Here is a 51,955-nt window from a genome sequence, read left to right as displayed (position 1 = left end):
TCCCGGTAGCTCCCCTCGCGCCGCGGCCCGCGCTCCTCGTAGCGGGCCGGTCGCTCCTCCCGGTAGCTCCCCTCGCGCCGCGGCCCGCGCTCCTCGTAGCGGGCCGGTCGCTCCTCCCGGTAGCTCCCCTCGCGTCGAGCCACCCGCTCACTCTCGGAGCTACGAAGGGCGCGTGCTCCAGCAGCCGCACCCACACCCGCAGCTACGCCCGCACCCACGGCCCGTCCGGATGCAACCCCCACCTCATCGCGCTGCGGTCGAGCGGGCACGTGCCTTCGCAGCCTGGCAATCTCCTCTGGCGTCAAGGGGCGCCACTTGCGAAGCGGCAGATCGCCCAGGGCGATATCGCCTTCACGAACGCGAATAAGGCGCCGGACTTCGTAGCCCAGCAGCTTTGCCACCTCGCGGATCTGCCGCTTGCGTCCCTCGCGCAGCACGATCCGGTACCACGGACCTTCGGAGGTGGTCTCGATCAACTCGACCCAGGCGGGCGCCGTCGGTTCGCCGTTGAGCAGCACCCCGGCCCGCCACTGGCGCAGGGCTTCACTGCCAAGCGGACGATCAAGCAGCACCCGGTATTCCTTCTCCACTTCGAATTTCGGATGAGTCAGGTAGTGGGTCAACTCGCCGTCATCGGTCAGGAGTATCAGCCCTTCGCTGTCCACGTCGAGCCGCCCGACCGGAAAGACACGCGTCGGCACGTCAACCAGGTCGAGCACGGTTGGGCGGCCATGGGGATCATCCACCGTCGAAACATACCCCGCCGGTTTGTGTAACATAATGTAGGTGCGCTCGACCGGCTGGCGCACCGTCTTGCCATCAACCTGGATGACATCCTGCTCCGGGTCAACCCGGAGTCCCGGCTCCAGCACGACCCGGCCATTTACGGTCACCCTGCCCGCCGCGATCAATGCCTCGCAGTCCCGGCGGGAAGCAATGCCCGCACCGGCGAGGACCTTCTGTAGACGTTCTGCACTCACGTTCGTCCTTCCTCTGAATGGATGGCGGGTCGCCTGGTCCGACCGGCATCGTGACGCAGTCTCCCCCTTCTCACGGTTTCCACAGCGGTGCACACTTCTCACCTTGCTCATTGGCTGAGGAGGCGAGAGGGGAGAATGGCCGTAGAGTGCCAGTCAGCGCACTAACCCGCCAGATACACGCCGGCCATCGCCGCGGCATCCCGCCGGGGCGCTCAGGCGAGCGTTCTTCCGGAGCCACAGGCTCGCTTCGAGTGGTGCGACGGCTATCCAGACCTGCCGCGCGTGGGGGACGGCTGTCCTCAACTGTTGGGAGGCGGCGTCCAGGGGCGCCATCGAATGCGTTTCGATGTCAGTATAGCACATTCCAGCGGGTTCTACTGGAGAAACGTGGAATCCTCCTGGTTCGCGACGCCTCTTCGCATCCCTGGCCGTTTTTCCAGGTGACCCCTGGCCCGCTCACCGATAGCCGCGCGTCGGGTGCAGACCGTATACTGTCTCCACAACCGGAATACAGCCTTCCGAAGGGAGAAATCCATGACTGCCATGAACGCGGCCGAGTTACTCGGCGCGATTTCGAATCAGATGGCCGACGCGGTAGAGCGGGCCGGCGCGGCAATGGTGCAGGTGCGCGGGCGCGCGCGGGGGCCGGCCAGCGGCATCGTGCAGGCCGCTGAGCGCGTGCTCACCGCCGATCACGTCCTGGAACGGGACGACGATCTTAGTGTGGTGACCCCCGATGGGCGCGAGTTGCCCGCTCGCCTGGTCGGACGCGATCTGGCCAGCGATCTGGCCGTCCTGCGGGTAGCCGGGCTGAGTCTCGCCCCGGCTGCCTTCGCCAGCGACCCGCCCCGCGTCGGCCAGATTGTCCTTGCCGTCGGTCGCCCCGGAACGGGACCGATGGCCTCCTTCGGCATCATTAGCGCCGTGGGCGGACCGCTACGCACCCGGCGCGGCGCGATGCTCGAGCAGTTCTTCCAGACCGACGCCATCCCCTACCCCGGATTTTCCGGCGGCGCGCTGGTGGAAGCCTCCGGCCAGATCCTCGGGGTGCTGACCACCGGCATTCTGATGGGTATCGCCCTGGGCGTACCCGCTGCTCTGGCCAATCGCATCGCCGACACCATTGCTGCGGGCGGCTCCATGCGGCGCGGCTTCCTCGGCATCAGCAGCCAGCCGGTGGAGATCCCCGAAGGACAGCGGGCCGGCCTGTCCCAGAGCCGCGGCCTGCTGGTGGTGCGTGTAGAGTCGGGCAGCCCGGCCGCCAGGGGCGGCTTGCTCATCGGTGATGTATTGACCGCCTTCGATGGTCGCATCATCACCGACACCGATGAGCTCCAGGCTCTCCTCACCGGCGAGCGCGTCGGGAAGACCGTGCCGGTACAGGTGATTCGCGGCGGTAATCTCGTTTCGCTCCAGGTGACCGTGGGGCAGCGGTAGGTGTGGAGGTGCGGAGGTGTGGAGGTGTGGAGGTGTGGAGGTGTGGAAAGGTTTTATTCAACTCCACAGCTCCACACCTCCACACCTCCACAGACAACAGGAACCATAAGCTATGACCGCAACATTTGAACCTGCCGCCCCGGCCAGACTGCTGGGGCTGGCGACGGCGGAAATCGCGGCGCGGGTGCAGCCCAGCGTGGTGCAGGTGCGCGGGCGCGGGCGCGGCGGCGGTTCAGGCATCGTCTGGGACGATGGGGCGACCGTGATGACCAACTTCCACGTTGTTGCCGGAGTTGGCCCGCGCATCGAGGTGCTTACCGCCGATAACCGGCTGTATCCGGCGCGGTTGATCGCCGGAAACCCGCGTCTCGACCTGGCCCTGCTTTACGTCGAGGGAGCCGATCTGCCGCCTGCGTCTCTCGGCGATTCGACCCGCCTGCGCGTGGGCGAGCTAGTCTTCGCCATTGGCAATCCCTGGGGCCAGCGGGGCGTGGTCACGGCGGGCATTGTCAGCGCCGTCGGCAGCCTGCCCGCAGGACCTGACGAACCAGCGGCCAGTTATGTGCGCTCCGACGTGCGGCTGGCCCCCGGCAACTCCGGAGGACCGCTGCTCAACGCCCGTGGAGAAGTGGTGGGCGTCAACGCCATGATTTTCGGCGGCGACCTGTCGGTAGCCATCCCCAGTCACGTCGCCGCGGCCTGGGTCGGGCAACTTCCCCGGCGACCGGTGTTCCTGGGTCTGGCCGTGGCGCCCGTCACGCCAGCGCGGGCCGCTGCGGCCAGCCTGGAAACGGCGGGGCTGCTGGTGGCTCAGGTCGCGCCGGGAGGGCCGGCTGAGCGCGCCGGGCTGCGTCGCGGCGACCTGCTGCTGGCCCTCGATGGCGCGCCGCTGCGAGACACGGCGACGCTGCTCAAGGTCCTTGATCGCTCACGGCCCGGTGACCGGCTACGCTTCGATCTGTTGCGCAACGGGGCGCCGCTGACCCTTGAAGTGACCCTCGGCGGGCGCGTGGAGCGGGCGGTATGACCACGGTTTTCATCGTCGCGCCGACCCCCGCGCTGCGGGCCGGATTACAGGCGATGCTCACCGACGAGGGCCTGGAGGTGACAGGCACGGCCCCCGCGCCCTCACCCGGCATCCTTGCCGATGTCGTGCTGGTCGCGGGCGAGGATCCCGGCGCAGTGGCGCGGGCCATCGCCAGCGAAGAAGGCGCGGCTCTGGTGGCGCTCAGCGCCGATGCTCGTCTTCCCGGCTTGCTGCGGGCCTTGCCGCTTCCCGGCTGGGCCATTGTCGCGCCCGACGCCAGCCCGGAGGAGCTGCGCGCCGCCGTGCACGCCGCCGCGCAGGGCCTGGTGGCTCTCCCGCGCCCCATGCTCGAGCACCTCGCCGGATCACGTGTGGCTGCCGAGCCGCCTGTCGAGTCATTGACTCCCCGCGAGACCGAGGTGCTGACCCTGCTCAGCGAGGGTTTGCCCAACAAACAGATCGCCCTGCGGCTCCAGATCAGTGAACACACGGTGAAATTTCACATCGCCTCGATCTTCGCCAAGCTCGGCGCGACCTCACGCACTGAGGCCGTCAGCATCGGCGCGCGCCAGGGCCTGATTACCCTGTAAGGGCGTGGAATCTTGTAGAAGCGCTGTGGAGGTGTAGAGCTGTAGAGGTGTGAAGAGATAGAGTTCCGGCAAATGCCCGCCCAAAACACCTCCACACCTCCACACCTCCGCACCTATGACCCCGGTCATCCCCCTGCCCTCCCCTCGCGCACAATGTCACAACCTGCGATTAGCCGCTCGCCACTTGCCCGCTCCAGTAGCATTCGCTACGCTAAGGGATGACTCTACTGGCGCATTCGGTGAGGGTTGAGCGATGAACGTCCTGCTGGTCTATCCACGGTTTCCGGACACGTTCTGGAGCTTCAAACACGCCCTGCGGTTCATCCGCAAAACAGCGGCGCTCCCGCCGCTGGGCCTGATCACGGTCGCTGCAATGCTCCCGCCGGAGTGGAACAAACGCCTGGTTGACGTGAACGTCCGCGAGTTGACCGATGCCGATCTGGCCTGGGCGGATTACGTCTTTATCAGCGCGATGATCGTGCAGCGCGAGTCTGCGCGTGAGATCATCGCCCGTTGCAAGCAGGCCAGGCGCCCGGTGGTGGCCGGAGGCCCGATGTTCACCGCCGAGCCTGAACTGTTCCCCGACGTTGATCATTTCGTCCTCAACGAGGCCGAGGTCACCCTGCCGCGCTTCCTGGCCGATCTGGCCCGCGGCGCGCCCGAGCGCATGTACCGTTCCCACGAGTTTCCCGACATCGAACGCACCCCCGCCCCTATGTGGGAACTGCTGGAACTCGACCGCTACGCCTCGATGAGCGTGCAGTACTCCCGCGGCTGCCCCTACAACTGCGACTTCTGCAACATCACCGCCCTCTTCGGCCATCGCCCGCGCGTCAAGAGCGCCCCGCAGATGATCAACGAACTCGATGCGCTCTACCGCCTGGGCTGGCGCGGCCCGATCTTTTTTGTTGATGACAACCTGATCGGCAACAAACGCCGGCTCAAGCACGAACTGCTCCCCGCCCTGATTGAATGGCGCCGCGGCAAGGTCAACATGGCCTTCAACACCGAGGCCTCGATCAATCTTGCCGATGATCCCCAGTTGATGGATCTGATGGTCCGCGCTGGCTTCACCACCGTGTTCATCGGCATCGAAACCCCCGACTCGGAGAGCCTGGCCGAGGCCAACAAGCGCCAGAATACTCGCCGCGACCTGGCCGCCGACATCCGGCGCATCCAGCGGGCCGGCCTCCAGGTGCAGGGCGGGTTCATCATCGGCTTCGACAACGACACCCCTTCGATTTTCCAGCGGCAGATCGACTTCATCCAGAACACCGGCGTGGTCACAGCCATGGTCGGCCTGCTCAACGCGCTGCCAGGTACGCGTCTCTACGAGCGCCTGCGCCAGGAAGGCCGCCTGCTCACTCAGACCACTGGCGACAATTCCGACGGCACGACCAACATTGTGCCTATCATGGACCCGGAAGTGCTGCGGAACGGCTATCGCACGGTCGTGCGCTACATCTACTCCCCGCGGCCCTACTACCAGCGCGTCAAAACCTTCCTGCGCGAATACGGCCAGCCCGTCAGCAGAGTGCCGCTTGATCGCGAGCACCTTATGGCCTTCTTCCGCGCCGCCTGGCAACTGGGCCTGCTCGGCGCCGAGCGCGTCGAGTACTGGCGCCTCTTGCTCTGGACCGCCCTGCGCCGACCCCGCCTGGTGCCCATGGCGGTCACTCTGGCGATTTATGGCTACCACTTCCGCACTGTCAGCCAGATGAACATCAGGGGGTAGACCGCACCGGCAAGCGCGCAAGGAGCCACAGGCCCGCCGCCATGCTCGCCAGCGCCAGGCCCCCCCAGGCTGCCGTGATACCCCTGACACTCGCTGGTGGCAGCGTCGAGAGCGGCAGGTAGCTCCACCAGAAATCCCAGACCGGGATGCGCCAGTCGCTCAGGCGCCAGCGCAACGCGCCCGGATGGAGCGACACCGGATCAAGCGGCAGCCGGTCGGCGACCAGGGGGAGCCGTTCCTTGCCTGCCCGTGCCTCGATCCAACTGACATACACCCCCAGCTCCTCATCGCGGGGGATGCCCACGCTGGTGGGTCGCCAGGTCGGTGAGACAAGGCGCGCCTCCGTCGTCACCGGCGGCAGAGGTATACGGTAGATCCGCCCCGGGCAGGGCCAGTCGGATACGCTCACGTCACCAATGGCCAGCGTCAATGGCGGCGGCCCGGTGGCGACCTGACATGTGGAGGCCGCCACGGTAAGCGTCACAGGCATTCCCGATGGTCGCACGCGGATCAGGGCGTTGCCGGTCGTCCAGCGAGGGAACTGCGCCTCGCCCGCGCCTTCGCTGGGCGCGAAGCCCCGCAGCAGCACCACCCGTCCGGGGGCCAGGTGGCGCTCGTAGAGGCGCACAAGTCCCTCGCCGGTTGCGCCGAGATGGGCGAACACCTGCGCGGGCGGCAGCCGCGCCCCAAACCACTGGTTCATGTTCACCCCCAGAGCGCCGGTCTGAACCGCCAGGGTACAGACTGCCAGGATCGAAGTCGGAAGGTAGAGCCAGCGCACGCGGGATCGAGGCGCGCTCCAGAGAGCGGCAAGGGGCAGGCAAAGCAGCGGCAGGATCGGCGTGAGGAAGCGCGGCCCCCAGGCCCCGCCGCCGTCCCAGGCGTGCCAGGAGGCATGGAAGACGACCTGGGCGCCTGACAGCGCCGCGCACACAAGGGCGATCCATCGGTCGCGCCGCCAGAGGGCTGCCAGACCAGGCAGGGCGAGCAGCATCAGCGGGTTGCTCCAGATCAGGCCACGATGCAGTCCCCACAATTGCCCGCTAAAACCTTCCCAGAAAGGGGTAATAAATCCAGATCGGCCCTCGTCACCATAGCCCGTCTGGAACGGGCTGCCGAACAAGGCGGCGTGGTAGAGAGCCAGAGCCGCCAGCGGCAGCGCCGCCCCGAAGCCCCAGGCCAGCATAAACGGCCAGAAGCGACGGGCGCGGTACGCCGACCGGAGCGCGAAGAACCCGATGATGGGCAGGCCGATGCCCGCCTGGATCTTCACTGCCGGCGCGAGGCCGGCCAGCAATCCTGACACCACATAGGCCCGCGCCAACGCGGGCGAGCCACCGGGTCGCCAGATCGCCGCCACCGCTCCCAGCCAGAGCAGGGCCTGGAGCGGTTCGGCAAAAAAGGTCTGCGTATACGGCCAGGCCATTGTACCGAGGCCGAAGATCAGCGCCGCCGCGAGCGCCGGCCCGTGCCCGGCGATCCGCCGCCCGGCGTGGTAGAGCAGCGCGGCGGTCAGGGCCGTAACTAGCGGATTGAACCAGAAGGTGATCGCGCTGCGAAGCCACGCCCGTCCTTCTGGCGGGACCCCCTGGCTGGCCAGCGTCCCGAGCCAGTAGAGCGGCAACGCCGCGATAGACTGTCCCGGGCCATATTTGCTGTAGACCGGCGTCTGGCCAGGGCCGGGCTCGTAGAGCACGAAGGCGCCTCGCGTACCGAGCGCCTCGGTAAGCGCGTACATCTGCACTTCGTCAATCGCGTAAAAATGGCCGCTCGCCGTGAGCAGGTACACGCCCCAGAGCACGAGGGCAATTCCCAGTGCAGCGCGAGTGCGTAATTCCATTGCGCACTGTAGACTCTAGATTTTCGCTTGCGGTTAACCGGCATGCTATAATCTTCGTATGCAGCGCGGCTTCCGTCAATGCGCAATTGTCTGGAAGGTGAACGGTTGAGATGCCCGAAGCCGCCGCCACTCCGTCCTCCGCTCCCCTGCTCTTCGGGCGCTACCGCGTCTCCGAGCATCGCGGCGACACGCGCCTCGCTTCGGTTTACGCGGCGATGGATGAGCGCCTGCAACGCCGCGTGCTGATCCATATCCTGCGCAAGGATCTCGTCGGCCAGACGCAGCCCCACGTACGCTTCATCGCCCAGATCGGCCAGATGGCCCGCCGCTCACACCCGGCTCTGCTGGACGTGTATGACAGTGGTGAGGCGAGCGGGCGACCCTTCATGGTCACCGAGTTTGTCTCCGGTCGCCCGCTGCGCGGTCTCGGCCTGCTGACACCGGAACGGGCGCTGCACTATCTGCGTCAGGTCACCAGCGCCATCGCGCTCTGCCAGTCGCGGCGCGACGCCGACGCGCCGCTCGGATTGTACCACCCGCCGATCAGCAGCAGCAACCTGCTCCTGGTTGACGAGGGGCGCGTCAAACTGGTGGATAGCTGGTTGCTGCCCCCCGACGAGGCGCAGGCCGATATTGCCCACTATCGCGCGCCGGAGTTGAGCCAGGGGCAGGAAGCCACCCTGGCGACTCCAGTGTATGCCCTGGGGCTGCTGTGCTACGAACTGCTCACGGGAATACGGCCGATTACCGGCGACGATGCCCGCGCCATCGCCCTCGCTCACCTGAACGCGCGGGTTCCAGCATTGCACGTGGCCCGGCCCGGGCTGTATCTGCCCGCCATCGAACGGCTTGTGGCTCGCGCCACGGCCCGCGCCCCTGAGCAGCGCTTTCCCGACGCCGCGACCTTTGGCGGGGCGCTCGACGCCCTCTGGCGCGACCTGGGGGCGCCCACGCAACCGCTCGCACCAGCGGCCCGACGCGCCGGGGCCGTTATTGCGCCCTCCCCTCCTGCCGCCGCGCCCCCGCTGCCCGCTCCCGCCCGCCCGCAGCCGGTGGACCCGGCGACGGTGCGCCGAAACAACATCCTCCGCGGGCTGCTCGGCTGGGCTGTCCTGGCGGGCCTGGTTCTGCTCGTGGCTGCGGCCAGTTTCTTCGCCGTCAACGCCCTGAGCGACGCCCTGAAAGGCGTTACCATGCCCGGCGTGCCCTGGCTGCCGCCTCCGCCCACGGGGAGCGCCAGCGGTCCCCCTTCCTGGCTTGATACGCTTTTCGGGGCCGATGAGATATATATCGTCAATATTGCCGAAGGGTTGAATTTGCGCCGCGAGCCGGACGCAACCGATCCCGCGAACGTTATCGCCGTCATCCCCAATGGCACGCTCGTGCGTAAACTGGATGGGCCGCGTGTGTCGGGGAACATTCCGTGGCTGCGCGTTCGTGTGACGGTGGAAGGTCAGGAGTTGGAGGGCTGGATGTCCCTGAACTATCTGCGTCGGAAAGAATGAGTGCTGCCGAGCGACGAAATATCGGTCGTGACTGCCGGCCCGGCAAGTAGCGTACGCATGAGGGAAACCATGCACCAGCAGGACGGAACACATGTGCTCTATGGCCCGCGCGTGGCGCTACGGCCATGGTTGCGCAGCGACACCCTTATGCAAGAGTTGTGGCCGCGCTATACCGAACCCTTCAACTCGCTCTGGAACATTCCGCGCGCGTCAGGCGCCGACGAGGTCAACGGCCGCGCCTGGTCCAGCCAGCGCTACGCCTGGGCGATTGATGACGCCCAGCGCCGCCTGATTGGCCGCATCTCGTTGCGCGAGGTTGACGAGCAGCGCCGCAGCGCCAGGCTTGGCATCTCGCTGGCGCAACCCTACGTCGGGCAGGGCCTGGGCACCGAGGCCTTGCAAGTCTTTCTCGAGCACTACTTTGGCACGCTCGGCTTTCAGCGCCTGCGCCTGGACGTGGCGGCGGTCAACCGACGCGCGGTGCGGTGTTACGAGCGGCTGGGCTTTCGGTATCTCGAAAGCGAGTGGCGCAACGCGGGAAGCGATCCCTCCCTGCGCCTGCTTGACGACCCCCGCTACAGCGCCATGCTGCCCCATTTCCGGCGTTCGCGCTTCGAGAATCTGGTGGAGTTCTACGAGATGGAGTTGACCCGCGCCGAGTGGGAGGCCCGCCGCGCCGCTTCCGGCCAGTAGCGGCAGGAGAAGCCAGCGCGTTCGCAGATACCAGAGCACTGAGCCGTACCACCCCGGAATCCAAAATCCAGATTACTCCTGCATTTCCACTGCCACCTGTTCCTCTTCCGCCGGTGCGCCGGGCGCGGAGGGGCCCAGCGCTTCGGGCGGCGGCGCCACCCCCGCGGCGCGCAGCCGCGCCGGCATCTCGCCGGGCGGTCGTGGCGGCTCGCTCAGCCGCCCGTACAGATACTGAAAGACATCGCGCGCCACGGCCCCCATCGGCGCTGAAAGAATAGCGCCGAGAACGCCGAACACCTGCGAACAGACCACCAGCAACACCATCAGGATGGCCGGGTGCAGCCCGACGCTATCGCCGACGATCCGCGGCACCAGGAAGTTGTTCTCCAGTTGCTGGATGCCGACGTAGAGCAGTAACACTGCAAGCCCTGTGGTCGGCGAGTCGAGGAACCCGAGCAATACCGCTGGCACTGCGCCGATGATCGGACCGATAATAGGTATCAACTCGGTCACCCCGGCGATCACCGCCAGTAACAAGACATAGGGAATCTGGAATCCAAACAGGTTCAGCACCGTCAGTCCGATGCCCGACGCCATTCCCACCGCCAATCCCAGGAGCAATTGTCCGCGCAGATACCCGCTGAAGTCAGCGTCAATGATGGTGATCACCGACCAGAAATCGGCCCGCAACCCCGCCGGGAGCAGCCGGTTGAGCGTCTCACGCCCGGCCTGCTGATCCATCAAGACATAGAACAGCCAGAAGGGCACAAGGAAGAATCCGAGCAGAAAGGCCACCGTGCTGGCCACAGAGAGCAGACTATTGACCAGAAATGTGCCGATCCCCTGGATGTACGACAGCAGATTGGTACGGATCGTGTTCAGCGCCGACGTGAGAACTTCCGCCACCGTCTGCTGGATCTCCGCCTGCACATTGGGGGGCAGGTTGGCGAGGAGTTGCTGATACTCCTCAAGGAGCCGGTTAGCCCAGCGCTCCAGGGTGGGCAGATCCGGCAAGGCGCGGAGCAACTGGCTGATCTGTTCAACCAGTGGGGGGGCCAGGTAGGCGAAAAACGCGACGACAACGACCAGCACCAGCACGTAAACAAGCAAAATCGCCGCCCAACGGGGCATGCGCCGGTCGAAACGATTGACCAGCGGAAGGAAGAGGTAGGCGAGTATCGCGCCGATGACAAAGGGCAACAGCGCCGAGCGCGCCCTCCAGAGCAGCCATCCGCTGCCATACAGGGCCAGAGCTACCAGCCCCCAGCGCGCAATGCGGCGAAAGGGCAGTCCACCCAACAATGTGGTCATGCTTCCTCCGGGTGGGCGAGAAGATTAACCCAGGCCAGACCCGTTCCGGGGGCATGGTACATCATGCAGTGCTTCGCGCCCACCCCGACCCTCCTCCAGTAGAGGAAGGCATCCGCCTCCTTAGCGCCGGGCTACGATCGCCCTAGCGCTCATCCCGGCTGTTCAGGACGGCTACGGTCAATACGACCGCCCGTTCCTCGCCTGCGTTCGTCCAGCTATAGGCCACATCGTCCCGGTAGAACAGCGTATCGCCCGCGGCGAGTTCGTACTCTTCATCGCCAAGCGTATACCGCAGGCGTCCCTCAAGCACCAGCACCATCTGGCTGCCGCGGTTGGAAAAGCCCTGCTGTCCGCTGCCGGGGCGGGCCTCGATCAACCGCGCTTCCATATCGCTGTTCGGCGGCAGGAGCGAAAACATCTGCACCGGGGTATCATCAAGGCTCAGGCGCACCCGGTCGGCTACGCGCACTACCTGGCCTACCTGCTGGTCATCCTCGCCCTCAAAAAAGTGTGTCATTTGCACACTGAAAAACTGCGCCAGCTTGCGCAGATTCGCTACCGAGATATTAACTTTGTCGCGCTCCAGGCGACTGAGAAACGAAGGCGTCAGCCCGGATCCCTCCGAGACCTCCTGGAGCGTCAGGCCGCGCTCCTGGCGGAGCCGACCGATCTTTTGTCCGAGCGACATACATCACCGCCTTCTGGGTGAAGTCGGAGCCAGACACAACCAGTTCCCTCTTTTCCAGGTTTGTTGCACACACACCTTATTTTATTATACGCCACGAAGATCATCACTGTCAAGGCAATGCACAGCCTCGATAATAATGGCTTTCTGGCATGTCTAAGGCATCCGTATGGTTGTGCGAGGGATTGTTGCACAGGGGAAAAGGAGCATGTCTAGGATTTATAGGCAAAGAGCGGCGGCGTCCCACCATCGCGGCGCTATGCTATAATTCGAGACAGTCCGTGCCAGGCGGGTGGAAGCTGCTCTGCATCCCTGAGCTGCCGGGCATCGTCATACCAGCGACGCTCCGGCGGCCCTGCCAGCAGCGCGGCACCCGGCCCCGGTGCGTAGTGTTCCTGTATGCACCCGCCATCAATGGAGCCAGACGAGTGACCCTCCTGGGTTCGCCGGTATGCCCGAAGTGTGGCGCGCCATTCGCGCCGGGCGCGCGCTTCTGCGTTCATTGCGGCGCATCGGCATCTGCTCTGGACACTGATACGGACGAGATTGCGCTCACCGGCGGCCAGCGCGTCCACCTCAGCGCTGGCGCCCTGAGCCTGCGCGAGTTGCTCGCCGTTGTCGAGTCCGGAGTGTTCTACTGGCGCCAGCGTCTCGAACGGGCCGACGGCGTCGCCCGTGAGCAGGCGGCGGCGGCAATTAAGGATCTCTCGCAGATCCTTGACAACCTGGCCGCCCAGATTGCCCAGGGCCACGAAACCATCCGCATCACCGGCCGCCTGCCCCCCCGGCGGCGCGCGCCACGCCCCTGCTCTCTCTGCGGTCGCGGCAATCGCCAGACGGCTCGCTACTGTATGGCCTGCGGGGCCCCGCTCCTTCCCGACCGGCGCGCCGAGCCGCGCCCTTTGCCCCCGCGGCGCCTCGCCATTGCCGCTCGGACTGATCGGGGGACCGCCCGCCCCGTCAATGAGGATACGGTCTATGCCGGCGAGTTTACCGCTGGCGCCCGCCGCATCGGCACATTGCTCGTCGTCGCCGATGGCATGGGCGGCCAACAGGCCGGTGATGTGGCCTCCAGCCTCGCCGTGAGCATTCTGAAACAGGCCCTTACCGACGCGCTCAATGCCGGCATCCCTGAGGATGACCAGGCCTGGCACGCGCTGCTCCGCGGCGCGGTGCAGGAAGCTAATCGCCAGGTGTATGCCCATGCCCAGACTGACGCCGGCAGACGCGGCATGGGAACGACCCTTACCGTCGCCGTCGTTACCGAGACCCGCGCCCACCTGGCCCACGTTGGCGATAGCCGCGCCTATCTGCTCAATCCCGCCGGTGTGACCGGCGAGGGGAGCACCTGGACCCAGTTGACCATTGACCATACTCTCGTGGCTCGCCTCGTTGATATTGGCCAGTTGACTCCCGAAGAGGCCCGCGTGCATCCCCGGCGCCATATGCTGTATCGCTCCCTCGGCGCCGATCCTGTCACCGAGGTGGATGCCCTCAGCCAGGCCCTCGCCGCTGGCGATGTGCTGGTGCTCTGCTCCGATGGGCTGGTCAACTATGTTGCGGATGGCGAACTGGCGCAGATCGTCCTGGAGACGCCGGGCGAGGATCAGGCCTGCGAACGCCTGATCACCCTGGCAAATCAGCGCGGCGGTCAGGATAATATCTCCGTAGTCATCGCGCGTGTCAAGCATGCATCGTAGCACGCAACCCGGCGACGCAGCAAGGTCGAAGCACCCGCTTCGCCGATCCTTCGGCCCAGCAACTCGAAGGATTGCACTTCTCGCGAGGGCCGCTGGCTCTCTGTGGCTCTCGCCGAGAACGCGCAGAAGGAAACGCCCATGCCCATCTGTGCCCTGTGCGGCAGCAATAATGCCGTCGGCGCCCGTTTCTGCCGCAACTGCGCCGCGCCGCTTGCTCGTTACCAGACCAGCGTGGCCGATGAAGAATGGCTCGCTGCCAGACTTGCCAGTGGCGATCTTTCCGCCGATCCCGCGGGCGATCAGGCGCGCCATGACGCTCACTCCCATCCTGGCGCCGAGGAGGAACCTATGGATCAGACGGCTCCCAGCCTGTTCGCCGGGCGTTACGAATTACCCCCCGCAGCCGCTGATGGTCCCCTGGTCGTGGTTGACACCGCTCCCTGGCGTCGCTGCTGGGCCTGCGGCGCCACTGCGAACGAGCCGGAGGAGGCGTTTTGCATTGATTGTGGCGCCGCCCTCGAGCGCCGCTCGTATCCGGCGTTTCTTACCTCCGCCGATGCGCCCGTCGGCCCGGCGCTTGTGCCAGCCGTGGACGATGAGCAGGCCCGCGCCCTTCTGCCCGAGATCTGGGACCAGGTTGAGGAAGACGGTCGGGTGCTTACCATCCTCAACGACAGTGGTCGCGCCACCCTGGAGACGCCGCTCGATGAAACTGCGGCCCTGGCCGTTGGCCTGGGGCTGGCGCGGCTGCTGGCGAGCCTCCACGCCCGCGGGCTGGCCCTGGGGCCGGTGGCCTCCACCGATCTCGAGCTGCTGCCCGGCGGAGGCGCTCGCCTGCGCAATGCGCCGCACCTCCGTTCCATCGCCGCTGATGACGCTGCCGCCGTTCAGGCTGATCTCCTCGCCCTGGCCGATGTGCTCGAGCGCCTCACCGCTACGCCGCGCACCACCCTGCGGCTCAGCGAGGAAGAGGCCGAGGCCGCTGAGTGCGAGATGCCCCTGGTGGTCGTCCTGCGCCAGGCGCGCACCGGCGCCTATGCCGACGCCGCCAGTCTCGCCGCCGTGCTCGAGCAACTTCTGGCCGAGCGCACGCATCCCCTGCCTCTGCGCCAGGTGGTCGGCGCCCATACTGATACGGGCATCGTCCGCGAGCACAACGAAGATAGCCTCTTTACCCTTCAACTTACCATCATCAATAATAACCGGCCCGAGATCTGGGGCGTCTATATCGTTGCCGATGGCATGGGCGGCCACGCCGCTGGCGAAGTGGCCAGCGGCCTGGCTGTGCGCGCCGCTGCCGATCTCTTTCTGAGCGAATACCTGGCCCGCGCCGTGCAGCCTGATGTCACCTTTAGCGAAGAGGAGGCCATTGCCTTCGTGCGCCGGGCCGTGCAACGGGCCAATGAGGCCGTGGTCGCCGAGAGCCGCGCCCAGGCTAACGATATGGGAACTACCTTCACCATGGCCCTCGTCGCCGGCGATCGGGCGATCATCGGCAATGTCGGCGATAGCCGCACCTATCTCTTCCGCAATGGCAGGCTCCGGCGCATTAGCAAGGATCATTCGCTCGTGCAGCGTCTGGTCGATCTTGGCCAGATTACCGAGGACGACATCTACACCCATCCCCAGCGCAATGCCGTGCTTCGCTCCCTCGGCGACCGCAGCGAGATTGAGATTGATGTGTTTACCGAACGCCTCCGGCCCGGCGACGCCCTCTTGCTCTGCTCCGACGGCCAGTGGGAGATGACCCGCGACCCTGAAATGGAACGTTTTCTGGCGCGTGAGGACCCGCCCCAGGCCATCTGTGAGGCCCTCGTCGCTGCGGCGAACCAGGCGGGCGGCGAAGATAATATTGCCGTCATTCTGGTGAGGCTTGAGTAAGTTGATCTGTCGCAACCAATCTTGCAGGGCAACCATGTCCGTCGCCGCAACGTCCAACCGGTGGCGATCTATGCTGATGGAGGACCCGATGGCCGATACGCTCACGCTGACCTGTAGTTGGGGGCGCACTCCCGTCCCCGCGAGCGGGGCCCCCCAACTGGGCTACCTGCTGGTCGAGGCGGCTCCTGCTGCCCCGCCTCCCGCGCCTGTTCCACTGAACTTTTGCCTCGTGCTTGATCGCTCCGGTTCGATGCAGGGCGCCAAATTGCAAAGTCTGAAGCAGGCCACCCATCGCCTGATTGATAGTCTCACGCCCCAGGATGTCGTTTCAATCGTCATCTTCGACGATACTGTCCAGACCCTCGTGCCCGCCACCTTTGCCACCGATCCGGCCGCCTTGCACGCCGCTGTTGAACAGATCGTCGAAATGGGCGGCACGGCGATGTCCCTCGGCATGCAGTCTGGTCAGGCCGAGTTGCAGAAGCACGCCAGCCCTGATCGCTACAGCGCCATGCTCATCCTCACCGACGGCCAGACCTGGGGTGACGAAGAAGTTTGCCGCACCCTGGCACAGAGCCTGGCACAGGCCGGCGTGCGGATCACCGCCCTGGGTCTCGGCGCCGAGTGGAACGAGAAATTGCTCGACGATCTGGCCGAGGCTACCGGCGGCGTCTCGGATTATATTGCCGATCCCGGCCAGATCCTCGCTTTCTTCCAGCGCGCGGTGCGCACTGCCCAGGGGATCGCCGCTGTCGAGGCGCGCCTGCTCCTCCGCCTGGTGCGCGAGGCGACACCTCGCGCCGTCTATCGCGTTACGCCCACCATCGCCAATCTCGGCTACCAGCCCATTGGCGCCAGTGAGGTGGCGGTGAAACTGGGCGATCTGGTCTACGGCCAGGTCAACAGCATCATCGTCGAACTGATGCTGCCCGCCCGCCCCCCCGGCCAGTTTCGCATCGCCCAGGCCGAGTTGCACGCGACGCCCCTCGGCTCGCAGCAGGAACAGATTGTGAAGCAGGATGTGCTGCTGACCTTCAGCGCCAATCCCGACGCGACGCCGTTCGATCCGCGGGTGATGAACCTGGTCGAGAAAGTGACGGCCTTCAAGTTGCAAACGCGCGCCCTGGCCGAGGCGGAAATGGGCAATACCGCCGGCGCCACCCAGAAACTGCGCGCTGCTGCCACACGCCTGCTCGACCTCGGCGAACTCGAACTGGCTGAGCAAACCCGCCAGCAGGCCGAGCAACTCGAGCAGGGCGGCGCCATCAGCGCCGAGTCTCAGAAAGCGCTCAAGTACGCCACGCGCCGGTTGACCCAGAAGCTTGAGGAGTAAGATTATGAAGATCTGTCCTACCTGCGGCGCTCCAAATGATCTGGCTAACCGCTTCTGCGAACAGTGCGGCGTGCGGCTTGAGGAGGGCGCTGCCCCTGCCCCCGCCGGCGCCTCGGCGACGACCGCGCCGGCCGCGGTTGTCTGTCCAACTTGCAGCGCGCCGGTGCTGCCGGGTGAAGCCTTCTGCGACCAGTGCGGCGCTGATCTGACCAGTCTTGCCTATCCCGTCACGCCTGCCGCGCCTGCGCTGGCCGCCGATGCCGCCGGGCCTGCGACTATGCCCGCCGGCGCCGCTGAGGGGCAGTTGATCTGCGCCCTCTGCGGCGCGGCGGCGCTGCCTGGAGAGCGCTTCTGCGACACCTGCGGCGCGGATCTGTTCGCCCAGATCAACGCCTCGGCCCCCGCCGCGGTCGCGCCATCACTCACACCTCCCGACAGCGGTCCGGCGCTGGCCAACGGCGCCGAGATTCCCGCCCCCGCTGCCGAGGCCCCCGCTGTCCCCGCGCCTGCTGAGGCGCCTGCCGCCCCCGTCCCCGCCGAGGCGCCCACTGCGCCCATGGCCGAGGCGCCCGCCGTCGAAGCGCCCGCCGCGCCCGTGGACGCGGCGCCCGCCGTCACTGCCGCCGAGGCGCCCGCTGTGTCAGCAGCCGAGGCCCCCACCGTCGAGGCGCCCGCCGCGCCCGTGGCCGCCGCCCCTGGCGTCTCTGCCGCCGAGGCCCCGACTCCCCCCTCTGGCGCGCCAGCGTTCGATCGGGCCGCCTACGAAACCCGTCGCGCCGAACTGACCGCAACCATCACTCGTCAGCAACAGATCATCGCCCAGTTGGAGCAGATGCAGGCCACCTTTGGCCCGGCCACGCCTCCGGCGGTCGTCACCGGTCTGGCCGAGGCTCGCGAGGCCCTGGCTCGCGCCGAGAACGAACGCGCTGCGCTCGAGGCCGCCGCTCCCGCCGTCGATCCCGCTGAGGTGCGCCGGCTCCAGGAGGAAATCGCCCGCCAGCAACAGATCATCGCCCAGTTGGAGCAGATGCAGGCCACCTTCGGCCCCGCCACGCCCCCGGCGGTCGTCGCCGGTCTGGCGGAAGCGCGCGAGGCCCTGGCCCGCGCCGAAGCCTCCCTCGCCGCCCTGGGGGTGGCTCCTGCGCCCGCCGCTCCCGCCCCGGCGGTCGAGGCGCCGCCCTCGCCACCTCCGGCGCCCGCCGGCCCGCGTCTGGTTGTCGAGGAGAGCGGCGCTGTGCTGCCCCTGCCCCTCGACAAAACCGAGATTATCATCGGTCGCGAGGACCCCGTGAGCAACATCTTTCCCGAAATCGATCTCACCCCTCACGGCGGCGAACTGGGCGGCGTGAGCCGCCAGCATGCCCGGCTGAGCCGCGCCGGCGGTCAGTGGACGATCACCGATCTCAACAGCACTAACTACACCCGGCTCAACGGCGTGCGCCTGGAGCCGAACGTTCCAACCCCCATTACCAACGGCGCGCGGGTGCAGTTCGGGCGGGTCGTCGTGATTGTGCATCTCATCTGAAACGCACCCGCGCGGGTGGACCCGATGGAGTGTGGGGAAAGGGGGTTTCCCCATGCCCCTGCCAAACAGACGGGCCTGGGAGGCTATGCCTTCCCGGGCCCGACCCCTTCCCGGACCTCCCCTGCCGGGCGAGGAAACCAGACGCCTCTCTCCCTCTCTCTGGCCCACGCTCCTCATCTCCCCGGCAAGGTAAACCACACCGTCGTGCCCTGGCCGGGCGCGCTATTCGCCCCGATCTGCCCGCCCATCGCCGTGATCAGCGCCCTGGCGATTGCCAGGCCCAGCCCGGCATTGCCGCTGGCCCGCCCGCGAGCCGGATCCACCCGGTAGAAGCGCTCAAAGATGTGCGGCAAATGCTCCGGGGCGATCCCGCACCCCGTGTCGCTCACCCTGAAGCGCACCTCGCGTCCCTGGGGCGTCGCCGCAAGCGTAATGCTCCCGCCGGACGGCGTATGCCGCAATGCATTATCGAGCACGATCAGCAGCACCTGGCGCAGCCGGTCGGCGTCGGCGCAAACCGCTCCGCTCGCTTCCTCTACCCTCACGGTCACGCCCCGTTCCGTGCCCAGCCGCGCCACCTGGCGCTGCACCTCGGCCAGAAACGGCGCTACGTCCACCGTCGTGAGGGTGAGCGGCAACTGGCCGCTGTCGAGCCGCGACAGCATCAGCAGGTCGTCCACCAGCCGCCGCATATGATCGCTCTCAGAGAGCACATCCGCGAGCAACTCCCGCTGGTCAGCGTCCTCGGGCCTGACGTTGCGGAGCGCCACCTCGGCGCTGGCGCGGATCAGCGTCAGGGGTGTGCGCAACTCGTGGCTGGCGCTGGCGATGAACCGCTGCTGGCGCTCCCAGGCAGCCTGCGCCGGGCGCAGCGCCCGGCCTGCGAGCCACCAGCTCGTCCCGCCCAGCAACACCATGCTCAGGCTGCCCAGGACGAGCAAACCCACGGCCAGTTGCCATAGCACGCGATCCTGGTCACTGAGCACTCGACCGAGTTGCAGCGCCGCTGGCCCATCAGGACGGGTGAGGCGATAGGTCAGCAGGCGTACCCGTTGCCCATCGCTCAGGTGCACCGTGCGCTGGTCGCTGCCATGGCGCAATGCGGCTTCCAGAGCCTGCCGGTCCGGGCCGAGCGGCGCCGCGGCCGGGTTGGGGTTGAAGAGCACCTGCCCCGTCGTGTCGAGCGGCAGGACGAAGATCGCCGCCAGTTCGCCGTCATAGGCCAGAGGCGTGGCCGTTGCCGCGGGCGTCGCAAGCGGCGTCTCCTTCCCTCCACGCCGCTCTCCTCCCTCGGACGCGAGGATGGCCCCGCTGGACCGATCCACGATCACCTCCGCCCCATCGGCGAAGCGCACCTCGTACACCTCCCGGCCACGTTTCTCTTCACGCTCAACCCGCTGGGGAACCCCTCCGCCGCGATGGGCCACCGCTCGCGCCATCGCCTCGGCCTCCGAAAGCGGCGCTCCGGCCCGGCGCGGTAACAGCCCTGGCTCATTGCGGATCAGCGACCAGTCCCGGTCCGCCGAGACCAGGTCGGCGGGCAAAGGCGCGTCAAGAGCGTGAAACTCGTGGGCCATCTTGTGCCGCAAGGCCAGATCGGTCACCTGCTGGAAGTACCGCGCCACTACCAGGTAGCTCCCCCCACCCACCAGCGCCACCAGCATCAGCGCGGCCAGGGTATAGAGCAGGGTCAATTGAAGCCGCAGGCCTCTAAACATCGGGCGCCTCCAGTCGGTAACCGACGCCGCGCACCGTCACAATTGGATCGCGCTCTCCGGGGCCGTTCAATTTGCGTCGCAGATACGAAATGTATACGTCAACCATTTGCGGCTGCACATCGTGTTCATATGACCAGACATAATCCAGGATCTGCTGGCGGGTCAGGGTCTGACCCTGGTGACGGATCAAATACTCGAGCAGGTTCCACTCGGTGGGCGTCAGGTCGAGCGCGCGGGTATTGCGGCGCGCCGTATGCCCGCGCAGGTCGAGCACGATCGCGCCCGCGCGCAACTCCTGGGCGTCGGCTCCGGGCGGCGCAAAACGGCGGCTCAGCGCGCGCACCCGCGCCAGCAACTCTTCAAAGGCGAACGGCTTGACCAGGTAATCGTCCGCCCCGCTGTCCAGGCCCGCGACCTTATCCTCGATCTGGCCGCGCGCCGTCAGCAAGAGCAGCGCGGTAGGCAGGCGCGCCAGGCGCACCGACCGGCAGATCGACGGCCCGTCCCGCCCGGGCAGCATCCAGTCAATAATCGCCACGTCATAGCTGCCCCGCAGGGCCAGATCCAGCCCTGTGTCGCCATCGTGGGCTACATCCGCCTGGTAGTGGGCTTCCTCCAGCACACGGGCAACCAGCCGGGCCAGCCGTTGATCGTCCTCTATCACCAGCACGCGCATGACCGTCTTCAATCCTTCCTCCCGGCGCTCGTCCGCCGGCCGCCTCGTCGAGCGGGGTCGCAGAAATCCGGGTTCCCTGACGGTTTTTCAACCTCACAGACAGGGGCGCAGGGAACTGCGGTTTCCTCGCCTTCCAACCGGCAGCGTGGTGCTGGCCCCTTCGGTGAACCGCAGGCGATCCAGCTTCCCCTGTGCTCGTCTTCAGCATACCTCATCAAGATTGGAAAAAGATTGGAACATTCGAGGGGCCTTCCAAGAAAGTTCCAAAGCCTCCCGATTATCTTACGCAACGACGCTTCTCTTGATTAGCGCAAGCCTGGAGAAGCGAAGGCCAGAGGTTATGGGCGCCGCCGGCCGCGCCACTTCTGCCGAAACACGCCGTTGTTGCCGGTCCAATACCGGTTCCCGTTAAGTTGGCCGCTTGCCCATCACCCCCGGATCGTATCGGGCCTCTATGCACGATAAATCCACAATCTAAAATCCTACAAGGAGGATCCACCCTATGAGCCAGCGTCTTGCACTGATCGTCGCTGCTGCCATCACCGCTTTCGTTCTCGTTATTGTGGGCGCGTTGAGCATCCATCTGAGCGGCGCTGCCGGCCAGACGGCGAATGTGCTCCCGGCGAGCGCCGCGGTCACCCCATCGCCTGCCGCTGCTGCGCCTGACCCCGCGATCGAGGCCCTGCTGCGCGAGCGCGAAGCCGCCTACCAGGCCGCCCTGGCCGAAGCCAGCGCGCGCCTGGAAGCCGCCAACGCCCGGATTGCCAGCGCCAATCAACAACTCGCCAGCGCCGCCCAGTCTCGAGCATCCGGCGGCACAGCGCCGGTCGTCGCGTCGGCGACCGGCGCCGCGATCGGCGAACAACAGGCAATTGTCATTGCGCAACGCTACTACGGCGGCCAGGTGATCGCCGTCGAGCGCGAGACCGAGCACGGCGCCCTGGTCTACGAGGTGAAGTTCAGCGACAGGAGCTCAGTCTACGTGGATGCCGCCACCGGCCAGGTGGTCTATGCCAGGATAGCCGCTGGCGGAGATGACGACCGGTTCCGGCGCGAGCGTCACGAAGGGCATGATGACTGATGCCGGTTTTCCTTGCGCCCGGGGCCTTCTCGGGCGGGCCAGAGCCGGGAACTCCGGGTTCACCGCCTGCTCGCCGGTGTTGGAAGAGGGCCGGGGAAACCTTGTTTCTCCGCCTGCAAGCCGGTGCTGGAGGGTATGTCATGCTGGCGGGCCGGGGTTACGGCAGACGTCGCGGCTTCTCCGACGGTCATCGCAACATGAGTCAATCTGCGAACAGGAGTCCAAAATGATCACCAAACGACATCCCGCAGCTACTACTACAGGCGCTACCGGCATCAAAGCGTTGATCACTATCGCCTCCCTTGCCGGCGTCCTGGCAGGCTGGGCCTTCCTGAGCAGCCCGCCGCCCGCTGCGACATCCTCCGAGGCGTCTGGCGGCGCCACGGCCTACACCGCTCCGCCCCCGGCGTGGCTGCTCAGCGAACCACAGATTCCCACGCTGCCGCCTGTGGTCACCATCCAGTCGCTGCCAACGGCAGCCATCTCGCCGCCGGTTGCGTCAAATGGCGCTGCGGCGGTCAGCCCGGCGACCTCCGCAGGCCTATCAGGCGTCTCGGCGACGCAACCTGCGCCCATCACGATGACCCGTTCGTCGCGCTAATGGCGTCGTCGCCTGGCAACGGACGGCAATCCACAACCCGAAATTGAGAGTTGGGGTGTCACCTATGGTCACATTTTCCTTCCGCGCTATGGGCAGCCAGATCCTGGTCATACTCGAAGCGCCGGACCCTATCGCCCGGCCGGCGCTAGCAAGCCTGCCCGGGGTCTTCGCGAGCTGGGAGGCGATCCTCAGCCGCTTCCGACCCGACAGCGAATTAAGCTGTCTGAACAGCTCCCGGCGCGAGTGGCTTGTCATCAGCCCCACGCTGGCCGAGGCGCTCGCCCTGGCCCTGCGCGGCGCCGCAGCGACCGACGGCCTCGTGACCCCGCTGGTGCTGGAAGCCCTGGAGCATGCCGGCTACGACCGCGACTTCAGCATTGTCGCTAGCGGCGCGTCGCCCGCCGCGGCAACGCTCGCCCGGCCCGTGGCAGACTGGCGTCGCATTCGCGTTGATCCGCTCCACGGCAGCGTGGATCGCCCGCCTGGCCTCCGCCTCGACCTGGGCGGAGTGGCCAAGGGCTGGGCCGCTGATCGAGCCATCCGCCTGATCGCCCGCCATGGCCCGGCCCTGGTGGATGTCGGCGGCGACATCGCCGTCAGCGGCCCGCGTCGCGACGGCGCCGCCTGGCCCATCGGCGTGCAGGACCCCCGTGGCAGCGCCGATCCCCTGGCAGTGCTGCGGATCGCCTCCGGCGGCGTGGCAACCTCCGGGCGCGATTACCGACGCTGGCGTCAGGGCGATATGGAGCGCCACCATATCATCGATCCGCGCACCGGCGCGCCCGCCGAGACTGACCTGCTTAGCGTGACCGTGGTGGCCGCAAGCGCTGCCGACGCCGAGATCGCCGCCAAGGCCGCGCTGATCCTGGGCAGCGCCGCCGGCCTGTCCTGGCTGGACGCGCGCCCCTGGCTGGCCGGTCTCCTCGTCCGTGACGATGGCGCGGTGCTGCACACTCCGACGCTCGAAGCGTTGTTGTGGAAGCGCGCGTAGCTAAGTGGCCGGAGTATGGTACAGCCGGCGTCCCTACATCCTCACGAGCAGCGTTGAACGTTTCGGCGCCCTCCCATCGAGCCGGGGCATGGGGAAACCGGGTTTCCCCACACCCTCGAAGCAGGGTTGTGATTTGCCGGGTCCGCAGCAGGCCGGGGCGTGGGAAAACCCGGTTTCCCCATTCCTCTCCGATCGCCCATTTTTGCATCAGTTCAGGAGAATGACCATGAGCAGCGACAAAACCGCCCGCCTGGCCGCCATTCGCGCGGCCAACGCCGCCAGGCGCACTCCCCCATCCGACGCGCCTGCGACGGAGGGACCACTGGCCACTCCCGCCGCTCGGGGGACCGACGATATCCTGCCTCCTACGATGGCTCTTCCCACCCTGTTCAGCCTCCTTGCCGCCGCGATTGCCGGCGCTCTTGGCGCCGTGTTTGTCTTACCCGCCTGGCTCCCCGCCCTGAGCGCCTCGCTTCTGGGGGATGCGCCGCACGCCTACTGGTACCTGGCCCGCAGCAGCGCCATCGTCGCCTACGTTTTGCTCTGGCTGAGCACGGTCGCCGGCCTGCTGATGACCAGCAAACTCGCCCGCCTCTGGCAGGGCGGTCCTATGGCCTTCGACCTCCACCAGCACGCCAGTTTGCTGGGATTGGCCTTCGCCATGTTTCATGCTTTCATCCTGCTTGGTGATCGCTACATTCAGGCTGACTTGCGTCAGCTTCTGGTCCCCTTTGCCTATGCCGGCCATCAACCCCTCTGGGTTGGTCTGGGCCAGATCGGCCTGTATCTTCTGGCCCTGGTTGGTCTCAGCTTCTACATCAAATCATGGATCGGTCGTGGGGCCTGGCGGCTCATCCACTTCCTGAGCTTCGCGCTCTTCGTTCTTGTATTGCTGCATGGCATCTTCAGCGGCAGCGACAGCGCCAATCCCTGGGTCCAGAGCCTCTATTGGACCACCGGCGGCAGCGTCCTGTTTCTTTTTTGCTATCGCCTCCTCAGGAGTGTCGCCCCCTTACGGCGCCATTCTGGGGGGACGCCGGGCAGCGCAGCCCACCCGTCATGCCCGCTTCCGCCCGTTGCGGGCGCGTCTTCTGGCGAAGCCGCAATCGGTCTGCTCCGGGCGGAATGAGAACCTTCCCGCCAGGCGAGGGTGTGGGGAAAGCTGGTTTCCCCACGCCCCGTCAACCCGACGCTGGCGGCGCAGCGCCCCGTGCGCTACGCTGCGCCCGCCAGAGACGCCCGTTCCCCGGCCTGGCGTGCGTGCCTCGCCATACACACGTCGCTTGACAACCCGCTGACGATCCGGTACATTTATCGCAATTTCCCCAGCATGAGCGAAGAGCGACCGCGACTCCTCCAGCGCCGCAGGCGGCATAGCTTTGCCCCGGTCGCATGCTGCGTAAGATGCGCTGCCGCAAATGCGGCAGTTTCGCAGTATGGCCTCCATCCTGCGGCTCACGCCCGGCCACGCGCCGATCGCGGCTCGTGGTTACGCGAGGGTCCAGGTTTGCGGGTTGGCATTCGTTTGTTCGTTGGATCCTGAGAGGAGTCCGGTTATGGCTGACAAGCCACAGGCGCTCGGCAGAAAGTCACAGGTTGATGTTGGCGGAGTAACCTACGAACAGGTCGGCGAGGAGTATCTGGCGCAGCGCCGCCTGCGCAAAAGCGCCGGCTGGGTGCTGTTGTGGGCCCTCGGCGTTGGCGCGGTTATTTCGGGCGATTTCTTTGGCTGGAACTACGGTCTGTCTGCGGGCGGATTCGGCGGTCTCCTGCTTGCCACGTTCGTTGTGGCCGTCATGTACCTGTGCATGGTTTTTTCAATTGCGGAACTATCCGCCGCCCTGCCCCATGCTGGCGGTTTCTACTCGTTCACCCGCAACGCCTTTGGGCCAACCCTTGGGTTTGTGAACGGCGTTGCTGATATTATCGAATATGTAATCACCCCCGCGGTGATTGTCACCTCCATCGCCGCCTACATGCAGACCATTTTCTCCTTTGTTCCGCTCTACGTCTGGTGGGTGGTTTTCTACGCCGTCTTTGTCGGCATCAATGTCCTGGGCACCGCCCTCACCCTGCGCGTTGGCCTGATCGTCACGCTCCTGGCCATCGGCGCCCTGGTGGTGTTCTACGTCGGCGCGGTGATCTCCGGGGCCTTTAGCTGGGATCGCGTGTTCAACATCCCGCCCACGCCAGGCAATAACGCCTTCCTCCCCTTCGGCTGGTACGGCGTATTCGCGGCCTTGCCTTTTGCCATCTGGTTCTATCTGGCAATCGAGCAACTGCCCCTGGCGGCCGAAGAAAGTCACGACGTCGTGCGCGATATTCCCAGGGCGCTGATCTGGGGTCTGCTCACCTTACTGGCGCTCTCCTTGCTGACCCTGGTGCTCAACTCCGGCGTAGGCGGCGGCGCCGCGGAGGTCGGCGAGTCGGCAGCTCCCCTGGAGATCGGCTTCCGCGCCATCTTCGGTTCCGGCGCTACAACGATTGTCTTGACCCTGGTGGCGCTCACCGGCCTGGTAGCCAGTTTCCACACCATCATCTACGCCTACGGGCGGGTGCTCTTCTCCCTCTCGCGCGCCGGCTACATCCCCCGCTGGATCTCGGTGACCGGCGCGCGCCATACGCCCGCTCGCGCGCTCATCCTCGGCGGCGTAGTCGGTCTGGTTCTGGCCCTGTTGATCGATCTCCTCGGCAGCGGCAGCAGCGTTGGCGCCGCGCTCCTGACTATGAGCGTTTTCGGCGCGGTGATCTCCTACGCGCTGGTGATGCTCTCGTATATCAAGCTGGCTATTACCCGCCCCAACCTGCACCGCCCCTACAAAAGCCCCCTCGGAGTGCCCGGCGCCGTGGTCGGCACAGTTCTGGCCGTGCTCTCGCTCTTCGCCACCATGGCGATCGAGGATAACCGGCCCGGCGTGATCGGCACGGCGATCTTTATGGCGGTAATGGTGGCGTACTACTTCTTCTATAGCCGCAAGCGCCTCGTTGCCCAGGCGCCCGAAGAAGAAGCCGCGCTGATCGCCGAAGCCGAACGTGAACTCAAGCATCTGTGAGGCTTCACCGGATGGTCGGAGCAGAGAGTTTCCGGGAGGGCAAAGCCCCTCCGGACCTCCTCTGTTCGAGAATGCACCGATATGCGCCTCTCCTTACACACCTCCGCACCTCCACAGCTCTACATCTCCACACAACCGGTCCGCGGAGCCGGAGAAGCATAGTGACGAACACTAGAGACTCAAGCGGGTTTGAACCATGCCATACACCCAGACCCTTGGCGGGCGCACCTACCAGTTCAAGGATCTCAAGACCCTCATGGCCAGAGCCACCCCTGAACGCTCAGGCGACCAGCTTGCCGGTCTCGCCGCCGAGAGCGCTGAAGAGCGGGTCGCCGCCCAACTGTGCCTGGCCGAGCTGCCACTGACAACCTTTCTCGAAGAACCGCTGATCCCCTACGAGGAAGACGAAGTCACGCGCCTGATCCTTGATACCCACGATCGCGCCGCCTTTGCACCCATTAGCGGCTTGACCGTGGGCGCCTTCCGTGAATGGCTGCTCTCCTACGCTACGGATAGCGAGGTCCTCAACGCTCTGGCGCCCGGGATCACTCCTGAAATGGCCGCTGCCGTCTCCAAGATTATGCGTAATCAGGATCTGATCGCGGTCAGCCGCAAGTGCCGCGTGGTAACCCGCTTTCGCACCACCATCGGCCTGCCCGGCCGCTTCTCGTCACGCATCCAGCCTAACCACCCCACCGACGATCCCCGCGGCATCGCCGCCTCGATCCTCGACGGTCTGCTCCACGGCTGCGGCGATGCGGTAATTGGCATCAATCCCGCTACCGACAGCCCACAGGCCGTCATCGCCCTCCTTGAATTGATTGATGATCTGCGCCAGCGTTACGCCATCCCCATCCAGTCGTCGCTACTGGCCCACGTCACCACCCAGATGGCCGCCATCGAACGCGGCGCTCCGGTGGACCTGGTGTTCCAGTCCATTGCCGGCACCGAAGCCGCCAACCGCTCCTTCGGGGTCAACCTCGCCCTCCTGCGCGAGGCGCGCGCCGCCGCGCTGTCGTTGGGTCGCGGCGCCATCGGCGACAACGTGATGTACTTTGAAACCGGTCAGGGCAGCGCCCTCTCGGCCAACGCCCACCACGGCGTTGACCAGCAGACCTGCGAGGCCCGGGCCTATGCCGTGGCCCGCCACTTCGAGCCGCTGCTGGTCAACACGGTGGTGGGCTTTATCGGTCCTGAATATCTCTACGATGGCAAGCAGATCACCCGCGCTGCGCTCGAAGACCTCTTCTGCGGTCGCCTGATGGGCGTGCCGATGGGCTGCGACGCGTGCTACACTAATCACGCCGAAGCAGACCAGAACGATATTGACAACCTCCTGGTGCTGCTGGGCGTGGCTGGCTGCGCCTACATCATGGGCGTGCCCGGGGCCGATGACGTGATGCTCAACTACCAGAGCACCTCGTATCACGATGTGCGCTTTGTGCAGACCACCCTGGGCCTGCGACCCGCTCCGGAGTTTGAGGCCTGGCTGATTGATATGGGCATCATCGAGCCTGATGGTCGCCTGGCCTCTCGTGAGCAACCGCGCCTGCTGCAGGCTGTCGCCCAGCTTGCCGCCGGGCGCGCGTAAAGCGAATGCGCCACCGACCCGCAAACAGGTGCTACCATGTCTGACGAACCCCTGCCTTCTAATGACCCGTGGCAGGCGCTGCGCCGCTATACCAATGCCCGCATCGCCCTCGGTCGCGCTGGCGACGGTCTGCCTACCGCTCCGCTGCTGGCCTTCCAATACGACCACGCCCGCGCCCGCGACGCGGTGCATCTGCCCTTCGACGCCGAAGGTGTGGCCGCAGCGGCGGGCGCCGCCGGATTGCCCGTGCTGATCGTGCACAGCGCCGCACCCGACCGGGCAACCTATCTCAAGCGCCCCGACCTCGGCCGGCGCCTGAACGACGATTCCCGCGTGGCCCTATCCCTGCACGCACCGCCTGATGGTGAGCCGTATGACGCCGTTCTGGCCATCGCGGATGGTCTCTCGGCCCTGGCAGTACATCGTCACGCTGCCCCCCTGGTTATCCACATAGCCGAAGCCCTCCAGGGTCTGGGCTGGCGCCTGGCGCCGATCGTGGTGGTGCGCCAGGGTCGGGTAGCCGTAGCCGATGAGATAGGCAGCCTGCTTCGCGCCAGGCAGGCCGCCATCCTGATCGGCGAACGCCCGGGTCTGAGCGTGGCTGACAGCCTTGGCATATATCTGACCTACGATCCGCGCCCCGGACGCACCGATGCTGAACGCAACTGCATCTCGAATATCCATGCCCATGGCCAGAGCTATGCTGCTGCCACCCAGACGCTGATCTATTTGATGAGCGAAGCGCGACGCCTCAAACTGAGCGGCGTCGCGCTGAAGGACGAGCGCGCCGAGCGCGACGGCCCGGCTGCGCTGCCCGCTTAACTCGCCTCACCTGCGCCCCAGGCGGCCACGATCCTGCAAACTACCGCAGTGTGCGGTGATCCGCAGCAGCGACTCGCTTGTAATCTAATTGTAATCTTCAAACTCTTGTAACAGCAGAGGTACATACAGTAGAACAGAGCCGCGGCAAAAGCCGGCTGCGCGCCGCCTTCCTGGCTCCGGCGCGCGGCGCCCCGTGTGCTGACAATCTGGTTTACGACAGCCTACCACGCCGCGGAGGAGCTTATGCAACGAGCTTCAAGGCCCGCTCTGGTAACCGCCGCCCTGCTCGCCCTTCTGGTGATCTTCGGAGTTCTCCTACCCTTTCAGGTAATAAGCCTCGGTCAGCGCTCCACCGGTCCAATCCTCTTACCCTTCATCGCCTCAGCCGGACTTCCCCCCTCCAACCCTTCCGCCGAATGGTCGCAGTACGCCTTCAATGCCCAGCGCACCAGTTTCTATCCTAATGCCGTTCCGGCGCCCTGGCGCTGGAAGTGGGCCTGGAACGGCCCCGACGCCGCCGGCGGCATCGCTGCCGGCAAATTCGGCTTGCCACGTACCAGCCAGCCTGTAACTGGCGGTGGTCGCGTGTACGTCGCCGCGGGCAGCCGCGGCGTCTACGCGCTCGACAACGCCAATGGCGCTCCGGTCTGGAACCGCAACCCCGGCGGAAGCATCAACTCCACTCCCGCCTATGACGCCGACACCAGGGCGCTCTTCGTCGTATCCAGCAACGGTACGCTCTACAAGCTCGACGCCGCCGATGGCCGGACCCTGGGCAGTTTCGCCGCCAGCGGCAACAGCACCCTGCCCTTGCCTCCTGCCATCAGTGGCGACCGGGTGTTTTTCTCGATGGGCGCCGCGGTCTACGCCGTGAACAAGACCACCATGCAGCAGATCTGGCGCTACGACGCTGGATCGCCCGTCGACACCCCCCCGGCCTACTCCGCCACCCGCAACCTGGTGGTGGTCGCCTCGCGCGATCTCTTCGTCCATGGCATCCGCAATGCCGATGGCGGTCGCGCCTGGCGCACCAAGACCGCCGCCCACGTTCCCGGTGATCCTATGACCCTGGGCGACAACGATTTCGCAGCCGTCAGCTATGGCTGGCCGGTGATCGCCGAGCAGAACGGTGTGGTTTTTATCAAACTGCAACTCGACACGGAATCGATCTGGACCTGGAGCCCCTGGCCGGGAAGCAACGCCGAGATGCGACGCAACCTGCTCAGTAAGCCTACGGATCAGGCTTTGCTGGCATTGCGGCTTGACACCGGCGCCACAGCCTTTATACCTAACGTTGGCAATGGCGGCTTCGGCGATGGCGATTATCTGCCAATGGGGCCGCTACCTGTCATCAGTCGCCTGAGCGATGGCTCGGAAGTGGCCTATGTGATGATGCGCGGTTCACCTTGCAAGCAGAACCCCTGTGATGGCCGGTGGGACTCGCATTTCGGCGAAATGATGCTGAACGACGCCACCGTGCCGGGTTACCGGTCTGGCGAGGTGCGCTTCATGGAGGGCACGTTTATTCCCACCGATGAGCAGCCGTATCTGACCATGGCCGGCAATCAGCTCTTCGCCGGCCACTGGGAAGTCGGGATTGCCCATACTATCACTGACCGCTCACCGAGCCGGGGCGTCAACACCAATCCCATCCGGGTCGCCAACCTGCCGCACATTGCGACATCGCAGGACAATGACGAATGCGGAACGGGTTTCAACACCAGTCACTACTGCGACCGCAGTCTCTACAATACCCGTATCTGGCCCGCTGGCTTCTATATCTACTGGCGACAGGGCAACGTCTACGACCGCTACTGGAGTGAATATGCCAGTTGGGTAATCAGCAACAATATGCTCTACGTCGTAAGCACCGACGGGGCGGTTGTGGCTCTAGAACCCGGGCAGCCGCGGGGTGTCAGCGTCCCGGGCGCAACGGGCCAGGACGCAACCATCGCGGAGGCGCGCGCCTCGCAAGAGGTCATTGACCATACCCTGGCCCGCGCCTACGCCGGGCGCACCGTGACCGTCGAGGGCGTTCTGCGCGAGGTCTTCAACAACGGGAAAGCGGTCTACCTCGGCTACCACGCGCCGCACCGCGGCCACTTCCTGGTGCGCATCCTGAAGGAGGACTGGCCCAACTTCGAGCGATCCCCCGAGCAACTCTATGCGCCGGGGCAGCGGGTGCAGGTCACGGGGAGGATTGAGTGGTACCAGGGCGACCCGGTGATCTATGTGCGGAACCCGGCACAAATCCGCGTGGTCGGCGCACCCAGCGCCGCCGCGCCGCGCCCGTAGACTGGTTTGTTGCATCCAGGGGAAAGTCTGGAGAGACCAGAGACCCTCCAGAGGGATGTGCGAAGTCTGTCTCAGGCGGTGGGCTGTGGAGCGGCTACGCCGCCCCAGGGGTTGTTGGCTCGGTGGTTGTGGCGGCGCAGCCGGCATAACCACCGGAAAACTCGTAGGACAGCTATGCTGCTCCACCTCCCCCGCCGCGGGAGTGTGATGTAAGTTTCTGCAACCGCTGGCACCCTGGCAAGGCGACGCCTGCGCCCGACACCCGGTACGGGCGGCCACCCCGGTCCAATCCCGGCGGCCAACCCGCCCCGTGGCGCGAACGTCATCGTGGGCGTCCGGGGGCGCACGAACGTTGCCGGCAGGGTCATGGTCGCGCGGGTTTCGTGCAGGAACATACGTCGCATCTCCAGCGCGGGAGGCGGTCTTTGCAAAAATCCTGCCAAGGCAAAGAACAGCTTGACACATCACCGATTGAGTGATATTCTTGTGCGGGACAAATGATAGGCGCTGCTCCTCGTTAGGCGCGGATCGCTTGCGAATACAGGTCATTGCTCCGACCCGTCGAAAGACGCTAAGGGGTACACGGTATACCTCGGCTTAAGGGGTATGCTAAGATGACTGCGGCACTTCCGCCACGTCGTAAGCGATCTTAAGCTCAACCAGGGGGAGACACGCAGGCATCGCCGCTTGAACGTGCCCCTCTGGCTGAGGCTGGAGGGGCTTTTGAATGAGGAGTTATATGGACGACGGTCATCCAGGTTGGCGGCGCGATGTTGCGCTGACAAGCTGCGCCTGTGCCTGTTTCATCGGTGGCGCCCTTCCCTGTCGCTAGACCTGGGTGGTGTTGGGTTGCGCCCCGGTGAGGCTGGCCTCACCGGGGCCTTTTGGTTTCCCCCTGGCGCGGTTTGTCTTCCTCCTCGCGCCGCTGTTCCTGCTCGACAAGTCAAAAACCAGTAGCCGTTCCCGTCCGAACCCGTCGGCCTGACGCCGATGCGGTGGCGTTTCACCCCCTGGTGGTCAGGGGGGCTTCGGGGCGCCCTGAGGCGGCAAAAGGCGGGTTACGCGCCTTCCTCACGGAGGTGCGCTGGCTTCGCTATGCCCTTTGAAGCCTGAAAGGAGGAACCTCCGATGTTGATGCTGCGCTGGACCCTCGATGCCAACGGACGCCTGACGGCCACCGTCGTGCGCTTGCCGACGAGGACGCGCCCGCTTGCCCTGCTTGGCGCGCCGCAGCAGGCCCCGTCCACCGTCCGTTCGGCGCAAACCGCGACCACGGCACGGGCGGCGGCGTCCGCGCGGGCTGATCGCAAACATGAACCCGAGGTGCACCGGGGCGGATCTGGGAGGGCGCAGCTCTCCGAAGCCCTCCCCTGATATGAGCGCGGAAGAATGCCGATCTTCCTGCCCCCTTTCCGGCAGGAGGGTGGGGAAACCCGCTTTCCCCACGCCCGTACTTGCGGAGAAGGTCCGGGAGGGCCTGGCCCTCCCACAACGTCCCTGGAAAGGAATGGCTTATGCTGGCGACCATGCTTCTGTATCGCCGGTCAACCATCCGCTGGTTGTTGATCGAAGCCGTACAGCGCGCCTGGCGCCGCCACGAGGTGATTGTGCCGCTCTACCGGCGGCTGGCGGCCCGCGCCCCCGATGAGCAACGCGAGAGCCTGTTGCTCCAGATGGCCGAAAGGGAACGCCGCCACCAGCAACGCTACGAGCGCATGCTGTCGCGGCTGCGCGCGCCGTTGCCCGGGGGTGTCAATCTGTTCGACCGCCTCTGGTTGTGGCTGCTGCCGCGCTGCGGACCGGACCTGGCGCTGCGCTGGGCCGCCTGGGCCGAGCGGCGCGATACCCGGGCGATCCTCGAAGCGGCAATGCTGCTGCGCAGTATTCTTCGCGGCCGTTGAACCGGCCACGAGAAGCCCCTGGCAACGATGAGGTTGCCCTCAACCCGGTGACCCGGACCATGTTTTCGTCGAAGGTCTTCATATGTCAGGAGGCTGCCAATGCGCGCGACCTTTCCCGATGCCGGCGTGCTGCGCCCGCGCTTCAAACTCACGCCCTGGGACCTTGTCGTCGTCCCGCTGGTGATTGTGGTCATTCTACTGCTCACGATCGCCTTTCGCGGCGCGGCGCAACCGTTCGACGCCGCCTCGCCCGATCTCACTGTCAGCCTGGACCCGCGCAACCTGCCCTACTATGGGCTTCGGACAGTGTTCCGCATGTTCCTCGCGGTGCTGCTGAGCCTGCTCTTCACGTTCACCGTGGCGACCCTGGCCGCCAAATCGCGGCGCGCCGAGATGGTCATCATCCCGGCCCTGGATTTCCTCCAGTCATTGCCGATCCTGGGCTTTTTGACCGTGACCACGGCCATCTTCCTGGGCGTGTTCCGCGGCAGCCTGATGGGGCTTGAAGCGGCCAGTATCTTCGCGATCTTCACCTCGCAGGTCTGGAACATGGCCTTTAGCTTCTACCACTCGTTGATCACCACGCCCAGGGAGTTGCAAGAGGCCGCCGCCGTGCTGCGCCTCTCGCCCTGGAAGAAGTTCTGGAAACTTGAGGCGCCCTTCGCGATGCCGAGCCTGATCTGGAACACGATGATGTCGGTGTCGGGCGGATGGTTCTTCGTGGTCGCCTCCGAGGTTATCTCGGTGGTCGGGCGCGACAATGACCAGTATCTGCCGGGGGTTGGCTCATATATCGCCCTGGCCATCGAACAGGCTAATGTGGCCGCGATGGTCTACGCCGGTCTGACATTGCTGATCATCATCCTGATCTATGACCAGTTGATCTTCCGTCCGATCGTCGCCTGGGCCGAAAAGTTCAAAGTTGAGCAGTCCGAGGCGCAGGAAGTGGCGCAGTCGTGGATGCTGCGCCTGTGGCAACGCTCGGGGTTCGCCGGCAACCTGAACGCCATCGGCGCCGCCGCGCAACGCGTCCTTCCGACCCTCCCGGTCAGAGAAGATCCTGGCCCGCGGGTGGAGATGAGCGCGGAGCCGCGACCGATTGATCGCATTATTGACCGGATCTGGTACGCGCTGGTCATCGCCGTGACGCTATGGGCGGTCTGGTTTCTGGCGACCTACATGTTTGGGCCAGGGTTGGGCTTCGGCGACGGCCAGGTGCTGGCGGCGAACCCGAATGTGAACCGCGGTCTCGACCCGGAGATTGCGCGCCAGTTTGCCGCCTTCGGGGTAACGGCCAACCCCGATCAGACAGTCTGGCTGTCGGATGTCTGCGCGGCGACGGCCGGCGGAACACAGGTAAGCGCGAGCCTGGCGGGGCTGTTGCGCGACGAGCGCGTCGGCGCGCCGGAGGATCTGGCCGCGGCCTGCGCGATACCTATGGCGCCGGCGGGCAAGGTTGCCTGGCCGGAGGCGCTGGAGTGCCTCTGGCTCGGGTTGCTCACCACGATGCGCGTGGTGCTCTGGATCAGCGTCGCCACCCTGGTGTGGACGCCGATCGGCGTCTGGATCGGCTTGCGTCCGCGGGTCGCCCAGTTCGTGCAGCCGCTGGCGCAGTTCGCGGCGGCGTTCCCGGCCAACCTGCTCTTTCCCATCGCGGTGGTGCTTATCGCCACCTATGCGTTGCCGCAGAACCTGTTCCAGGCTCCGCTGATGATCCTGGGGGCCCAGTGGTACATCCTATTCAATGTGATCGCCGGCACGGTCGCCATCCCCAACGATCTGAAAGAGGCCGCCCGAGTCCTGGATTTACGGGGGTGGGCCTGGTGGCGCAAACTGATCATTCCGGCGATCTTTCCGGCCTTTGTGACCGGCGGGATCACGGCGTCGGGAGGCTCGTGGAACGCCTCGATCGTCTCCGAGGTCGTATCGTGGGGCGGCACGACCCTTACCCTGAGCGGTCTGGGGGCCTACATCGCCCACTGGAGCACCGGCGAGTTCAACCCGCATGTCGGGCTGGGCATGCTGGTGATGGGTCTGCTCGTGTTGGCATTCAACCGTTTGTTCTGGCGACGGCTCTACGCCCTGGCTGAGACGCGCTTCCGCCTGGATTAGCGTGGGGCAACCGGGTTGCTCCTCTGCAACCCGGAGGGTTGCCCCCACTTCCTCCAAGCAACCTAGGAATGAGCCTTCCTGGAAGGGCCTGGCCCTCCTGCATCTGACCGAAAGGAGCATCACATGGCGACGACCCTGACCCCGAAGACGACGGCGAGCGTCGGAAAAGCCATCCTGAGCGCCCGCAATCTGCACAAGATTTTCAAGACGCCCGAAGGCAACGATCTGCTGGTGCTCGACAACATCAATCTGGATCTGGCGGAGGGCGAGATTGTCGCCCTGCTGGGACGCTCTGGCTCCGGCAAGTCTACGCTGCTGCGCTGCCTGATCGGGCTGATTTCCCCGTCGAGCGGCGAGGTGCGCTACCGCAACCGGCCGGTGACCGGACCGATGCCGGGGATGGCGATGGTCTTCCAATCCTTCGCCCTCTTCCCCTGGCTGACGGTGCTGGAAAACGTGGAACTCGGCCTGGAGACGCAGGGGGTCCCGGCAGGCGAGCGCCGGCGCCGGGCGCTGGCGGCAATTGACCTGATCGGTCTTGATGGATTCGAGAGCGCGTATCCGAAGGAATTGTCTGGCGGCATGCGCCAGCGGGTGGGCTTTGCCCGCGCCCTGGTGACCAACCCCGACGTGCTGTTGATGGATGAGCCATTCTCGGCGCTCGATGTGCTGACCGCTGAGAACCTGCGCGCCGAATTGCTCGATCTGTGGGAGGAGCGGCGCATTCCGACCAAAGCGATCCTGATGGTCACGCATAACATCGAAGAGGCGGCGCTGATGGCCGACCGGGTGCTCATCCTCAGTTCCAATCCCGGACGGATCATCAGCAGCCAGCAGATCGATCTGCCGCGCCCGCGCGATCGCAACGATCCCGCGTTTCTCGCCACCGTCGAGACGATCTACCGGGCGATGACGACCCCGGAGGCGGCATTCGTCAGCGCTGCGGCCGTAGGGTTCGATCATGCCGGCCTGGACATGCGCCTGCCCGAAGCGGAGGTGGCCCGGATCATCGGGTTGATCGAACGGGTTGCCGCCGGTCCGGATCGCGGGCGCGACGATCTGCCGGTGCTGGCTGCGGATATGCAACTCGATGCGGACGATCTCTTCCCGATCACCGACGCGGCTGAGTTGCTGGGCTTCGCGCAGACCCGCGAAGGCGACATTACCCTGCTGCCGGAGGGGGTGAAACTGGCGCGGAGCGACATCCAGGAGCGCAAGGTCATTTTTGCCGAGCATCTGATGAACCGCGTGCCGCTGGTGGCGCATATCCGGCGCGTGCTGGCCACCCGGCCCGATCACCGCGCGCCGCGCGAGCGGTTCCTGAGCGAACTGGAGGACTTTATGGGCGCAGATGAGGCCGAGCGCACGCTCGACACCGCCATTGACTGGGGGCGCTACGCCGAACTCTTTGAATACGACGCGCGCGAGGGGCGGCTGCGGTTGCCGGAGAACGGCGGGTGAGGCCATTTCGGATTTTGGATTGTGGATTGCCGGATGTGGCGTCCCAATCAGGCCGGGCGATGCTACGCATGCATCGTGTTCAATGGGTATGCGACTCTGCGCCGAGAGGAGGGTGGGGAAACCCGATCTCCCCAGGCTCCTGCCCGTCGAGGGCTGCGCGCTACTATCATTACGACTTATACTTGTGCGGGATTGGCGCGTCTCGCGGAGTGGGCTGCGGGTACAACCGGGCGGCACCTTGCCTGTAAGGCACGGTTCACACCTGGGTTGAGATTAGACGGGCACGGGGAGGCGTAGCCTCCCCGCCATCCCGTTTCGCCCGCGGCAGTAGAGCGCCCGCCGCGGGCGAAACCAACGGATCGCGGAGGGTTGCGCCCTCTGCGCCTCCCCTGAACAGTAACCCCCAGGGCCGCGCGGCGAAACTGTGTGCGAAGCGCCTGATGATTGAAGTGTGCTGGAATACCGAGTGGAAAGCGGGAGACAGTTATGATGCAGGACCTGGCTGCGGAGTTGCTGCGCCTGTTGGGACCGGTCAATCTCGACGTGATCTTCCGGCTCGTCCTGACAATGGCGCTCTGTGGCATCATCGGCCTCGAGCGCTCAGGGCACGAACGCGCCAGCGGGTTTCGCCCGCATATTCTGGTGGGGTTGGGGGCCTGCCTGGTAACGATGGCCGGGGCCTATGGCTTCAGCGACCTGACCGGCGAACGCGATGCCCTGCGGGTGGCCAGTTACGTTGTTTCAGGGATCGGGTTTATGGGCGCCGGGGCGATCCTGCGCCACGGGACCACGGTGCGTGGTCTGACCACCGCCGCCACCCTGTGGGGCTGCGCCGGTATCGGGGTGACGGTGGCGACGGGATTGGGGTGGCTGGCGATCGTCGGGGCGTTGCTGTTCCTCTTCACCTTGACGACCCTCGAGTGGGTCGAAGCGCGGCTCAACTTTGGCGCGCCGGTAAATCGCCTGCGCATTCATCTCCACGATGATAACCGCGCTGTCGGGAAGGCTCTCGACGCCCTCGCCCGCCTCGGCGCGCCGGTCAAACGCGCGACGGTGCTGCCCGGCGCCGGAACCTCGGCCCTGCTCGATGTCGAACTCACGCGGGCGCTCACCGCGTCGCAGGCGCCGCTGCTGGCAAAACAGTTGTTGACGCTCAAGAACTATGTCGCGCAGGTCGACACGACCATCACGCCACTGGATGAGCCGGCGGACGCCGAGGAACCCGATGAGACGCTGAGCGCCGAGGAGGTGGTGCCGTTGAATCTCAGCGATGACGACCTCCTTCAGGATCTGAACGAACCGGATCAGCAGCAGCGCCGTCCGGCGCAGCAGACCTGATGCCATTTTGGATTTCGGATTTTGGATTGCCGTAATATGGGCTCCCAATGAGACCTGGCGATGGTGCCTGTGCACTGTGTTCAACAGGAATAGCTATGAGGCACGGTTCAGTTCGGGGCGTTCCAGTTCGGCAGACTGGTCCACATCTTTACACCTCCACACCTCGACACCTCCACACCTCGACACCTCCACACCTCCACAAACCGGCCAGGCGAGCGCGCGGAGGCGCTTGTCAACCCGGACCGCTCGGGTTTGCACCTTGTCTCGGCGACAGATCGGCCATAATCCGCCCCGCGGCGCGCAGGTCGGTGAGCAGGGCGCTGCCCAGGGCCACAGCGGCGGCCCCGGCGTCGAGGAGGGCGCGGGCATCGGCGGCGCGCATCACCCCGCCGCCGCCGATCAGCGGCACGTCCACCGTCCCCGCAACCCGGGCCACCGCCCGCAGCCCCAGGGGCCGCAGCGCCGGGCCGCAGAGACGCCCCTCGACGCGTCGGCCCGCTACAATGGCGGCGCCGGGCGGGCCGACGCTCAGGTTGAGCGCGTCGGCGCCGGCAGCGGCGGAGGCCGCGGCAAGTTCCGCCAGGTCCTCAACATAGACGGGCAGTTTGACAATTAGCGGCAGCGGGGTGGCCGCGCGCGCCGCCGCGACCAGGCGCGCCGCTGTCGCCGGTTCGGTCGCCCCTAAGGTTGGGAGCGGCAGTTCAACGCCCCGCACCCCTTCGATCATTTCCAGTTCGGCCAGGAGCGCGCCGAGTTCGGCTTCGTCGGCAGCGGTGACGCTCAGGATCACCGGCGTCTCCCAGGCGGCCCAGATCAGTGCAAAGCGCTGGCGCACGGCGCGCAGGCCGGGATTGGGGGCGCCGCTGGCATAGAGCAGGCCGGCCGGGGTTTCGACCAGCGTGGAGGCCGGACGGGCGCGCCGGGGGCGCAGGCTGGTGCTGCGAGTGATCAGCGCGCCCAGGCCGTGCCCGCCGTCGCGCTGCCCGAGCCGGAGTAGTCGCCCTACCTCGACGCCGTAGCCCAGACTCCCCGCCGCGGCCAGCAGCGGGGTTGCCAGTTCGAGCGCGTAGGGATTGCGCGGGGCCAGGTCAATCATACTTCAATCTTCTGCCACTTCCCGGAGCTGAAGCGCCACAGCGCCATAATCGCCTGAAGGGTAAAGTCGGTGCACATTGCCAGCCACACGCCGGGCAACCCGCCGCCGAGCTGGCCCACCACCACGAAGGTGAGCGGCAGGCGCACCACCCAGGTGGTGAACAGGCGGCTGTAGAGGGGCCAGCGGGTGTCGCCCGCGCCTCGCAGCGCGCCGAGCAGGATGAAGCTCACCGCCAGGGCTGGCTGCACCAGACCGGCGGCGCGCAGCGGGGGCGTGGCCGCCGCCACTACCATTGGATCGTTGGTGAAGAGGGATACCAGTTGCGCCGGGAAGAGCGCCATCAACACGCCCAGCGCGCTCATCATCAGGCCGCCCTGGAACAGGCCCTCGTAGGCGCTGCGCTCGGCCTCGTCAGGCCGGCGCGCGCCCAGAGCCTGCCCTACCAGGGCTCCGGTGGCGGCGGCATAGCCCATCCCTGGCAGAAACGAGACCGACTCGATCGTAATGGTGATATTGTGCGCCGCGTAGGCCGTCGCGCCCAGATTGGTCACGAAGCGCACGAAGATCAGCAGCGCCGCCTGAAAGACGAACTGCTCCCCCGCCGTGGGCAACCCGACGCGCACCAGGCGCCGGAGCATCTCCGGGTCGGGCCGCCACTCGAGGACCAGCCGCAGCCCGGCGTGGCCTCGCAGCATCAGCACGACAGCGGCGATGCCCCCCAGTCCGCGGGCCAGGGCGGCGCCCAGCGCCGCGCCCGTCACACCCAGCGCGGGCATGCCCAGTTGCCCGTTTACCAGCAGCCAGGTTACGGCGATATTAATTGTGTTCACTGCCAGCATCAGCAGCAGAGGCGTGCGGGTGTCGCCCGCGCCCCGCAGGCAGGCGGTGATCGCTATCAGCAACGCGGTGGGGAGGAAGGTGAGCGCGGTAATGTGGATATACTCCACGCCGATAGCGCGGGTTTCCTGGGGGGCGTTGAGGGTGGCCAGGAACGGCTCCGCTGCCAGCAACCCCAGGGCCGTGGCCGTGACGCCGACCAGCACCCCCAGCAGCGCCACCTGGCGCACGATGCGCCCCAGGCTGGTCTCGTCGCGGGCGCCCACGGCGCGGGCCACCAGGGCCGTGGCGCCAATGCCGACGGCCATGAACAGCACCATGACGATCCAGGAAAACTGATTGCCCAGACCGACCGCCGTCAGCGCGGCGGCGCTGTCGTAGCCGAGCAACGCCGCCGTCGCGGGGGCCAGATTGCCCACGAGAAACACGTCGGCCAGGCCGACCATGGTGTTGAGCAATTGCTCGCCGACAGCGGGAAGGGCCAGAACGAACATGCGCCGGCGAATGGAGCCGCCTGGCTGGCTGCGAGCGCTATCCGGGGCGCTGACTGCGCGCATCGTTGTTGTTCCTCGCGGACAGGGAGGATGGGGAAACCCGTACAGCACTTGCCGCAGAGGGCGCAGAGAGGCGCCGAGGCTTTCAATGAACCCAATCCTCCACCCTCCTCTGCGCGCTCTGCGGTAAAAACAGGCGCCTGTCATGTTCAACCGCTGTCGGCGGGCGCCGTGTACCCCAGGGCTTGCAGGGCGCGCCGCGCCTCGGCGGCTTCGTCCCAGGGGCGGCTGCGGTCGGCGTAGATAATACTGCCCTCGTGGCCCTTCCCCAGCAACAGCACGACATCACCGGGCCGGGCGGCTGCCATCGCGGCCTTGATAGCCTCGCTACGATCAGGGATGATCCAGTAATCTTGATTGGCCCGACGGCCCGCCCGTTCAACGCCGGCGGCGATCTGGGCGATAATCGCCAGCGGGTCCTCGCCCCGCGGATCCTCATCGGTAAGCACCAGCAGATCGCAGTAGTGTCCGGCAATCTCCCCCTGGATGGCCCGTTTAGCCACATCGCGTTCACCGGCGCTGCCGAAGACGGCGATGATCCGTCCCCGGGCCAGGGGCCGCAGCATGCTGAACACCTGTTCAAACGACTCGGGATTGTGGGCGTAGTCCACAATCACGTCAAACGGTTGCCCCATCACCACCGGCTCCATTCTGCCGCGCGGGCCGCGAGCGGCGCCGAGGGCGGCGACGGCCTGTTCGAGAGGCGCGCCCTGGCTCAGGGCTACACTGAGGGCCGCCAGGGCATTGGAGACGTTGAAGGCCCCGGGCAGGGCCAGGCGCAGGCGCGCGCTGCCCCAGGGCGTGTCAACCGTGAGGTCCGCGCCGGTAGCGCTGGCTGTCACTTCATAGGCGCGCACATCGGCGTTGGAGCCCGTGCCGAAGCGCAACTGGCGGGCCGCCGCGGGCGCCGCGCGGAGGAAGGCCTGGTGGTGGGGATCGTCGGCGTTGACAATTGCCCAGGCTTCGCCCTTGCGCCTTCCCGAGGGCGTGCGTTCACCCAGCATTTCGAAGAGGCGCGCCTTATCGGCGCGGTATTGCTCAAGGGTGCCATGGAAGTCCAGATGCTCGTGACCGAGGTTGAGGAACACTGCCACGTCGAAGAGGCAGCCGCCGAGACGGTTCCAGCGGGCGGAAAGAGCATGCGAGGTGGCTTCGATCACCGCGACGTCGCAGCCATCGGCCACCATTGCCGCCAGGAGCGCCTGCACTTCAGGGGCCTCGGGGGTGCTCTGGCGGGTATCGTTGGCCCAGCGCCGCGGGCCTACCTTGAAATCCACGGTGTTGATCAACCCCGTGCGATGGCCGCAGGCATCGAGGATCTGGCTGATGAGATCAGTGGTGGTGCTTTTGCCCTTTGTGCCGGTTACACCGATGGCGCGCAGGCGCAGCGCCGGGTAGTCATAGAAGGCGGCGGCGAGAGGCGCCAGCGCGACCCGGCTATCAATGGCCACCACGAGGGTTGCCTCGTCGGGCGCCGGAGCATGGCCCCACTGTCGCGCGTCAACCAGCACCGCGCGCGCCCCCCGTGCTACGGCCTCGTCCACGTAGGCGTGCCCGTCGGCGTGCTGGCCTTTGATCGCCACGAACAGCGCGCCGGGTTCGACCCTGCGTGAGTCGTAGACCACCCCGGTGATAGGAATATCAAGGGGGCCATCGGCGCGTAGCACAGCCACGCCGGCCAGCAAGGTGCGTAGGGTTGGCATTGGTTTGTCCATGGGTTGCCCGCGCGGCTGCGCCGCACGCCACCGAAAAGGAAAAACAGAGTCTGCCTCGCAGAACGAAGCCCGCCCAAACCCTCCCCCGCGGGAACCTTGTTTTCCTGGGAGGGCGAATCCCGCCCAAACCCTCTCCTTCGGTACGTGTTCAGAGTTGGGGTAACCCCCCAGACCCGGGAGCGAGGGCGTCACGCCCTCGTCATGATTCGAGGGCAAGATGCCCTCGCTCCCAGGAGACGCATGAACATGTACATCCTCCGCAGACGCCGGAGCTACGCCCCTATACGCCTGAGCGCCAGGGGATAGAGCGGGGCCAGGAGCACCTGATCATAGGCCGGCAGGTAGCGTACAATTTTGCCGCCGAAACCCTTTTTGAAGCGGTAGACCCCGATCAGCGGGTCGCGCCGGGCGGCGTTTTCCAGGGCCGCGCGGCTCTCCGCGTCCGGGGCCGTCGCGGCGCGGCCCAGCGCGTCGGGAATGCCCCACAGGTCGTAGCAGGTGCAGCCCTGAGCGCGCGCCCAACGCATGGCGTGCCATGTCAGCAGATGGTTCGCGCCCGAGCGCAGGCCGACTTCATTGGCGCCGCTGTAGAGGTACCGACCCGCCCGGGCGTCGGCGAAGATCAGGTGCGCTGCCGCCGCTTGCCCTTCCACTTCGGCGATCAACAGACAACTGCGCGGCTGGAAGAGGCGCCAGGCCGCCCGATAGTAGGCCTCGCTGTGCACCCCGAACTGCGCCCGTTTACCGGTTCCCTGCATCAAGACGAAAAAAACGGGCAGGTCGGTCACATCACCCGAACGCACAACGACGCCATGGCGCTCGGCGCGCCGAATGTCGGCGCGATGCCCTTTGGAACAGGCTGTGAGCAGACGCTCCTCGGATGGCCGCAGATCAATGTGGATCGAACTGCGGGGCTGAATGGTCTGGACGGGTTGCAGTCCCTGCAACAGCAGCCAGGTATGCAGGGCGTCGGCGGCGGGATCGTCTTCGAGCAGGTTCGGTTCCAGGCGCAGCAGCACTGCCCGCGCCCGGCGCGCCACACGCTCCAGTCCGTCCAGCAGCAGCCGGTCAACAACCGGATCGCCGGAAAACAGCGGCCCGCGCGGGGTATAAGCTACGCTCAATCCATAGCGCGCGCGGATCAACAACAACGCCCCGGCAATGGGGTCCCCGTCGGCGCCGAGGACCGCGATGCGGCGCGCGCGCCAGCCAGAGCCGGTCTTCAGTTCCCCCCAGGCGCCGTGTTGCAGGAGACTGCCCTGGGGATGGGCGTCAACGAAGGCGTTCCACGTCGTCGGGTCAGGCTCGCCGAGCGCCAGGGGGGCGGTCCGTTCACTCCGGACGAGCATACTGTCTATGGTGGGCTGAGACATGGATTATACCCGGTCACGTGATCCTCACCTCTGCGGACGGGTCATGCGGAGGCGTAGAGGTGTGGAGATGTGGAGGTGTGGAGGTGTGGAGGTGTGACAACGTGTTGCCTCTCCACCTCCACACCTCCATACCTCCGCACCTCCACAGCCCGATATGGCAGTTGCCCGTTCAGGCGACGGGAGGTGCGCTTACCGGAACATCCAGATGCGCTCGCCGTAGGCGCCGGCGTCGGGGGAGACCCGCGCCGCGTAATCGCGCACAGCCTGGGCCATGGCGGCGGCGCCGCCAAAGAGCATGTCGAGCTGGCTGGTGTACGCTTCAATCGCCCCGATCTTGCGGGTCAGGGTGCTGTCAATGCCGGTGACGAGGGGCAGGAAGCGGTCAGGGCCCCCCAGTTCATTAAGGCGTTGGACGAGGGCGTGTTCGTTGCGCACGTAGGGGAAATCTTCATAGAAAGCCACGCTGGCGCCGCTGCGGCTGAGGAGCTGGGCAGCCCCACAGGCGGCCACATGATCAACGTGGCGCCCCACACCAAGCGGCGCGTAGATCACCGCGTCGGGGAAGCGGTCAGCCAGGGCCTCCAGGCGCGTCTGCAATTCGCCGGCCAGCGGGTCGCCCTCTGCTGGCGGGCCGAAGAGACTGTCATCATCGGTGTACGCTTCAGGCATCCGGTAGATCGCGTCGAGCAGGTCGAGTCGCAACCCATCGGCGCGCAAGATCTCCAGGGCCTCGGCATCCTCGCGCAGCCGGCGCGCCATAGCCTCATCGGCGGACAGGTTCCAGCGGCGGTGCATCAAGCTGGCAAAGGGGCTGAGGGGCGTTCCGGCGGGCGGGGCGCCGGTACAGATGTTAACCACCAGAACAGGAGTGCCCGCGCTGGTATGCTGGGCGATCGCGCCGCCGCAGGAGAGGGCGGCGTCGTCCAGGTGCGGAGAGAGGTAAATGTACCGGTACGGAGCGCTCAGTTGATCCAGCCGGGAGTAATAAGAAGGCATAGACGCTTCCGTAGAAACGGCGGTGCAGCGAATGACAGGCGCGGCTCACCATTCATCGAGGGCGAGTTCGGCGAGCGCTTCGTCGGCGGCCTGGCGGCGCGACAGGTCCCTGGAGCGAGCCAGGCGTTCGAGCACTCGCCGGGCGCTGGAACCGCCCACCTGACCGAGCGCCCAGATTGCCGCCAGGGAGATCTCCAGGTCGTCATCGTCAACCAGGGGCAGCAGGGCGGGCAGCAGAGGGCGCCCCTCTTCGGCCAGTTCGCCGACGGCGCGGGCGGCCTCATAGCGCAGGGCCGGGGAGGGGCTTTTCAACTCCCGTTCGATGTAGGGGAACCAGGTGGGGCGCATCGAGCGGCCCATGGCCAGCAGAGCGCTCTCGCGCATAGCCAGGTCGCTGTGGGCATAGGCCCGGCCGATCTCCGTCTGGGCCTCTTTGGACGAAGCGAAGTAGCCGAGGGCCTCCACAGCGCGCCGGCGCACCTCGAGGGGTTGTTCGGGATCGGTGGCGACGCGCAGCAGCACCGCCAGCAAGCGCGCGCCATCCGCCGCCGATAGGGCGCCGACCTGGCTGAGGTAGGCGAAGCGCGCGAGGGCCAGCGTAGCCGCCGCGCGCGCCACCCCGGCCTCGTCTTCGAGCATGGCGATCAGCCGGTTCATCGTCGCCAGGCTCTCATCCTCCCATAACCCGTTGATGGCTGCGGCCCGCACCTCGCCGTCGGGGTCGCTCAGACAGGCCCGAAAGACCGCGCGGAAATCCAGATCCACATTGTCTTCCGCCAGTTCATCAAGCTCACGGATAATCGCCAGGCGGCGTTCGACAGGGAACCCGCGCCATGCCGCCCAGAATGCCTTCAACAGCTCCGGACCGAGGTCCGAAAGGATCTTGAGCTCGGCATGGGCAAGGGGGCGTTCCAGGTCGCCCAGGCGGGCCAGTTGTTCCTCAAAGGTCATACGCGACCTCACTCGTCCTCATCGTACCGGCTGCTATAGCGCTGGCGCAGCGATGGGCGCTCCTCGGGCGCTTCGTCTTCTTCCTCTTCGACCTCTTCGGCGCTGGCGCGTGGAGCAGGCGTGTAGTAGTAGAGACCAGGGGTCGACTCATCGGCGCTGAAGTCTTCGCTGCGTTCCAGCAGGGCCTTCAGGTAGGCGCGCGACGCCGGGCGCAGCACGTTAAAGGCGACGTAGAGATCATCGAGGGTAACGGCGTAGCGCGGCTCTGCCGGCGTGCCCATCTGTTCCCCAATGGTTTCGCTCACATGTTCGAGCATAAGTTCCGCCTTGCGGCGCTCGCCCATGGGGAACGCCTTGAGGCGGTTCAACCGCCCGTAGCGGCTCTGAGCGGGTAGTTGATCTTCATCCACCACGCAGTAGAACGAAACATTGGCAAAGGCCAGGCGGTTCTTCTTCTCGTCAAAGGTGAGCAGGCGCTCAGTCTGCTCGGGACCCTCCTCGTAGGTGATGTGGAAGAGATTTGGTTCGCCGGTGCGACTGATGGTGATCAGGGCGCCGGGCACCAGATGCTCATGGAAGAACTCCTCCAACCCCTGAAGCCAGCCGCCGCGGTTGCCGGCGGAGAAGCGCACCTCAACCAGGTAGCTGGTGAAGTGCTGGGGCGACTCGAAGCGCAGGACGGCGCTCCGCTGTTCCGGCAGCAGCGGGGGCGGCAGCAGCGCGGCAAGGCCGGCGTCGAGCGGCAGAACGCCATATTCCCATTCGAAGAAGGTCAGCAGTCGGGTAACGCTGCCGCTCTGCCTGATGGCCTCGATGCTCTGTAGTTCCAGGCTATCGTCGTAGCCCTCAACCAGGTACGCAGTGATCTGCCCCATCTCGGCGGCCTTGACACGCTTGCCACTGGTGACCGCCAACCCCCTGGTAGCCCAGAGATAGGCCCCCTCGACGCCAACAAACTCAAAGTCCTTCTCGCGGTGCAGCCGGTAGTTGAGCGAGAAACGGAATCCCTCGTAGTCCGCCTGCCGCGGGTTATGGTAGTAGAGATCGGCGATGATCTCGGTGTCAAGCAGCGGCTCGTTGCGTTCCAGAATATAGTCGCGGATCTTCCGCAGATCGTTCTTGCCGAAACTCGCCAGATTGGCCTCGGGGTAATACTTCCGTCCAAAGCTGACGATGCGCTGCAGCGGGTCGTGCTCCAGGCGTTCAGCCAGGACCCGCGCGAGCGCCTCGCCGTGCTCAGCCATAATCTCGTCCACTGGCCGGCGCAGGTCAATGGCTGTGCCATCGCTGAGGGTGAATACGGTGCTGCGGGGCGGTTGCGCCGGTCGCGGGGCGGGCATTTCCAGCACGGCAGGCGCGGGTTGGGGAGCCGCTTCCTCGACGGGGGCCGGGGCGGGCATTTCCAGCACGGCAGGCGCGGGTTGGGGAGCCGCTTCCTCAACGGGGGCCGGGGCGGGGATCTCCACCACGGCGGGAGCAGGTTCAGGCGCTACTTCCTCAACAGGGGCCGGGGCCTCTGCAACCACCGCTGGCGCTTCCTCAACGCTCGGTTCGGCCGCAGGCGCCGGCGCTGCGGTCGCCGCAACCGCCTCCGCCTCACTCTCGACCGGGGCGGCTGCCAGTTGCATCTGCCAGTAATCTGAAATATATACCGGCTCGACGGTCGTGATCGCCGGGCGCGAAGTGGAGACAACGACGCTGATATCATCAATCGGAAGCGGATTCTCCGGGTCGTGCAGGCGTTGCTTGAAACTGTGGGTGTCGGTTTCATCCCGCGGCACGTAGGCGCCCTTGCGAGTGGTTACAAAGCGCACTTCGCCGTTCACCACCTCACGGGTGAAACGGCTGTCTGCGCTCAGGGCCGCATCAATCGCCGCTTCAAGTTCCGCCCTATCCCGTCCGTCACGACGTGCCAGGAACGCGGCCAGATTGGCAAGCGTCTGACGGATGGGCGTATCAAAGGCGAACATGGCGCCCTGCGCGACCATCAAGCGATAGATTTCCTCGGCCAGGGCCTGCTGGTCGGTGGGTAACGTGGGCGCAGCGGTCATTCGTTCTCCTCCCTCACCGCCTTGCTAAGGATCTCAAGATATTGTCTGAGCAGATCTGTAATGTCCTGAGGTTGTCCCGTCGAACGTAACCACTGTAACAGGCGGTCAATGGCGGTCTCGCCAAAGACGATCACTTTTGCGTCCATAGCTTCCTGATGACTACGCGACCGCCTCTCAACGGAAGGGCTGCAGGCCGAAGCCCTGCGGCGCCCGTCCTACGGACGGCGGTCTCGTGACGGCATTCCTGCGCCATGCAACAACAAGCAGAGAGGTCTATCCTCCCTGCCAGGTGCGCCCGGAGAAAACTCTTAACATTATAGCATTGCGTTGCCGAAGGCGCAAACCTTCTCACCTGCTCAACCAGCGCTGATGCAACGTCCGCCCCCAGCGGGAGGTAAAGCGGCTACAACGCCCGGCCAGATCGGTTTTCGTTAATTCTGAGGGGCTGCCAGAACTATGTAGAGGCAAGCGCCAAAGACGTTGCATCACACCTGCTTTACCTGGAAGGGCGCGAGGAGAAGCGTAGCCTGCCCCCGCGCGTCTGGGCGCGCAGTCAATCTGACAGGCTGTCGAGCGCCAGGGCTACAGCGCCGACGGTCACGCTTTCAGGTCCGAGGATCGAGGCCACCACCGGCAGGGGGCGCGCGAACTGGGGAGCGATAAAATCGTTGAGACGCGCTCCGATGGCCTGCACGAAGGAGTCGCCGCCGATGCGCACCACAATGCCGCCCAGCACGATCATCTCCGGGTCGATCAGGGCGACAATCTGCGCGCAGCGCACGGCCAGCAGGTCAATCGTTTCGCGCACCACGCGCTGCGCCGCGGGGTGCGGGCCGAAGATCTGCTCCAGGTCGCTGGTTTCCAGGCCGTAGCGGCTGGCGCAGCGCAGCAACCCCGCGATTGAGACGCGCTCCTCGAGCGTCTCAGGACGGCCGGTGCCGTCCCAGCCCTGGCCTACCACAGCATGGCCGATTTCTCCCGCGGTGGAGGTGGCGCCATGGTAGAGGCGCCCGTTGAGCACCAGACCGCCGCCGACGCCGCTGCTCAGGTGCATGTAGAAGATATGCTGGTGGCCCCGGGCCACGCCGAAGGTCGCCTCGCCGAGGGCAATCAGGTTGGCGTCGTTGTCAATCAACGTTACCGTGTCAAAGGCCTGCTCGAAACGCTCCTGGAGGGGATAGTTCTCCCAGCCTGGCATGCGCGGCGACAGCCGAACAGTGCCGTAGCGCATATCTACCGGCCCGCAAAAACCCACACCGACCCGCACAAGCCGCTCGGCGGTCACGTCGCTCTTCCGGAGCAACGTCTGGCCCAGGCTGATGGCCTGATCAACCACCCGGTCGGGCGGCTCGTTCGGCAGTTCGGCATGGACGGAGGCGAAGGTTCGATGCTGGAGATCCACCAGCGCAGCGCGCAGGCCGTAACTGCCCACGTCGAAGCCCAGCACATAGCCCTGATTGGTGAGCATGCCCCAGCGATTCTGTTCCAGGCGTTCCCGGATCAGGCTGTGTAAATCAGCCATGTTCGAACTCCTTTCCTGCTCACCGGGCCGTGAGGTGTGGATCAGTGGCAACCTGGCGACGGCTGCTCCTTAACCATAGTCTTATCCTGGAATTATACCATACTGTCTCGATCCGTCCGGGCGGGTGTTGGTTTATGTTCGGCAACGAGCAGCGTACAGGCGACAATAATGAGCGCCAGTCCGCCAAGGGCCAGGCCGGCGTGCGCTCGTCGCGGCGCCGGCGACGCTTCGGCTGCCGGCGTTGCGACGGGCGTGGCGGGGGTAGGCGCTGTCGGGGTGGGCGGCAGGTGGTAGCGTGTGCCGATCAGGCCCGCGTAGGTCGGCGCCGCCCGCGGAGCCGGCGCGCCCATCTCGCCCGGCGTGGCGATCGCCTGGGATCGGCCAGACTCAGCGTGCCCGGTCTCCACGGTCGCTACGCTGCCAGGCTGGCGCCGTTCCGGGCTGGCTGCGCCTGAAGCGGAGGGGGTGCTCCGCGTTGCGGCGGTTCGTTCTTCTGCCGTGCGCTCGCCGCCCGTCGCCGGGTTGGGCGCGCCGGGCGAGGGATACGGTTCCAGCCGCCATGCGCCAGTATGCGGGTCGCGTCCATGACTGCGGTCCGGCGGTGTGGGTCCGAAAGCATAGGCGTCAACCGCCTCGCCTGCAGGGCCGAGCAGGCGCACTGTGTCTCCGCTATTGTTGAGGATCGCGCGCTCAAGCTCCACCAGCAAATAGGCGCCGGGGGCGACCAGGTGGGTTCCCAGGGTCTGCGCCCCGCCATCGCTGGCGTCATCCAGGCGCCAGCCGGTCGTGTCCACGCTTTCCTGCCCCGGATTGAACAGTTCGATCCACTCGCGCGTAAACGCCTCTCTGGGCGCCGGCAGCACCTCATTGATCAGCAGCGTGCCCGGTCGCACGGAGCCGGCATTCCCATTGGACGCGACCGGTGCGCGTGCGGGGGAGGGCGTGCGTGTCGGTGAAGGGGTGCGCGTGGGCGAAGGGGTGCGCGTGGGCGAGGGTTCCGCGGTGGGCGAAGGGGTGCGCGTGGGCGAAGGGGTGCGCGTGGGCGAGGGTTCCGCGGTGGGCGAAGGGGTGCGCGTGGGCGAGGGTTCCGCGGTGGGCGCGGGCGTGAGCGTAGCAGTTGGGACCGGCGGCAGGTTCGGCGCGCCCGGTGATGGCGGGTACTCCACACTCCAGATGGCGGCGCCATCGCCCGCGCGCGCATAGACTGCCTCACCTTCGAGCGCGGGGTAGATGATCGGACCGTCCACTGCCATACCTGTCGAACTGCGCAAGATAAGGCTGGCGCCGCCGTTGGGGAGCGTGCCTCGCGTCAGGGTGATCACCGCATACTCGCCAGGTCCGAGGGTCAGCGAAGGCAAGCCGCGACTCACCGGCTGGCCGCTGGAGAGACGTTCGAGTTGCCAGCCGGTGAGTTGTACGGCTTCGGTTCCGGGGTTGTACAGTTCGATCCACTCGGGATCGGCGCTGGGAGCGATTTCGTTGATCAGCACAATGCCCGGCGCGATGACGGGAGTTTCCGTGGCGCTCGGTGTGGGCGTGCGTGTCGGCGAGGGGGTGCGCGTCAGCGTCGGCGTCGCAGACGGGGCCGGGGTGGCCGTCGGCTCTGCGCTCGCCGTTGCCGTGGGCAGGGCAGTCGGGCTGGCATCTACGGGCCCGTCGGTGGGAATGGCTGGTGCGTCATAGGGCGTGGCAGTGGGCGTGAGCGTGCCGTTCTCACCGGTCGGGGCAGTGGGGGGATCGGCTGGTGGTGCATTCCGGCTGCCGCGAGTCGGCGGACCCCAGACCCATACCGGCCCGCCGTCAGGCTGGCGCGCCAGACTGAGATCGACGCTGGCGCTCCCGTAGGTGTGCGCGTCAACGGTGCGCCCCTCGGGGGTGATCAACTGTATCGTATCGCCAGTGTTGTTGAGAAAGCTGGCGTTCCACTCGATCACGAAGAGACCGCCGGGGGGGATCACCGTCCCCGCAGGGATCAGGGCCTGGCCGCTGTTTCCCGGCAGATCATCATCAATGCGCCAGCCGCCCACGTCGGCGGGCAGGTTTCCCAGATTGATCAGTTCGGCCCATTCGCGACCGCTGCCGGGCGCGGGCATAAACTCATTGATCAGCACAGGCGTCGTGCCGGATCGGGCCGGCGTGTGGGCGAACAGGGCCGAGGCGACCAGGAGCGCGGCGATGATCCACGCCCGCGCAAGATGCGAGCCAGCCATGCGTACCTCCCCCGGGGAATGGTTGGAGCAGAGCGATCGTTCTGCCCTTGTACCGTTGGACCCTGCCGGAGGTGACGCTTGCAGCGCCCATGCTCATCTCAGGCTCAGACGCCCCCAGAGGGCCGTGGCGCGCATGGCCAGGCGCAGACCCAGGGCGCGATCGAGCAGCACCAGGGGCAGTTTGAGCAGCCGCGGGCGCGGGCCGGCCAGGGTCCAGGCATAGGTGGCGTAGCGGGTCGCGCTGGCGAGGCGTGCGCTCCCGGCTTCCAGATTAGCCATGGCGGCGTAGATATCGGCGAGCACAGCGGGCCGGGAAACGCGCAGCGCAGGCGGCACGTTGGCGAAGTACTCTTCGGCGATCGCCAGCCACTCGTCGTAGAAGCCGCGTCCCTGAGCCACGGTCTTCGACTCAGGATGGAGACGATAGGTGGCCGTCAGATGACTGGTCCGGCGAAAGGGGGCGTAGCGGATGGCGCGGGCCCAGTAGTCGCTGTCCATACTGAAACGCCGTTCGAGGCGCAACGGTCCCACGCGCGCCACCAGGTCGCGCCGAAGAAAGACGGTGGGTTGCACGGGGATCTCGAGCCGCAGCACGGCTTCGGGCGAGAAGGGCCGCCCGGCAAGGCGCGCGAGGGGCCGCCCGGCGGCGTCGGTGTAGCAGGCGTCGCCGTAGACCGCTCCGGCCCGCGGATCGGCGAGCAGGGCGGCTACCTGCGCGGCGATGGCGCCGGGGAAGTAGGTGTCGTCGGCGTTGATCCAGGCCAGCAC

The 51,955-nt window shown here is 66.2% G+C and carries 39 protein-coding genes and 1 riboswitch (1 of these 40 cut by a window edge); of the genes, 22 read left to right on the top strand and 17 right to left on the bottom strand.

Annotated elements, in window-relative coordinates:
* Positions 1 to 980, bottom strand: a 980-nt coding sequence (locus tag NZU74_14690; GenBank protein ID MCS6882580.1) for an rRNA pseudouridine synthase, incomplete at its 3' end; no start/stop codon positions are given.
* 534 nt (positions 981 to 1,514) lie between these two features.
* On the opposite strand from NZU74_14690, the gene NZU74_14685 reads away from it, so the two are divergent.
* From NZU74_14685 to NZU74_14670, 4 genes are all read left to right on the top strand, one after another.
* Positions 1,515 to 2,417 (top strand): S1C family serine protease, encoded by a 903-nt coding sequence (locus tag NZU74_14685; protein MCS6882579.1) that lies wholly within the window; start codon positions 1,515 to 1,517, stop codon positions 2,415 to 2,417.
* Positions 2,418 to 2,529: 112 nt separating this feature from the next.
* Entirely contained in the window at positions 2,530 to 3,444 is a 915-nt protein-coding gene (locus NZU74_14680; GenBank protein ID MCS6882578.1) for a S1C family serine protease, read from the top strand.
* Positions 3,441 to 4,034, top strand: a complete 594-nt coding sequence (locus NZU74_14675) for a response regulator transcription factor (GenBank protein MCS6882577.1) — start codon at positions 3,441 to 3,443, stop codon at positions 4,032 to 4,034. The genes NZU74_14680 and NZU74_14675 overlap by 4 nt, the downstream gene beginning before the upstream one ends.
* A 253-nt stretch (positions 4,035 to 4,287) precedes the next feature.
* Positions 4,288 to 5,769, top strand: coding sequence for a B12-binding domain-containing radical SAM protein (locus NZU74_14670; GenBank protein ID MCS6882576.1), 1,482 nt, complete (start codon positions 4,288 to 4,290; stop codon positions 5,767 to 5,769).
* On the opposite strand, the gene NZU74_14665 is transcribed toward NZU74_14670, so the two are convergent.
* Positions 5,759 to 7,609: a hypothetical protein gene (locus NZU74_14665; protein ID MCS6882575.1), complete on the bottom strand. Its 1,851-nt coding sequence runs from the start codon at positions 7,607 to 7,609 to the stop codon at positions 5,759 to 5,761. The genes NZU74_14670 and NZU74_14665 overlap by 11 nt on opposite strands.
* Positions 7,610 to 7,719: 110 nt before the next feature.
* Between NZU74_14665 and NZU74_14660 the strand changes: the two genes are divergently transcribed.
* Together NZU74_14660 and NZU74_14655 are read left to right on the top strand one after the other, a co-directional pair.
* Positions 7,720 to 9,114, top strand: a complete 1,395-nt coding sequence (locus NZU74_14660; protein MCS6882574.1) for a serine/threonine protein kinase — start codon at positions 7,720 to 7,722, stop codon at positions 9,112 to 9,114.
* Between the two features lie 69 nt (positions 9,115 to 9,183).
* The gene (locus NZU74_14655) at positions 9,184 to 9,807 is read left to right on the top strand and encodes a GNAT family N-acetyltransferase (protein MCS6882573.1); all 624 of its coding nucleotides are present in this window, start codon (positions 9,184 to 9,186) and stop codon (positions 9,805 to 9,807) included.
* Between the two features lie 72 nt (positions 9,808 to 9,879).
* Here NZU74_14655 and NZU74_14650 read toward each other — a convergent pair whose 3' ends face one another.
* Positions 9,880 to 11,118, bottom strand: a complete 1,239-nt coding sequence (locus NZU74_14650; GenBank protein ID MCS6882572.1) for an AI-2E family transporter — start codon at positions 11,116 to 11,118, stop codon at positions 9,880 to 9,882.
* A gap of 142 nt (positions 11,119 to 11,260) precedes the next feature.
* Positions 11,261 to 11,806, bottom strand: a complete 546-nt coding sequence (locus NZU74_14645; protein ID MCS6882571.1) for a helix-turn-helix domain-containing protein — start codon at positions 11,804 to 11,806, stop codon at positions 11,261 to 11,263.
* 425 nt (positions 11,807 to 12,231) lie between these two features.
* Between NZU74_14645 and NZU74_14640 the strand changes: the two genes are divergently transcribed.
* The 4 genes from NZU74_14640 to NZU74_14625 all read left to right on the top strand — a co-directional run bounded on the left by NZU74_14640 (position 12,232) and on the right by NZU74_14625 (position 18,242).
* Entirely contained in the window at positions 12,232 to 13,503 is a 1,272-nt protein-coding gene (locus NZU74_14640; protein ID MCS6882570.1) for a Stp1/IreP family PP2C-type Ser/Thr phosphatase, read from the top strand.
* A gap of 138 nt (positions 13,504 to 13,641) precedes the next feature.
* On the top strand, positions 13,642 to 15,384 hold the full coding sequence (locus tag NZU74_14635; GenBank protein MCS6882569.1) for a Stp1/IreP family PP2C-type Ser/Thr phosphatase: 1,743 nt from the start codon (positions 13,642 to 13,644) through the stop codon (positions 15,382 to 15,384).
* A gap of 88 nt (positions 15,385 to 15,472) precedes the next feature.
* On the top strand, positions 15,473 to 16,717 hold the full coding sequence (locus tag NZU74_14630) for a VWA domain-containing protein (GenBank protein ID MCS6882568.1): 1,245 nt from the start codon (positions 15,473 to 15,475) through the stop codon (positions 16,715 to 16,717).
* 4 nt (positions 16,718 to 16,721) lie between these two features.
* Complete coding sequence (locus tag NZU74_14625) at positions 16,722 to 18,242, top strand: zinc ribbon domain-containing protein (protein MCS6882567.1); 1,521 nt, start codon at positions 16,722 to 16,724, stop codon at positions 18,240 to 18,242.
* A gap of 173 nt (positions 18,243 to 18,415) precedes the next feature.
* On the opposite strand, the gene NZU74_14620 is transcribed toward NZU74_14625, so the two are convergent.
* Together NZU74_14620 and NZU74_14615 are read right to left on the bottom strand one after the other, a co-directional pair.
* Positions 18,416 to 19,960: an ATP-binding protein gene (locus NZU74_14620; GenBank protein MCS6882566.1), complete on the bottom strand. Its 1,545-nt coding sequence runs from the start codon at positions 19,958 to 19,960 to the stop codon at positions 18,416 to 18,418.
* Positions 19,953 to 20,648 carry a response regulator transcription factor gene (locus tag NZU74_14615; GenBank protein ID MCS6882565.1) on the bottom strand — a complete coding sequence of 232 codons (696 nt, stop codon included), beginning with the start codon at positions 20,646 to 20,648 and terminating at the stop codon, positions 19,953 to 19,955. Before NZU74_14615 ends, NZU74_14620 begins: the two co-directional genes overlap by 8 nt.
* 490 nt (positions 20,649 to 21,138) lie before the next feature.
* On the opposite strand from NZU74_14615, the gene NZU74_14610 reads away from it, so the two are divergent.
* The 12 genes from NZU74_14610 to NZU74_14555 all read left to right on the top strand — a co-directional run bounded on the left by NZU74_14610 (position 21,139) and on the right by NZU74_14555 (position 37,882).
* Positions 21,139 to 21,717, top strand: a complete 579-nt coding sequence (locus NZU74_14610) for a PepSY domain-containing protein (GenBank protein MCS6882564.1) — start codon at positions 21,139 to 21,141, stop codon at positions 21,715 to 21,717.
* 226 nt (positions 21,718 to 21,943) lie between these two features.
* Positions 21,944 to 22,318, top strand: coding sequence for a hypothetical protein (locus tag NZU74_14605; GenBank protein MCS6882563.1), 375 nt, complete (start codon positions 21,944 to 21,946; stop codon positions 22,316 to 22,318).
* Positions 22,319 to 22,382: 64 nt separating this feature from the next.
* A complete protein-coding gene (locus NZU74_14600; GenBank protein ID MCS6882562.1) occupies positions 22,383 to 23,309 on the top strand; it encodes an FAD:protein FMN transferase in 927 nt (308 codons plus the stop codon).
* A gap of 226 nt (positions 23,310 to 23,535) precedes the next feature.
* Positions 23,536 to 24,438, top strand: coding sequence for a hypothetical protein (locus NZU74_14595; protein ID MCS6882561.1), 903 nt, complete (start codon positions 23,536 to 23,538; stop codon positions 24,436 to 24,438).
* Between the two features lie 427 nt (positions 24,439 to 24,865).
* Positions 24,866 to 26,362, top strand: coding sequence for an ethanolamine permease (gene eat, locus NZU74_14590; protein ID MCS6882560.1), 1,497 nt, complete (start codon positions 24,866 to 24,868; stop codon positions 26,360 to 26,362).
* 196 nt (positions 26,363 to 26,558) lie between these two features.
* Positions 26,559 to 27,953, top strand: a complete 1,395-nt coding sequence (locus NZU74_14585) for an ethanolamine ammonia-lyase subunit EutB (protein ID MCS6882559.1) — start codon at positions 26,559 to 26,561, stop codon at positions 27,951 to 27,953.
* A gap of 36 nt (positions 27,954 to 27,989) precedes the next feature.
* Positions 27,990 to 28,775, top strand: a complete 786-nt coding sequence (eutC, locus tag NZU74_14580) for an ethanolamine ammonia-lyase subunit EutC (protein ID MCS6882558.1) — start codon at positions 27,990 to 27,992, stop codon at positions 28,773 to 28,775.
* Between the two features lie 243 nt (positions 28,776 to 29,018).
* Positions 29,019 to 31,070, top strand: coding sequence for a PQQ-binding-like beta-propeller repeat protein (locus NZU74_14575; protein MCS6882557.1), 2,052 nt, complete (start codon positions 29,019 to 29,021; stop codon positions 31,068 to 31,070).
* 506 nt (positions 31,071 to 31,576) lie between these two features.
* Positions 31,577 to 31,743: riboswitch (M-box (ykoK) riboswitch) on the top strand.
* A gap of 841 nt (positions 31,744 to 32,584) precedes the next feature.
* A complete protein-coding gene (locus tag NZU74_14570; protein ID MCS6882556.1) occupies positions 32,585 to 32,971 on the top strand; it encodes a hypothetical protein in 387 nt (128 codons plus the stop codon).
* Between the two features lie 99 nt (positions 32,972 to 33,070).
* Positions 33,071 to 35,083: an ABC transporter permease subunit gene (locus NZU74_14565; protein ID MCS6882555.1), complete on the top strand. Its 2,013-nt coding sequence runs from the start codon at positions 33,071 to 33,073 to the stop codon at positions 35,081 to 35,083.
* 123 nt (positions 35,084 to 35,206) lie between these two features.
* Positions 35,207 to 36,544 carry a nitrate/sulfonate/bicarbonate ABC transporter ATP-binding protein gene (locus NZU74_14560; protein ID MCS6882554.1) on the top strand — a complete coding sequence of 446 codons (1,338 nt, stop codon included), beginning with the start codon at positions 35,207 to 35,209 and terminating at the stop codon, positions 36,542 to 36,544.
* A 486-nt stretch (positions 36,545 to 37,030) separates the two neighbouring features.
* Entirely contained in the window at positions 37,031 to 37,882 is an 852-nt protein-coding gene (locus NZU74_14555) for an MgtC/SapB family protein (protein MCS6882553.1), read from the top strand.
* Positions 37,883 to 38,114: 232 nt separating this feature from the next.
* Here NZU74_14555 and NZU74_14550 read toward each other — a convergent pair whose 3' ends face one another.
* The 11 genes from NZU74_14550 to NZU74_14500 form a co-directional block, all read right to left on the bottom strand.
* The gene (locus NZU74_14550) at positions 38,115 to 38,978 is read right to left on the bottom strand and encodes a HisA/HisF-related TIM barrel protein (protein MCS6882552.1); all 864 of its coding nucleotides are present in this window, start codon (positions 38,976 to 38,978) and stop codon (positions 38,115 to 38,117) included.
* Positions 38,975 to 40,372 (bottom strand): MATE family efflux transporter, encoded by a 1,398-nt coding sequence (locus NZU74_14545; GenBank protein MCS6882551.1) that lies wholly within the window; start codon positions 40,370 to 40,372, stop codon positions 38,975 to 38,977. Before NZU74_14545 ends, NZU74_14550 begins: the two co-directional genes overlap by 4 nt.
* 146 nt (positions 40,373 to 40,518) lie before the next feature.
* Positions 40,519 to 42,072 (bottom strand): UDP-N-acetylmuramoyl-L-alanyl-D-glutamate--2,6-diaminopimelate ligase, encoded by a 1,554-nt coding sequence (locus NZU74_14540; GenBank protein ID MCS6882550.1) that lies wholly within the window; start codon positions 42,070 to 42,072, stop codon positions 40,519 to 40,521.
* A 284-nt stretch (positions 42,073 to 42,356) separates the two neighbouring features.
* The gene (locus NZU74_14535) at positions 42,357 to 43,457 is read right to left on the bottom strand and encodes a peptidoglycan bridge formation glycyltransferase FemA/FemB family protein (protein ID MCS6882549.1); all 1,101 of its coding nucleotides are present in this window, start codon (positions 43,455 to 43,457) and stop codon (positions 42,357 to 42,359) included.
* A gap of 189 nt (positions 43,458 to 43,646) precedes the next feature.
* The gene (locus NZU74_14530; protein MCS6882548.1) at positions 43,647 to 44,453 is read right to left on the bottom strand and encodes a PIG-L family deacetylase; all 807 of its coding nucleotides are present in this window, start codon (positions 44,451 to 44,453) and stop codon (positions 43,647 to 43,649) included.
* A gap of 45 nt (positions 44,454 to 44,498) precedes the next feature.
* Positions 44,499 to 45,404: a HEAT repeat domain-containing protein gene (locus NZU74_14525; GenBank protein MCS6882547.1), complete on the bottom strand. Its 906-nt coding sequence runs from the start codon at positions 45,402 to 45,404 to the stop codon at positions 44,499 to 44,501.
* Positions 45,405 to 45,412: 8 nt separating this feature from the next.
* Entirely contained in the window at positions 45,413 to 47,455 is a 2,043-nt protein-coding gene (locus NZU74_14520; protein ID MCS6882546.1) for a hypothetical protein, read from the bottom strand.
* Positions 47,452 to 47,601 (bottom strand): hypothetical protein, encoded by a 150-nt coding sequence (locus tag NZU74_14515; protein MCS6882545.1) that lies wholly within the window; start codon positions 47,599 to 47,601, stop codon positions 47,452 to 47,454. Before NZU74_14515 ends, NZU74_14520 begins: the two co-directional genes overlap by 4 nt.
* A 407-nt stretch (positions 47,602 to 48,008) precedes the next feature.
* The gene (locus tag NZU74_14510) at positions 48,009 to 48,977 is read right to left on the bottom strand and encodes an ROK family protein (protein ID MCS6882544.1); all 969 of its coding nucleotides are present in this window, start codon (positions 48,975 to 48,977) and stop codon (positions 48,009 to 48,011) included.
* Between the two features lie 92 nt (positions 48,978 to 49,069).
* Complete coding sequence (locus NZU74_14505; protein MCS6882543.1) at positions 49,070 to 51,187, bottom strand: lamin tail domain-containing protein; 2,118 nt, start codon at positions 51,185 to 51,187, stop codon at positions 49,070 to 49,072.
* A gap of 93 nt (positions 51,188 to 51,280) precedes the next feature.
* On the bottom strand, positions 51,281 to 51,955 hold the 3' portion of the coding sequence (locus NZU74_14500; GenBank protein ID MCS6882542.1) for a glycosyltransferase. It continues 339 nt past the right edge of the window; 675 of the gene's 1,014 nt are visible here — the last part of the coding sequence; the start codon falls outside the window, past its right edge; the stop codon is at positions 51,281 to 51,283.

It is taken from the genome of Chloroflexaceae bacterium, assembly GCA_025057155.1.
In the GTDB taxonomy this organism is placed as follows: domain Bacteria; phylum Chloroflexota; class Chloroflexia; order Chloroflexales; family Chloroflexaceae; genus JACAEO01.
The sequence above is the reverse complement of the archived record's forward strand: the minus strand, read 5'-3'. Positions and strand labels throughout refer to the sequence as shown.

What these genes read in the sequence shown, in the direction of transcription:
- NZU74_14685 (MCS6882579.1), top strand. Translation starts at nt 1,515, where the DNA reads ATGACTGCCATGAACGCGGCCGAGTTACTCGGCGCGATTTCGAATCAG.
- NZU74_14680 (MCS6882578.1), top strand. Translation starts at nt 2,530, where the DNA reads ATGACCGCAACATTTGAACCTGCCGCCCCGGCCAGACTGCTGGGGCTG.
- NZU74_14675 (MCS6882577.1), top strand. Translation starts at nt 3,441, where the DNA reads ATGACCACGGTTTTCATCGTCGCGCCGACCCCCGCGCTGCGGGCCGGA.
- NZU74_14670 (MCS6882576.1), top strand. Translation starts at nt 4,288, where the DNA reads ATGAACGTCCTGCTGGTCTATCCACGGTTTCCGGACACGTTCTGGAGC.
- NZU74_14665 (MCS6882575.1), bottom strand. Translation starts at nt 7,609, where the DNA reads ATGGAATTACGCACTCGCGCTGCACTGGGAATTGCCCTCGTGCTCTGG.
- NZU74_14660 (MCS6882574.1), top strand. Translation starts at nt 7,720, where the DNA reads ATGCCCGAAGCCGCCGCCACTCCGTCCTCCGCTCCCCTGCTCTTCGGG.
- NZU74_14655 (MCS6882573.1), top strand. Translation starts at nt 9,184, where the DNA reads ATGCACCAGCAGGACGGAACACATGTGCTCTATGGCCCGCGCGTGGCG.
- NZU74_14650 (MCS6882572.1), bottom strand. Translation starts at nt 11,118, where the DNA reads ATGACCACATTGTTGGGTGGACTGCCCTTTCGCCGCATTGCGCGCTGG.
- NZU74_14645 (MCS6882571.1), bottom strand. Translation starts at nt 11,806, where the DNA reads ATGTCGCTCGGACAAAAGATCGGTCGGCTCCGCCAGGAGCGCGGCCTG.
- NZU74_14635 (MCS6882569.1), top strand. Translation starts at nt 13,642, where the DNA reads ATGCCCATCTGTGCCCTGTGCGGCAGCAATAATGCCGTCGGCGCCCGT.
- NZU74_14630 (MCS6882568.1), top strand. Translation starts at nt 15,473, where the DNA reads ATGGCCGATACGCTCACGCTGACCTGTAGTTGGGGGCGCACTCCCGTC.
- NZU74_14625 (MCS6882567.1), top strand. Translation starts at nt 16,722, where the DNA reads ATGAAGATCTGTCCTACCTGCGGCGCTCCAAATGATCTGGCTAACCGC.
- NZU74_14620 (MCS6882566.1), bottom strand. Translation starts at nt 19,960, where the DNA reads ATGTTTAGAGGCCTGCGGCTTCAATTGACCCTGCTCTATACCCTGGCC.
- NZU74_14610 (MCS6882564.1), top strand. Translation starts at nt 21,139, where the DNA reads ATGAGCCAGCGTCTTGCACTGATCGTCGCTGCTGCCATCACCGCTTTC.
- NZU74_14605 (MCS6882563.1), top strand. Translation starts at nt 21,944, where the DNA reads ATGATCACCAAACGACATCCCGCAGCTACTACTACAGGCGCTACCGGC.
- NZU74_14600 (MCS6882562.1), top strand. Translation starts at nt 22,383, where the DNA reads ATGGTCACATTTTCCTTCCGCGCTATGGGCAGCCAGATCCTGGTCATA.
- NZU74_14595 (MCS6882561.1), top strand. Translation starts at nt 23,536, where the DNA reads ATGAGCAGCGACAAAACCGCCCGCCTGGCCGCCATTCGCGCGGCCAAC.
- eat (MCS6882560.1), top strand. Translation starts at nt 24,866, where the DNA reads ATGGCTGACAAGCCACAGGCGCTCGGCAGAAAGTCACAGGTTGATGTT.
- NZU74_14585 (MCS6882559.1), top strand. Translation starts at nt 26,559, where the DNA reads ATGCCATACACCCAGACCCTTGGCGGGCGCACCTACCAGTTCAAGGAT.
- eutC (MCS6882558.1), top strand. Translation starts at nt 27,990, where the DNA reads ATGTCTGACGAACCCCTGCCTTCTAATGACCCGTGGCAGGCGCTGCGC.
- NZU74_14575 (MCS6882557.1), top strand. Translation starts at nt 29,019, where the DNA reads ATGCAACGAGCTTCAAGGCCCGCTCTGGTAACCGCCGCCCTGCTCGCC.
- NZU74_14570 (MCS6882556.1), top strand. Translation starts at nt 32,585, where the DNA reads ATGCTGGCGACCATGCTTCTGTATCGCCGGTCAACCATCCGCTGGTTG.
- NZU74_14565 (MCS6882555.1), top strand. Translation starts at nt 33,071, where the DNA reads ATGCGCGCGACCTTTCCCGATGCCGGCGTGCTGCGCCCGCGCTTCAAA.
- NZU74_14560 (MCS6882554.1), top strand. Translation starts at nt 35,207, where the DNA reads ATGGCGACGACCCTGACCCCGAAGACGACGGCGAGCGTCGGAAAAGCC.
- NZU74_14555 (MCS6882553.1), top strand. Translation starts at nt 37,031, where the DNA reads ATGATGCAGGACCTGGCTGCGGAGTTGCTGCGCCTGTTGGGACCGGTC.
- NZU74_14550 (MCS6882552.1), bottom strand. Translation starts at nt 38,978, where the DNA reads ATGATTGACCTGGCCCCGCGCAATCCCTACGCGCTCGAACTGGCAACC.
- NZU74_14545 (MCS6882551.1), bottom strand. Translation starts at nt 40,372, where the DNA reads ATGCGCGCAGTCAGCGCCCCGGATAGCGCTCGCAGCCAGCCAGGCGGC.
- NZU74_14540 (MCS6882550.1), bottom strand. Translation starts at nt 42,072, where the DNA reads ATGCCAACCCTACGCACCTTGCTGGCCGGCGTGGCTGTGCTACGCGCC.
- NZU74_14535 (MCS6882549.1), bottom strand. Translation starts at nt 43,457, where the DNA reads ATGTCTCAGCCCACCATAGACAGTATGCTCGTCCGGAGTGAACGGACC.
- NZU74_14530 (MCS6882548.1), bottom strand. Translation starts at nt 44,453, where the DNA reads ATGCCTTCTTATTACTCCCGGCTGGATCAACTGAGCGCTCCGTACCGG.
- NZU74_14525 (MCS6882547.1), bottom strand. Translation starts at nt 45,404, where the DNA reads ATGACCTTTGAGGAACAACTGGCCCGCCTGGGCGACCTGGAACGCCCC.
- NZU74_14520 (MCS6882546.1), bottom strand. Translation starts at nt 47,455, where the DNA reads ATGACCGCTGCGCCCACGTTACCCACCGACCAGCAGGCCCTGGCCGAG.
- NZU74_14515 (MCS6882545.1), bottom strand. Translation starts at nt 47,601, where the DNA reads ATGGACGCAAAAGTGATCGTCTTTGGCGAGACCGCCATTGACCGCCTG.
- NZU74_14510 (MCS6882544.1), bottom strand. Translation starts at nt 48,977, where the DNA reads ATGGCTGATTTACACAGCCTGATCCGGGAACGCCTGGAACAGAATCGC.
- NZU74_14505 (MCS6882543.1), bottom strand. Translation starts at nt 51,187, where the DNA reads ATGGCTGGCTCGCATCTTGCGCGGGCGTGGATCATCGCCGCGCTCCTG.